We start from the raw sequence: 57,671 nt of genomic DNA, 5'->3' as shown, positions 1-57,671 counted from the left end.
CCTCGCACGCGAGGCGCGAAGCTCACCGCGCTCGCCGCGGTCGTGGTGGTCCTGGCCGCCGCGGCCGTCGTGTGGACGAACAGTGAACCCGCTCCGTCCGCAGTGAAAACCCAGGAAGCGATCCTCGACCTGCCCGAAACACCGGGCTCGTCGGAGGTCGTCAAGATCGACACGACGCTGTACGTCCCCGAGCGGACCCCGGCACCCGCCGTCCTGCTCGCCCACGGTTTCGGGGGCGACAAGAACGGTGTCGCCACCGAAGCCCGCGAACTCGCCGACAAGGGTTTCGTCGTGCTCGCCTGGTCCGCACGCGGTTTCGGCCGGAGCACCGGGAAGATCGCGCTGAACGACCCCGACCGCGAAGTCGCCGACGCCCGGAGGCTGATCGACGACCTGGCCAAGCGGCCCGAGGTACTCAGCGAGAACGGCGACCCGAAGGTAGCCGTGTCCGGCGCTTCGTACGGCGGGGCGCTTTCCCTGCTGCTCGCGGGGACCGACAAGCGGGTCGACGCGATCGCGCCGGTCATCACCTACAACGACCTCGCGCAGGGCCTCTTCCCGAACGCCGCCTCGGCGACGCCGTCGGCCGCCACCACTCCCGCCGCCGGCGCGTTCACCGCGGACGGCGTGTTCAAGAGGTCGTGGGCGGGCATTTTCTTCTCCGCCGGTTCCGGTGCGGCGCAGGGTGGATCGCCTTCGAACGACGCACCCGAAGCGGGTGACGAGACCAGCGAGTCCGGCGCCTCCCAGGGCGCGGCCGCGGCGGGCGCCGCGGCGCAGTCACTTCCGCTCGGCGGCCCGAACGGTCAGCGGCCGACGCCCGGCCCAGCCGACCCTTGTGGACGGTTCACCGCCGACGTCTGCCAGGCCTACACCGAACTCGCGACCACCGGTAAGGCGAGCCGGCGCACCGTCGACCTGCTCCGCCGCGTCTCCCCCGCGTCCGTGACGGACAAGATCACCGTGCCGACCCTGCTGGTGCAGGGCGAAAGCGACACCCTGTTCGGATTGGACCAGTCCGACGCGACCGCCAGGCAGATCGCCGCGGCGGGCGGCAAGGTCCGCACGATCTGGTACACCGGCGGCCACGACGGCGGGAAGCCCGGTCAGAAGCTGCGGGCGCAGATCGCCGACTTCCTCAAGTTCTCGCTGACCGGACAGGGCACGGATCCCGGCACCGGATTCAGCTACGACATCCAGGGCACGTTACGGGCCAACGGCACCCCCTCGGTCCGGACCGTCACGGCACCCGCGTACCCGGGCGCCACCGGGGACGCCACCGAGCGGCGGTCGTTCGCGCTTGAGGGCCCAGCCCAGCCGGTCGTCCGGCCCGCCGGCGGAAATCCCGCCGCGGTGAGCGGGATCCCCGGACTGAACGGAGCGGTGGCGGGTTCCTCCCGGCTGTCCGGACTGTTCAGTGTGGACCCACCCGGTCAGGCCGCGCAGTTCGCGACGCGGCCGCTCGACGCGCAGACGATCGTGGCCGGTTCGTCCACGGTCCGCCTGCGGGTCTCGGCGGATCCGGCCGCGGCGGCACCGCAGAAGGAAGCGGTGCTGTTCGCGAAGCTCTACGACGTCAACTCGGAAGGCGTCCGGACACTCCCGGCCAACGCCGTCGCGCCGTTCCGCGTTTCCGGTCTGCCCGCGGACGGCAGCGCGGTCGAGGTGACGGTGACCCTGCCGGGCGTCGTGCGGCCGCTGGAAGCCGGGCACACGCTCCGGCTCGTCGTCGGCACCACGGACCAGGCATTCGCGACGCCGGTCGAGCCCGCGGTGTTCCGCATCAGACTGGCCGACGGCGGACAGCTCGGCGTCCCGGTCGTGCCCGGCACTTCGGTCGGCGCGGCGGCGCCCACCGCGCAGCTGCTCGGTATCGCCGGCACGCTGCTCGCCGGGATCGCGATCACGGTGATCGCCGCGTTCCGCCGCCGCCGCGCCCACGACGTCGACGAAAGCCTGGCGAAGACGCCGTTGGTGATCGAAGGACTGCACAAGGCCTACGCGGGCGGGTTCGTCGCGGTGAAGGATCTGTCGTTCCGGGTCGAACCCGGCCAGGTCCTCGGCCTGCTCGGGCCGAACGGCGCGGGCAAGACGACGACGCTGCGCATGCTGATGGGGCTGATCACGCCGACCGCCGGGAACATCCGGGTGTTCGGCCACCTGATCGCACCCGGTGCGCCGGTGCTGTCCAGGATCGGGTCCTTTGTGGAGGGTTCGGGCTTCCTGCCGCACCTGTCCGGCAAGGAGAATCTGGAGCTGTACTGGGCGAGCACGGGCCGCCCGATGGCGAGGGCGCATTTCGCCGAGGCGCTGGAGATCGCCGGGCTCGGCGACGCGGTGAACCGGCGGGTCCGCACCTACAGCCAGGGCATGCGGCAACGGCTCGCGATCGCGCAGGCGATGCTCGGCCTGCCGGAGCTCATGGTGCTCGACGAACCGACCAACGGGCTCGACCCGCCACAGATCCACCAGATGCGCGAGGTGCTCCAGCGCTACGCGGCGACGGGACGCACCGTGGTGGTGTCGAGCCACCTGCTGGCCGAGGTCGAGCAGACCTGTACGCACGTGGTCGTGATGCACCGCGGCATGCTGGTGGCCTCGGGTGAGGTCGGCGAACTGGCCGCGTCCAGCGGCGAGGCGACGTTCCGGGTAGACAAGCCCGCCGAAGCGGCCGAAGCGCTGCGGAAGGTCGGCGGCGTTTCCGGCGTCGACGTCGACGGGGAACTGGTCCACGCGGACCTCGACGGTCTCGCACGCGCCGAGGCGGTCGCCGCCCTCGTGCGGGCCGGGGTCGCGGTCGAGCAGGCCGGGCCGCGGCGCCGTCTGGAAGACGCGTTCCTGCAGCTGGTCGGAGAGGACTCGAAGGGTGAGTAAGACCAATGGTTCTCCCCCGGTGACCCGGGCGGATCACGGCGTGCACACCGATCCGGCGGCACTGCTGGAGCTGACCGAGGTCGCGTCGCACGAACGGACCGAGGTCGGCCCGGACGGGGCGGTGGCGGGTTACCGCGCCGACCGGACGTTGCGGCTCGGCGTCGAGCTGAAACGGCAGCTCAAACGGCGCCGGACCCAGCTCATGCTGGGGTTCGTCGCGCTGCTGCCGTTCATCCTGGTGATCGCGTTCGAGATCGGACAGGCCAGCCCGAACCGCCGCAGCGGCGGATTCGTCGACCTCGCCACCGCGAGCGCGCCGAACTTCGTCGTGCTCGCACTGTTCGTCTCCGGGACGTTCCTGCTGCCGATGATCGTGGCGCTGTTCTACGGCGACACGATCGCGAGCGAGGCTTCGTGGTCGAGCCTGAAGTACCTGCTCGCGATGCCGGTCCCCCGGCATCGCGTGCTGCGGCAGAAGGCGATCGTCTCCGGCATCCTCTCGGCGGTCGCACTGATCCTGTTGCCCTTGGTGTCGCTGGTGGTCGGCGTCATCTGGTACGGCGCGGGCGACGCGATCAGCCCGACCGGGGACGCGGTGACGTTCGGCGACAGTCTCATAGCCATGGGGCTGGCGACGATCTACATCATCCTGCAGCTCGCGTGGGTGGCCGGCCTGGCGATGCTGCTCTCGGTCGCCACCGACGCCCCGCTCGGCGCCGTCGGCGGCGCGGTGATCGTCGCGATCGTTTCGCAGATCCTCGACCAGATCACCGCACTGGAAGGACTGCGGGACTACCTGCCGACGCATTTCGCGTTCTCGTGGATGGATTTGATCTCGACCGACGTCGACTGGACGAACATGGCCAACGGCATGCTGTCGGCGGCGTTGTACGGCACAGTTTTCTTCCTACTGGCCGGTCGCCGGTTCGCGACGAAGGACATCACCAGCTGAGAGCCTTTCCGCACTGGAAGACCGCCGGGGTCCACCGGGGAGACGAAATTGTCTTCCCAGGTGGGTCCCGGTTTTTACGGGCCGTGGCGACCTTCACCCATTAGCGCCGGTAACCGGTGTTTCATGCGCATGAGAACATCAATTTTCCGACCATCGACCCATTGGGTGAAAAGTTCCCCGTTAGCTTCGGTGATCCCTGAGAAATCCTTATCTTCAGGGAAAGGTGCCGACGCGAGAAGAAAGCGGGGACTCACGCGATGACCCAGTCACTGGAGATTCCGGTCCAGGAATTCTCTTTCGCTTGGACCATGAGCGCCGACAAGGGTGGCCGGGTCGGGTTCGCCGCTTCGGGTCAGGTGACGCTTCTCGACAACAAGCGGTTCTACAAGATCGACGGGGTCCTCTACATCTCCGAGGGCAGCGCCTACTGCCGCGACATCGGCAACCCGCATCTGTTCGTCCGCCGCAACGGCGTCGAGGAGAGCGGCAGGCAATGGGGCTGGGAGACCATCTGCAACCGCAAATCCTGCAGCAGGCTGTGCGCGATGGACGCGTACTTCGTCCGCACCGGCTACTGGTCGCCCGCCGATCGGGCCATCCAGCTGAGTATCGGCGCCGAGTCCGGCTGGAACCGCAAGCGGTCCTTCAGCCCGACGATCACCGTGCGCCTCAACGACTAGGTGTACAGCCCGGTCCACTGTTGATCCCCGTCGGCTCGGGTACGGTCGGCCCATGGCCACCTCCTCGATCCGCGTGGACGACGAAGCCGGGATCGCCGTCGTCACCCTGCGGCACGGTAAGGCGAACACCCTCGACACGGAGTTCTGCCAGGAACTGGCGGTCCGGCTCGAAGACGTCCAGCTCGGCGGCTGTCGCGGAGTCGTGCTCACCGGCACCGGTGGCGTCTTCTCGGCAGGCGTCGACCTGCGGCGAGTGCACGACGGTGGCGCGAACTACATCAAGGACTTCCTGCCCGCGCTGTCGGACACTTTCCTGTCGGTGTTCGGCTTCCCCGGTCCGGTGGTCGCGGCCGTCAACGGTCACGCGATCGCCGGTGGGGCGGTGCTCGCCGCCGCCTGCGACCGCCGCGTCCTCGCCGACGGCCCGAGCCGGATCGGGATCACCGAACTGCTCGTCGGCGTCCCGTTCCCGTTGGCCGCGCTGGAGATCCTGCGCTCCGGGTTCGGCGCCGACATCCTCGCCGAACTCGCGTTCCTCGGCGAAACCCACCCGCCCGAGGACGCGCTCCGGCTCGGGTTGGTGAACGAGGTGACCGCGCCCGAAAACGTCGTCGGGCGGGCGGTGGAGGTGGCCAGGAAACTCGCCGAGATCCCCGCGGCCGCGTACGCGCATACGAAGGCGCAGCTGCATCGGCCGTTCCACGAGCGGATCGCCGAACACCGCACCGGCGACGACGCCCACGTCCTCGAACTGTGGAGTTCCCCCGAAGCGCTCGCGGCCGTCAAGGCCTATGTCGACAGGGTGCTGGGCGAGCAGTCCTGACTTCAGGCTCGACCGGATAGGCGATTGCCCACCGGCGCGGACTCTGTGAGTATCCGACCGCTCAACAGGTCCCGATGGGGAGGGCATGAATGCGGAAGCTCACGGCCGCGTGGTCGGTTCTGGCGATCACGGTCCTCGCACTGGCCGGGCTGACCCCGGCCGCGCAGGCGGCACCCGAAGACATCAAGGACGCGCTCGGCCGGGTCCCCGGCCTGACCGTCTTCTCGGAGAATCCGGCGCCGACCGGATACCGGTTCTTCAAACTCGCCTACACCCAGCCCGTCGACCACCGCAGGCCGTCCGCCAGCACCTTCCAGCAGCGATTCACCTTGCTGCACAAGGAATTCCGCTCGCCGACCGTGGTGTACACGAGCGGGTACAACGTAGGGGAATCACCCAACCGCTCGGAACCGACACAGATCGTCGACGGCAACCAGCTGTCGATGGAGTACCGGTTCTTCACCCCGTCGCGGCCGGACACGCCGGACTGGGGCAAGCAGCTGACGATCTGGCAGGCCGCCGCCGACCAGCACCGCGCGGTCGAGGCGTTCAAGCGGATCTACCCTGGCAAATGGCTCGCGACCGGTGGCAGCAAAGGCGGCATGACGGCGACCTACTTCCGTAGGTTCTTCCCGAACGACGTCGACGCGACGATCCCCTACGTCGCGCCCAACGACGTCATCAACTCGCACGACCGCTACAACCGGTTCCTGGCGAACGTCGGCAACGACCCGGCCTGCCGATCGGCGCTGAAGGCGATCCAGCGCGACGTGCTGACGCGGCGCTCGGAGTTCGCGGCACTCGCCGCCGCCGACGCGGCCAAGAACGGCTATACGTTCTCGATCGTCGGCTCGGCCGACGTGTCGCTGGAGATCTCGGTGATCGACTCGTACTTCGCCTTCTGGCAGTACCAGAAGCAGGCGGACTGCGCGACGGTCCCGAAGGCCGGTGCTCCGGCGGCCGAGGTCTACGCCTGGTTCGAGCGTGTCGAAAGCCTCAACACGTACTCCGACCAGAACCTCGGGAGCTACGTCCCCTACTACTTCCAGGCGGCGTACCAACTCGGTGCTCCGGAGTCCTACGAAAGCTATCTCCGGGACCTGCTGCGCTATCCGGGCCGGAACACCGCCCGGTCGTTCGTGCCGAAGTCCGTCGACATCCCGCGGTTCGACCATCTGGCGATGCCGGACGTCGACTTCTGGGTGAAGACGCAGGGCAAGCGGCTGCTGTTCGTCTACGGCGCGAACGACCCGTGGGGCGCCGAGCCGTTCCAGCTCGGCTTCGGCACGAAGGACTCCTACAGCTACACCGTCGCGGGCGGGAACCACGGCGCCCGGATCACGCAGCTTCCGGCCGCCCAGGCCGCTGAAGCGACGAACACCGTGCGGCGGTGGGCGGGGCTGCCTCCGGTCTCGCCCGGGGTGACCACGCGTTCGGCGCCAGCCGGGTTCCCGGACTTCGACGCGGACCTGACCCTGCTGCACCGCCCGCGCCTCTGACACCCCGCGTTTAGTCCTCTAGTTGCGGTAGTTGCACACGCAAGGATCGCAACTAGAGGACTAAACGCGGCTATTTGATGCCGGCCGCGTCCATGCCGCGCAGCTCCTTCTTCAGGTCCGAGACCTCGTCCCGCAGGCGTGCGGCCAGTTCGAACTGCAGGTCCCGCGCGGCCTGCATCATCTGGTCGGTCATCTGCTGGATGAGGTCGGCCAGCTGGGCACGCGGCATCCCGGAGACGTCCTTGTCGACAAGCATTCCGGAGCTGCGCACCCGGTCACCCTGCTCGGGCTTCTTGCCGCGCGACGCGTTCCGGCCCGAACCGCCGACGGCGACGGTCTCCTCCGAGTCCTCGGCCTCGCTGTAGACGCGGTCCAGGATGTCGGCGATCTTCTTCCGCAGCGGCTGCGGGTCGACGCCACGCTCCTTGTTGTAGGCGACCTGCTTCTCGCGGCGGCGATCGGTCTCGTCGATGGCGTGCCGCATCGAGTCGGTGATCTTGTCCGCGTACATGTGCACCTCGCCCGACACGTTTCGCGCCGCGCGGCCGATCGTCTGGATCAGTGAGGTGCCGCTCCGGAGGAAGCCTTCCTTGTCCGCGTCGAGGATCGCGACCAGCGAGACCTCGGGCAGGTCGAGACCCTCACGGAGCAGGTTGATGCCGACCAGCACGTCGTAATCGCCCGCGCGCAGCTGCCGCAGCAGCTCGATCCGGCGCAACGTGTCGACCTCGGAGTGCAGGTACCGCACCCGGATACCCAGCTCGAGCAGGTAGTCGGTGAGGTCCTCGGACATCTTCTTGGTGAGCGTGGTCACCAGGACGCGCTCGTCTTTCTCGGCCCGGTCCCGGATCTCGTGCACCAGGTCGTCGATCTGACCCTCGGTGGGCTTCACGACCACCTTCGGGTCGACCAGGCCGGTGGGCCGGATGACCTGCTCGACGAACTCGCCGCCGGCCTGCCCCATCTCGTACGGCCCCGGCGTCGCCGACAGATACACCGTCTGCCCGATCCGGTCGCTGAACTCCTCCCAGGTCAGCGGCCGGTTGTCGACCGCGCTCGGCAACCGGAAACCGAACTCGACCAGGTTCCGCTTCCGCGACATGTCGCCTTCGTACATGCCACCGATCTGCGGGACGGTCTGGTGCGACTCGTCGATGACCAGCAGGAAGTCGTCCGGGAAGTAGTCGATCAACGTGGCGGGCGCCGTCCCGGACGCGCGGCCGTCGATATGCCGCGAGTAGTTCTCGATACCGGAGCAGAACCCGACCTGGCGCATCATCTCGATGTCGTACGCGGTGCGCATCCGCAGCCGCTGCGCCTCGAGCAGCTTGCCCTGCTTCTCCAGCTCGGCCAGCCGTTGCTCCAGCTCGGCTTCGATGCCGTGGATGGCCTTCTCCATCCGCTCCGGCCCCGCGACGTAGTGCGTGGCCGGGAAGATGCGGACCTCGTCGACCTCTTTCACGATGTCGCCGGTGAGCGGGTGCAGGTAGTACAGCTTCTCGATCTCGTCGCCGAAGAACTCGACGCGGATCGCCAGCTCCTCGTACGCCGGGATGATCTCGACCGTGTCACCGCGGGCGCGGAAGGTGCCGCGCGCGAAGGCGATGTCGTTGCGGGTGTACTGCACGTCCACCAGCGCGCGGAGGAAGACGTCCCGGTCGAGCTGCTCGCCGACCTTCAGCTTCGAGGACCGGTCCAGGTACGACTGCGGTGTGCCGAGGCCGTAGATGCAAGAGACACTCGCGACCACGATGACGTCGCGCCGGGACAGCAGGTTCATCGTCGCCGAGTGCCGCAGCCGCTCGACGTCGTCGTTGATCGACGAGTCCTTCTCGATGTAGGTGTCCGTCTGCGCGATGTACGCCTCGGGCTGGTAGTAGTCGTAGTAACTGACGAAGTATTCGACCGCGTTGTGCGGGAACAGCTCCCTCAGCTCGTTCGCCAGCTGCGCGGCCAGCGTCTTGTTCGGCGCCATCACCAGCGTCGGCCGCTGGACCCGCTCGATCAGCCAGGCCGTCGTCGCCGACTTACCGGTACCTGTGGCGCCCAGCAGCACGACGTCCCGCTCACCAGAGTTGACCCGGCGTTCGAGTTCGTCGATGGCCGCCGGCTGGTCACCGGCGGGCTTGTAGTCACTGACGACCTCGAACCGGCCGCCGGTCCGGGGGATGTCGGTGACGGGCCGGTGGTCCGACTGGGCGAGTACGGGGTGTTCGGTTGCGAAAGCCACGTCCACCAGAGTAGGCGCAAGGTCCGACAGTTTCTCCGATCGCCTGGTCGGAGAACCCCTAGCAGTCGCAGCAGGAGCATTCGCAGCAGGAACAGTCGGCGCCGGCACAGCCGTCGTGCGCTTTCCCGCTCCACGGGCCCGGGAACGGATCGCGGCAGCAGAACTGGCACGAACAGCACATGTAGGTGGCCACGGCGCAGCCGAAGAAGAAGCCACGAGGCTGGGGCGGCACCCGGAACTTCGGCGTCCAGCAGCCGCCGCCCTGACCGTCGACAGGGCCGTGTCCGCCGTGTCTTCCCTTCTTCGGCGGCTCCTGAGGCGGACCTCCGCCACCGGGCACGCCCTGCGGCGGGACCCCGTAGCCGCCCTGGGGGTACTGCTGGGGCTGGTGGGGATGCTGTTGCGGCTGAGGTCCAGGTCCGATCCACCCCGGCGGGGGCTGCCGGGTCCCGTGCCCGAAGGCGCGCCGCACCGCCTGCCGCAGTTCGTGCACCAGCAGCGCGTGTACCAGCTTGGGCTGATCGAACCTCACCTCGCGAAGGGCGAGTTCGACGCCGAGCACGGCGTCGTCGCACAGCCTTCGTACCTCGGCGAGCCCGGTCCCGGTGGCCGTCAGCGGGTTCCACGCGCCGGCGGCCTCGTCCTCGGCGAGGTCCTCGACGGCGTCGAGCAGATGCGCGGCCCTGCCGAACAGGCGTCCGGCCTCGGCCAACGGGGCGGCGTTGTCCGGGCGGCCCGCCAGCACCGCGGTGTGCGCGAACGCGGCCGACGTCGCCAGCTCGGCGGGTTCGGTGGCCAGAACGGCCGAATCACCGAGACGGACGGCGCGTTCGATCTCGCCCTGCCGGTCGACGGCCTCGGTCAGGACCGTCGTGTCGAATCCGATCCGGGTGCCGGTGAGGCTCCCCTGGTCCGCCCAGCGCGTCGCCACCCGCCTCGCGGCGAGAGCGACGGAGCGCCGCGCGAAGGCACCGTCGCGGTCCTCGACGTGATCGCTGATCTTGGCCGATGCCAGCACCAGGGAGACCGCCGCCGCGAGCTGGGCACCCCCGCCCTTCGCGACCGACGTTCCCTTCATCGCCCGAAGCGGGCAAGGTCCGGCGTCACGCCGTCCCTCCGCGCGCGGCGACTGTGCTTCGACGAGCGCCGAGATGATCAAGCCGTCGTAGTTCGTCACTATTCGGGCGAGATGTCCGTGTTCGTCGCGCAACGTGAGACAGAGGCCGCAGAGATGGGCGAGCCAATCCCCGTGCAGACCTGCGGAAAGCCGGTGCCGGCATGGCCTGATGATCCCGAACATGCGTTGTCTCCCACTCACCCCTATGGCGGAACCAGCGCACCCTATCCGGCCCTGGCGCGCAACTTCCGTGGAACCACGAAACCGTGATCGTCCACCCGGTTGGGCGGTGGCCGCGGGCGCCGGGGCCTTCCAAGATGGGCGCATGACCGCGCTGCACCCACCCAAGGTCGAGTACTTCGACACGGCCGCGAAGACCAACACAGATCCCAAGGGCGTCGTGAGAGACGTCGAGGAGTACCGCGAAGAGTCCTTCGGCCTCTACATGGCGCGGCCGACCCCTGGCCGTGTGCAGTTCCACTACCTTGAGTCCTGGCTGCTACCCGACCTCGGCCTGCGGATCACCGACTTCTGGTTCAACCCCGGCCACGAACGCGATCAGGACTTCTACCTCGACGTCGTCGACATCCGCCGCGAAGACGGCGTGTGGGTCGCCACCGACCTCTACCTCGATCTCGTCCTGCGGGACAAGAAAGCCGTCCAGGTGATCGACATCGACGAACTCCTCGCCGCGGTCACCGCCGGGCTGATCTCCCCCGCCGACGGCGAACGCGCGCTCGGCGTCAGTCACGCGACGGTGGACGGCCTGGCCACCCACGGCCACGACCTGCGCGGCTGGCTGGCCACAAAGGACGTCACGCTCGGCTGGCGACGGCACTGACCGGCCGCCATCCACCGATCGGTCGACCCCCTGGTCGTCCGGACGACCGACCGGATTCTGACCGGCTGAAGGATTCGCGGCGCGCCGCGTCGCGGGACTCTCGATCACGAGCGAAACAGATCGAGAGGGGGCGGATACCCGTGGTCATCGAGGCCGAGGGACTCCGAGAGCGGTCCGGCGAACGAGATCACGCGGGGGTCGCGCAGTTCGCCAGGACGCCGGTGCTCGCGATCGCCGGGGCGATGGGGGCGGTACTCGCGGCGACGGCCGGTCGCTACGGCTACTTCGGCGACGAACTGTACTTCCTGGCCGCCGGCCGTCATCTGAGCTGGGGTTACGCCGACCAGCCGCCGCTGTTGCCGCTCCTGGCGCGCCTGATGGACGCGTTCGGCGCCGATTCGCCCTTCGTCCTGCGGATCCCGGCGATGCTGGCGATGGCCGCCGGAGTGGTGCTGACCGCGTTGATCGCCAGGGAACTGGGCGGCGGCCGCAAGGCGCAGATGATCGCGGCGGCGACCTTCGCGGTGTCCCTCCAGATGCTCGGTGGCGGGCACTACCTGGCGACCAGCACCCTCGATCCGTTCCTGTGGACGCTGCTGATCTGGCTGCTCGTCCGATGGACACGGACCCGTGCGGACAGCCTCCTGCTCTGGAGCGGAGTGGTGACCGGGTTCGCGCTGAACACGAAGTTCCTCATCGGGGCGTTCTGGGTCGTCGCGCTGGCCGCGGCGGTGATCTTCGGGCCTCGCGACCTCCTCCGCCGTCCGGCGCTCTGGCTCGGCTCGCTGATCGCCGTCGCGATGATCACCCCCACCCTCGTCTGGCAGGCCGCGAACGGGTGGCCGCAACTGACCATGGGCGCGGCGATCTCCCAGGAGGTCGCGGCAGGCTGGGGCGGGCGGGCCACCTTCGTGCCGACGCTGGTGATGAGCGCGGGTGTCCCGGTCGGCATGGTCCTCCTCTGCTACGGGCTCTGGCGGCTGCTGCGGTCCGAACGCCTGCGGCCGTACCGGTTCCTCGGCTGGACCGCGCTCGGCGTGCTCGCCGTGTTCCTGCTCGCGAACGGGCGCTACTACTACGCGGCCGGGATGTTCGCCCCGTTGTTCGCCGCCGCCGCGGTGGAGATCGAAACCGGTCAGGCATCGAAGTACTGGCGCTGGATCGCCACCTGGCCGGTGTACCTCGTGGCCGCGGTGATCGCGATCCCGCAGACCCTTCCGATCCTCCCGCGGTCGGCACTGGCGAGCACCCCGGTCTGGGCGCGGCCGGTCTTCGCCGCCGAGGAGATCGGCTGGCGGGAGATCACGGAATCGGTGGCGCGGGCGTACCGCGCCGTTCCCGATCCGCCCCGCACGGGCGTCATCGCGGCGAAGTACTGGCAGGCCAGTGCGATCGACCACTATGGACCGGAACTGGGGCTTCCTTCGCCGTCGAGCCCGAACCGCGGCTACGTGACGTTGCCGAGGCCGCCGGAATCGGCACGGGACGTCCTGTTCGTCGGGAACGACGCTTCGGTGCTCGTGCCGTACTTCACGCAGGTGCGTGAGGTCGGCGCGCTCGACAACCGGGCCGGGGTCCCGAACGTGAGCCAGGGCATGAAGATCTGGCTGGCCACCGGCCGGAACGGGACCTGGGACACGGTATGGCCGAGACTCACGGACTGGGGCTTCTGAGCCGCACCGAGCTGCGAGAATTCCGGATATGAGCAGCTGGATCCGGTGGCAGGAGTCGCTGTGGCCGTCGCCCGGCGACGGCGATTCGCTGTGGCGGCCGTGGGGTGGCCGGGTCGAGCGGTTCCTGCCGTACGCGCTGCTGGCGCTGAGCACGGTGCTCGTTCTCCTCATCTCCGGCCACGCTCCGGCGGTCACCTTGGGGCTGGCGGGGATCGCTGCCGTCTGGCTGCTGGTCTCGGTCACGCTCGTGCCGCCTCGCTGGGCCGAACACCCGGTCGTCATCGCCGTCTCCTTCATCGGGCTGGTCACGATCGCGGCGGTGTTGGAAGCCCACGACACGGTGTTCCTCGTCTTCATGATCACCGGATTCTTCGAAGCCATGCGGCTACGGCCGGCACCGCTGGCGCTGACCGGGGTCTTCGTCGTTTCCGCGCTGATCAACACGATTCCGAACGGCGGCCCGCTGTCCGCGTTCGCCGATCAGCCCGCGCTGTGGACCGTGGTCACGCTGGTGCAGACGGCCGCCGTCGGCGGGGGCGGGCTCGTCTCGGCGGCGATGGCACGGCAGCACGCGGAACGCAAACGGGTGCTCGACGAACTGGCCGCCGCGCAGGAGGAAAACGCGGGGCTGCAGCGGCAACTGCTGAGTCGGGCGCGGGAAACAGGCGTCCTCGACGAGCGTCAGCGGCTGAGCCAGGAAATCCACGACACGCTCGCTCAGGGCTTCACCGGGATCATCACCCAGCTGGAGGCGGCCGTGGTGGCGAAGGGCGACCCTGCCGAGTGGCGGCGGCACGTCGCCACCGCGCAGGCGTTGGCGCGGGAGAACCTGACCGCCGCACGGCGTTCGGTGCGCGCGCTCGGCCCGCAGTCACTGGCCGCCGCGACCCTGCCGGACGCGCTCGACGAGGTCTCCCGGCTGTGGAGCGGGCGGACCGGCGTCGAGGTCCGGTTCACCACCACCGGGACCGCGCGGGCCCTGCATCCCGAGATCGAAGCGACGCTGCTCCGGATCACGCAGGAAGCCCTGACCAACGTCGAGAAGCACGCCGCCGCCACGATCGTGGGGCTCACGTTGTCGTACATGGCCGATCAGGTGACCGTCGACGTCCGGGACAACGGCGGCGGGTTCGACCCTGGCGCTGCTGTTTCCCCAGCTGAAGGCGGGTTCGGCGTCCCCGGGATGCGGGCCCGCGTCGCCCGGTTGGCGGGAACACTGAACCTCGAATCGGAGCCGGGCGGCGGAACCGCCGTGTCGGCCAATCTGCCCGCCATCGCGCTGGAGGCCCGTACATGACGATCACGCTGCTGATCACCGACGACCACCCCATCGTCCGTGACGGGCTGCGCGGCATCTTCACCGCGGACCTTGGGTTCGAGGTGCTCGGAGAGGCGTCCTCCGGTGACGAAGCCGTCGCGCTGACGCGAAAACTCCGTCCCGATGTCGTCCTGATGGACCTGCGGATGCCGGGCTCCGGCGGGGTGGCCGCGATCGCGGAACTCGCGAAACTCGGGCATCCCGCGCGGATTCTCGTGCTGACGACCTACGACACCGACACCGATGTCATCCCGGCGATCGAGGCGGGCGCGACCGGCTATCTGCTCAAGGACGCTCCGCGCGACGAGCTCTTCCGCGCCGTTCGCGCGACGGCGCGCGGGGAGGCGGTGCTCTCCCCCGCCGTCGCGGACGTGATCATGGGCAGAATGCGCGCACCGGCACCCGAACCGCTGAGCCGCCGGGAGCTCGAAGTCCTCACGTTGATCTCCCGCGGTTCGACCAACAAAGAGGCCGCGAAACAGCTGTTCATCAGCGAGGCCACCGTGAAGACACACCTCGTCCACACATACGCCAAGCTCGGGGTGAAGGACCGGGCCGCCGCCGTCGCGACCGCTTTCGAACGAGGACTGCTCAGGAGCTGAGGCCTACGGGGTCCAGCCCGCCGACTCGGCCCACGCGTCGGCGCGGGTGAAGGCGGCGTCGACCCAGACCTGCTTCTCGTCGGTGTACTTCTCGACAGTCCCGTCGCTGGCGTGCTTCGCGGCCATGGCGCTCTTGACCGCCGCGTAGGCGTCGCGCTCGTCCGGGTTCCGCCGCAGCCACTCCGGGAACAGCAGCGCGAGCCGCCAGGCAGGTGTCTCCTGAGCGCGGACGTGCAGGTTGACCGGGCGGCGCGGGTCGCCACCGAAGTGGAACCGCTTCGGCCAGGTGCCGTCTTCGCCGTGCGCGTCGTCGAACCATTCGCCTTCCGCGCGCGGGAACCCGGCGCCGGAGAGTGCGTCGGACAGCTCGTCGGCCTTGCCCAGCGTGGACACCGTCAGCTGGAGATCGAGGATGTCCTTGGCGGGCAGCCCTGGCACGGACGTCGAACCGATGTGATCGACCCGCACGGCGTTGTCTCCCACCACCACGCGGATCCGCGCGAGCGCCCGCTCGGCCTGGGCGGGCCACGTCTGGTCGTACCGGGTGATCTTCGGCGACATCGGCGCACGCGGTTTGCGGAGCCGCACGTTCGCCTCGAACGGGGTCAACCTGTCCGCCCACAACGCGTCGACCTCGGCGAGCACGATGTCGGGCGCTCCGCTGTTGTCGAACCAGACGTCGGCCACCGCCCGGCGCTGATCGGTCGTGGCCTGCGCCTTGATCCTGGCGCGCGCGTCGGCCTCGGGCATCCCCCGCGCCTCGACCAGACGGCGGACCCTGACCTCTTCCGGCGCGTCGACCACGACGACGAGGTGGTACATCGGCGCGAGGCCGCCTTCGACCAGCAGCGGGATGTCGTGGACGACGATCGCGTCCGGCGCCGCCGCGGCCATCAACTCGGCCGTCCGGGCACCGACCCTCGGGTGGACGATCGAGTTCAGCCGTTCGCGGGATTCCTCCCCGGCGAACGCCTTGGCGGCGAGCGCGGCGCGATCGAGCGAACCGTCGGACGCGAGGATGTCGTCACCGAACGCCTCGACGAGCTCGGCGAGACCGGGAGTCCCCGGTTCGACGACCTCCCTGGCGATCTTGTCGGAGTCGATGAGGACGGCGCCGTGCTCGGAAAGCCGGTTCGCCACCGTCGATTTTCCGGCGCCGATCCCGCCGGTCAGGCCCACACGCAGCATGTCGTTCAGCCTAGGACACGGCCTGGGTGTAGTGACCTGGGGTGACCGCGCAGGGTCACCGAGGTGGCACATCCGGCACAGAAGGGTGTAAAAGGCAAGATCATCGTGACGCGCGACTCAGTCATTTCAAGGGACACGCCGAGCGGTTACGCGGATTTGGGAGCTTGAGTGCGTACCGTGCGCGGCGAAGGTAGCCCACACGGAGGAAAGATGGCCGACGGCAAGCACGTAGGAAGGCACCGGCTCGGTACGCCGGGGCTGGTGCACTGTGTCCTCCACCGTCCCGTGGACGAGGCCCTCGCCGAATATCGGCGCACGTGGCTGAGCGCGCTCCTGATCCCCGCCAAGCACAGCTTCGCCGGACTCCGCCGCAAGGCCCGCGACGCGGCGCTCGAACGCGTCTGGGTACCGGCCGTCCGGCCCGCCACTTCCTGACCCACGCCCCGCCGACACCGCAATTAGTCCTCTACTTGCGGTAGTTGCGCGTGCAAGGACCGCAACCAGAGGACTACTCGCGGGAGAAAGACAGCGGCCCCGGTCCATGAAGGACCGGGGCCGCTGTCTGTCAGCTAGTGGCTGAGCGCCTGGATCACGCGCCGCCCGACAGCTTCTCGCGGAGAGCCGCGAGCTGCTCGTCGCTGGCGAGCGTGCCACCGCTCTTGGCCTCGGCCGGAGCGGAGGTGTAGCTCTGCTCGCCCGAGTCACTGCTGCTGCTACTGCTGCTGCTGGTGACACCGGTCGCGGCGTCGGCGGCGGCTTCGGCGTCGGCCTCGGCTGCCTTGACGACCTGCTTCATGTGAGCCTCGTAGCGGGTGTGAGCCTCGGCGTACTGACGCTCCCACTCCTCACGCTGCTTGTCGAAGCCGTCCTGCCACTCCTGGGTGTCCGGGTCGAAGCCTTCGGGGTAGATGTAGTTGCCCTCGGGGTCGTACTCGGCGGCCATGCCGTACTGAGTGGGGTCGAACTCGGTCTCCGGCGTGACGCCCTCGTTCGCCTGCTTCAGCGACAGCGAGATGCGACGACGCTCGAGGTCGATGTCGATGACCTTGACCATCACGTCGCCGTTGACCTGGACGACCTGCTCCGGGATCTCCACGTGGCGCTCGGCCAGCTCGGAGATGTGCACCAGGCCCTCGATGCCCTCTTCGACGCGCACGAACGCACCGAACGGAACGAGCTTGGTGACCTTGCCCGGCACGATCTGGCCGATCGCGTGGGTGCGGGCGAACTGACGCCACGGGTCTTCCTGGGTCGCCTTCAGCGACAGCGAGACGCGCTCGCGGTCCATGTCGACGTCCAGAACCTCGACCGTGACCTCCTGGCCGACCTCGACGACCTCGGAGGGGTGGTCGATGTGCTTCCAGGACAGCTCGGAGACGTGCACCAGGCCGTCGACGCCACCCAGGTCCACGAAGGCACCGAAGTTGACGATGGACGACACGACGCCCTTGCGGACCTGGCCCTTGGCGAGCGCGTTGAGGAACTCGCTGCGCACCTCGGACTGGGTCTGCTCCAGGTAGGCGCGGCGGGACAGGACCACGTTGTTGCGGTTCTTGTCCAGCTCGATGATCTTCGCCTCGAGCTCGCGGCCCACGTACGGCTGCAGGTCGCGCACACGGCGCATCTCGACCAGCGACGCGGGCAGGAAGCCACGGAGGCCGATGTCCAGGATGAGGCCGCCCTTGACGACCTCGATGACGGTGCCCTTGACGGGCTCGTCCTTCTCCTTGAGCTCCTCGATCGTGCCCCAGGCGCGCTCGTACTGCGCACGCTTCTTGGACAGGATCAGACGGCCTTCCTTGTCCTCCTTCTGGAGAACAAGGGCTTCGACCTCATCGCCGACGGTGACAACCTCAGCCGGGTCGACATCGTGCTTGATGGATAGCTCACGCGAGGGGATGACACCCTCGGTCTTGTAGCCGATGTCGAGCAGGACCTCGTCCCGGTCAACCTTGACGATGGTGCCTTCGACGATGTCGCCATCGTTGAAGTACTTGATCGTCTTGTCGATCGCAGCGAGGAAATCTTCCTCCGACCCGATGTCGTTGATAGCGACCTGCGGGGCCCCAGTGGGGGCGGTCGGGGCGGTGGCGGTGTCGGTCGTCATTAGGCGGGTTGCTCCGGTGGATGGGAAGTAGTGGGTTTGCGGTTAGGGCACCATGGGCTCTTCCGGCATGCGGCGACCACATAAGCAAACGTCCACAGGGAACGACCGCGAGCATCACCGCATCCGGTGCGCGACCCCCTGACCCGGACGCTGAGCGAACCGGGGGAAAGAGCAGCGCGAACCCACTGCGCTAACGGATATCCTACGCGGCCCCCTGTACACGGCACAATCAGGGTCGCCCCCACGATCACGGCGGGCGGATAAACTGTCCCACGAAGCCCTGACCTGGGGAAAGGATATCGGTTTGAGTCATCAGCCCGCCACCGAGCACGCAACGGCGGCCGAACGGCACGCGCAGGCCGAGGAGCGGCTCGGCACCGCGGGGGTCGCCTACCGGGCGGTCTCGGCGCCCGAGGCGACGGCCGCGAACCTGGCGTGGTGGGACGCCGACGCCGACGACTACCAAGCGACCCACGGCGGCTTCCTCGGCGACGCGGACTTCGTCTGGTGCCCGGAGGGCGTCCGCGAGGCCGACGTCGCACTCTTGGGTGAAGTCGGCGGCAAGCGGATCCTGGAGGTCGGCTGCGGGCAGGCGGCCTGCTCGCGCTGGCTCGCCGCGCGAGGCGCCGACGCGGTGGCGACCGATCTGTCCGCGGGCATGCTGAGGCACGCGAGGGAGGGCAACGAGCGGATCGGTCCCGCCGTCCCGCTCGTGCAGGCGACGGCGGAGTCGCTCCCGTTCGCCGACGCGAGCTTCGACGCGGCGTGCTCGGCCTTCGGCGCGGTGCCGTTCGTGGCGTCGGTGGACGTCGTGTTCGCCGAAGTGCGCCGGGTGCTCCGGCCGGGTGCCCGCTGGGTGTTCTCGGTGACCCATCCGATGCGCTGGATCTTCCCCGACGATCCAGGGCCGCAGGGCCTCACCGTCACCCAGCCGTATTTCGATCGCACGCCCTACGTCGAGGTCGATGAGGAGGGCGTCGCGACCTACGTCGAGTATCACCGCACCATCGGCGACTACGTCCGCGCGCTCGCCGACGCCGGCTTCACACTGACGGACCTCATCGAGCCCGCCTGGCCGGAGGGCCACTCCCGCACCTGGGGGCAGTGGAGCCCGTTGCGCGGCAAGCTCTTCCCCGGCACCGCGATCTTCTGCACCCGACGGGGATGACCTCGACGGCGGGACAGCAGCGGGCGCGGTTCGCCGCGCTCGACCCGCTGCTTCCGCCGTCGCCGCCGCTCCCGCCCGGCGAGCCCGTCGAGGCGGGCGGCGCCGCCGGGACGATCGCGCACGTGCGGTTCCCCTCGGGTTCGTGGCAGCGGCTCTGGAGCCCGGCGCACCTCCAGATCCTCTCCGCGGTCCTCCCCCTCGACGCCGGCACGGGGATGAGCGCGCTGCTCTCCTCCTGGCGCGAGCGGATCACGCTCGCCGACACCGAACCCGATTCGTCGTGCACGGTCACCTGGCCGAGCCGCGACGTCGTGGTCGCGCGTGCCCTGCTCGACCACGGGTTCGCGCCACAACTGGCGCTGGCCGTCCGCGCGCCCGCCGAGGGGGCGGCGCACATCGTGCCCGGCGTGACCGTCCGGGAGTCGACGCGCGGTGACCTGGAGGAGATCGTCGACCTCCGCTTCGAAGAACTTCGTTACACCTCGTTCGTCGGCCACGGCGTCGTCCGTCCCGGGGCAAAGGCGCTGCTCGCCGAAGAGGTCCGCCGCGGGCTGCAGTTCGGCGGCCGCGTCTGGATCGCCGAAGAAGAAGGCGGACGATGGGGATGGTGACCGGCGGAAAACGCTCGCCGATCCCCGGTGACGCGCTCGCCGGACGGCTGCCGCCCGGCGAGTGGGGCTACGTCGGCACGCTCGCCGTCACCGCCGCCGCGCGGGGACGCGGGATCGGGCGCGCGCTGACCGCCTTCGCGCACGACGGACTGTTCTCGCCGTCGTTGCGCGGTACCTTCCTCTCGTACAATCCGACCAATCCGCTTTCCCCGGTTTTCTGGCACCGGCAGGGTTACCGTCCGCTGTGGACGACTTGGGCGGTGAGCCCGGCCACGGCCCTGCGGTAGCGGTGATCGGCGCGGTCGGCCCTGGGGGCGGGATGGATATCGAGAAGACGTTGTTCGACGCGCACCGGACGCGGTTCGCGGCGATCGACCGGCTGCTGCCCGAAGCCGCCCCGCCGCCGGTGGCGGGCGAACGCGTGGACGCCGCCACCTCCGCCGGGATCCAGGTCACCGGAGTGGTGCAGCGCCAGCTGCACGGCCCGGACGACGTCCCGCTGCTCTGGTCCGCCGCCGACGTCCGCCAGTTGTTCCCGTTCATCGGGAACACCGGCACCGAGGGCATGGACATGCTGCTGCGCGCGTGGCGGACGTGGATGGGCGCCGAATCCCCCGGCGAGGATTCGTCCTGCGTGGTCAATTGGCCGAGCCGGGACGCCGAGGCGATCCGTGCCTTCCTCGACCACGGCCTGGTGCCGATGTCGGCGCTCGCCGTGCGCACCGGCAGCCATCGCGAGGAACCCGCCGACGACGGCGTGGCCGTCCGCCGGGCACGGCCGGACGACTTCGAGGACGTGCTCGCGATGGCCGTGTCGACGCACGACTACATCGGCCAGGTCGCCACCCGGCACCGCTCCAACGCCGGCGCCCTGCTCGCCCCCGGCCTGGAACTCGCCCTCGACAAGGACGTCCCGTTGCTGTGGCTGGCGGAGCGGCGCGGCGAGATCGCGGCGTTCGCGCACGCCGCCTGGATCGCGTCGACGCCGGGGTCCGCCGAGGCCGAACTCCTCCCCCACGGCCGCTGGGGTTACGTCAACAACGTCGTCACCGTGCCCGGCCAGCGCGGAAGCGGCCTCGGGCGCACACTGATGTCCGTGGTGCACAAGGAGTTCGACGCCGACGGCGCGGACGGCACGTATCTCTACTACAACCCGACCAACCCGCTCTCTTCGGTGTTCTGGCACCGGCAGGGTTATCGTCCACTGTGGACGTCCTGGGAGGTCCATCCGGCTTCGGCCCTGCGCTAGCCGAACTGTGCTAGCCAAAGGAAGGCGCTGACCCGTCCGGTTTGCGGCGGTTTCGTCACCCTTGCGTGTGACGTGGGCCCCGTGCGGTTGTGTACCTCCCAGGTCAGGACTAGCTTTTGAACTGACCAGTCAGTTCAAAATTTCGTGAGTCACCGACCTGGGAGTTCTTCGTGCGGGTTCAAGCCGACAGGGTGTCCGTCACCGGGCCCCACGGCACGTTGCTGTCACCCACCTCCCTCACCGTTTCGCACGGTGAGCTGGCGATCGTGCACGGCGAGCCGGGAGTCGGCGTGACGGCCTTCGGGCTGGCGCTGGCCGGCAGGCTGAAGCCCGCCACCGGGACGGTGACCGTCGAGGGCGGCGACCCGCGGAAGGTCGTGGCGATCGTCGACTCCCCCGGGGTGAGCGAGCCGGACGACGCGCTGTCGCTGCAGGTGGTCGTCGGGGAGGAACTCGAACTGGCGAAGCGCCCGGCGAACAAGGCCGCCGTCGCGAGCTGGCTGGCCGAGCACGACGCCGCCGCCTTCGCCACCACGCGTTTCGAGAACATCGCGGCGGTGACACGCACCCGGCTGCTCACCGAGCTCGCCGCGGGCCGCGAGGGCGTCGGCGTCCTCGTGCTCGACACCCCGGACAGGCACACCAGCGACGTCGACAGCTGGACGCGGCTCGCCCGCGAGCATGCCGAGCGCGGCCTCGCCGTCATCGTGCTGACCGCCACCACCCCGGTTTCGGCCCTGCCGGCGAGGCCCGCCCTGTGCGGTGCCCTCGAGCAGCCCGATCCCGTGCGCTGCGCGCCGATCGAGCCGCCCGCCGAGCCGGACGACACCGAAGTGACTGAAAAGACTTCAGGAGACCAGGAATGAACCCCGTCCGGATCGCCGGCAACGAACTGCGCCGGCTGAGCAGCGGCACCCTGCCGAAGCTCGCGTTGGTCGCGCTCGTCCTGGTGCCGCTGCTGTACGCGTCCTTCTACCTCTACGCGAACTACGACCCGTACTCGCGCCTGGACAAGCTCCCCGCGGCGATGTTCACCGTCGACGCCGGCTCGAAGGATTCCGCCGGCGCGGTACGCAACATCGGCCGCGAGGTGACCGACGAACTGGTCAAGTCCGGCACTTTCCAGTGGCACGAGGTCTCCCCCGAAGAAGCCGCCGAAGGCGTCCGCGACGACACCTACTCGTTCGCGATCGGCATCCCGCGCGACTTCTCCGCGGCGCTGCTGTCCTCGGGCAACCTGCAGCCGCAGCAGGCGACCATCACGCTGACCACCAACGACGCCAACAACTACCTCTCCGGCACCATCGCGAAACAGGTGGCCGAACAGGTCCGCAAGACGATCGCGGAGAAGGTCGGCAGCGAGGCCGCGGACAAGTTCCTCATCGGCTTCTCCACCATTTACGGCAAGACCCAAGAGGCCTCGACGGGCGCCGCACAGCTCGCCGACGGCGCGGGCAAGCTCAAATCCGGTCAGCAGCAACTGGCCGACGGCGCGTCCCAGCTCGCCTCCGGCAGCTCGCAGCTGGCCACCGGGCTCGGCACCCTGAAGTCCGGCACCGCTCAACTACCCGCCCAGACGAAGAAACTCGCCGACGGGGCCGGTCAGGTCGCCGACGGGAACCAGAAGGTCGCCGTCGCGGCCTCGCTGGCCGCCACGGCGTCCGGCGACATCCAGGCGAAGCTCGACGGCTACCGCACCCGGCTCGCGCAGGACCTGCGCGAAGCCGGTGTCCCCGAGACCGACGTGCAGGAGATCCTGGGCCGCCTGGACCAGCTCAGGTCGCCGGTGGACGAGGCGAACACGAAGATCCAGGGCGCGAACAGCCAGCTCACCCAGCTCGCCTCCGGTGCCCGCCAGGTGTCCGACGGCGCGCACGAGCTGGCCTCGGCGACACCGCAGCTCACCAGCGGCATCGCGCAGGCCGCCGACGCGTCGGCCAAGATCCGCGACGGCGCCGCGAAGCTGAACGACGGGGAGAAGTCCGCGGTCACCGGGACGAACCAGCTCGCCGATGGCGCGGTGCAGCTTCGCGACGGGCTCGCCGCCGGGCTCAAGGAGATCCCGAACCCGGACGACCCCACCCGCGCGGCCACCGCGAACACCATCGCCGATCCGGTGGCGGTCAACTCCTCCGGTGTCGCTTCGGCCGGAACCTACGGCGCGGGCCTCGCCCCGTTCTTCATCTCCCTCGCCACCTGGATCGGCGCGTTCGTGCTGTTCCTGTTGCTGCGCCCGCTCTCGACCCGCGCGCTGACCGCCGGCGCGTCGCCGTTCAAGGTCGCGCTCGGCGGCTGGCTGCCTTCGGCCCTGCTGGGGATCGCGCAGGTGATCGTGCTGTTCGGCGCGGTGACCTGGCTGGTCGGCATCGACGTCGCGCATCCGCTCGGCGCGATCGGGTTCGCCGTACTGGTGTCGCTCACCTTCACCTCCGTGGTGCACGCGCTCAACGCCTTCTTCGGCGCGGTCGGGAAGTTCCTCGGCCTGGTGCTGCTGGTGTTGCAACTGGTCAGCGGGGGTGGGACGTTCCCGTGGCAGACCATCCCGGACGCGCTCTACCCACTGCATATCGTGCTGCCGATGGGTTATGCGATCGACGGGTTCCGGAACCTGCTCTACAGTGGCGCGTCGATGGAGATCCTCGGTGACATCGGTGTCCTGCTCGCCTACCTCGTCGGCGGCATCCTGGTCTCGACGCTGGCCGCGTGGAAACGGCGCACCTGGACGGTTTCGGCGCTGAAACCCGAGCTGGCGTTGTGACCACCCGGGGTGCGGCGACGAAGCAGAAACTGTTCGAGGCGACCTTGCGGCTGTCGGCCAGCCGCGGCCTCGTCGGGCTGACGGTCGACGACATCGCGGCCGAGGCGAAGGTCGCGAAAGGCACCGTCTACTACAACTTCGGCAGCAAAGACGGTCTTGTCGACGCACTGCTCCGGTACGGGGTCGGTGTGCTCGCGGACCGGCTGCGCGCGGCCACCGGCGACGGCGACCCGATGGACGTCATCGAGTCCCAAGTGGACGGTGCGCTGGAGTTCATCGCCGAATACCCCGGTTTCTCACAGATCCTGGTGAGCGAGATGTGGCGCACACCCGGCACGTGGCACGAGACGCTGACCTTGCTGCGCGAGGAGATCATTTCGATCGTGCGCGAACAACTCCACCGGCTGGACGCCGCCGGGCGGCTGCCCGACGGCGTCCAGATCCAGACGGCCGCGGCCGGGTTGTTCGGCACGATGCTGGTGGTCGCGCTGGACTGGCAGGTGTTCCAGCCGAAGCGGACCCGCGCCGACGTCCGGGAATCGGTGCTGGTCCTGATCCGGGGTCTCGGCAAGAGCTGAAGGACGCTTTCCCCGCATCACATGCGGGGAAAGCGACCCTCACCGCGTCTTATGCGGGGAAGGGCCCCTTCAGCTCCCCGGGTCCCGGACCCACTTCAGCTTGACCTCGAAGTTCCCCTCCAGCCCCGTTTTCGCGATCACCGCACCCGCCTGCGCGGTCAGCTTGACGCCGAACTTGAGCTCGACCTCGTCCGGTCCTTTGGCCATCGACCGGAAGGTGTCCAGCGCCGCCGCGGCCGCGTCCTTCACGTTCGCCAGCGCCGCCTCGAAGGAGCCCTTGACGTCCTCGACCAGGTCGTCGCGCCGGGAGACCCGGGAGGTGCCGGGGACGGGGTCGATCTCGACGACCACCGAACCGCCGCCTTCGAGCGGGAACCGCGCCAGATCGTTCACCGATGCTCCTTCACTATCCACATTGGATCTTCAACCACTCGCCGGACTGGATGCTCTTCCGGATGTCGTCGAGCTGTCTCAGCAGGATGTCCAGCCGGTCCCGGTTGCTCAGGTACTCCAGGACGGCACGGTAGAACGCGCCGGTCATCGTCGCGGGCATCAGGTCGGAGGCGTCGAAACACAGTGCCGGTGCCGAGGTGAGCGTGTCCGCGACCTTTCGGCGCACCTGGTCGGTGTAGACGTCGAGCCCGAGATCCCGGTTGGCGGAGAACGCGCTCGCACCCGGGATCGACGGCCAGATCCGCTGTGCCTTCTCCGAAGCGAGGTATTCGATCAGCTTCCGGGCCCGCGGGTTGTCCTGGAACATCCCGGCGAGGTCGGCGGTGACCTCGGAGACGTCGCGCCCCGGGAAAGTGAGGAAGTCGAAATCGGCTCCGGGCTTCGGTGCCGTTCCGTCGGCCCGCTTGGCCTTCTCGTAGCGGCTGACGATGAACGACGGCTGGTGTTCGAGAACGCAGCCCGGTGGGCTGGCGAACATCGACTTTCCCGCGTCGCCGAACTCGGTCAGCAGCGCGGCCGCGGTGCCGCCGCGGATCGCGGCGGATTCGAGCAAGGAACCCCAGTCGAGCCAAGCCTGTTTGACCTCCGGTGACGTCCACTCCAGACTGCCGGACGCCCATCGCCAGTATTTCTCGGGCCCCGCCGAGTGCAGCAGGATGTCCTCGATCCAGTCGGTTCCCGGCCAGCCCGAGGTGGGCGGGGCGCCCATCCCGACGCACCACGGCGTACCGCCCGCGGCTGTCAACGCGGCGGAGTACGTGCGGAGGCCGTCGAACGTCGTCGGGCGGATCCCGGTCAGCCTGGCCGGGTTGTACCAGATCACACTTTTGAGATCGGCCTTCACCGCGACCGTGTGCAGTTTCTGGGTGCCGATCTTCTGCAGAGTGACCCATTGCGGGCTGAAGGACCGCGTGACGGCGGCCGAGAGATCGTCGCCGAGCGGCAGCAGATCACCCGACTTCTGGTACTTCGCCAGCACCCCGGCGTTGGGCAGGACGGCCACGTCCGGCGGCGTGCCGCGCTGGACGTCCGAGGCGAGCACCTGGTCGACGGCACGGGTGCCCTGATAGAGATAGGTGATTCCGGTGTCGGCCTTGAAAGCGTTTAGCACCTGCCGGAACGCGTCCCCTTCGGCCCCGGTCCACGACGCGAGCACGACGACCGGCCCGTCGTCGGCAGGCGCCGAGCAGCCTCCCTCGAGCAGCGACAGCGCCATCATCAAGGCCAGCGACCGTTTCACGGGCGGTACCGGTATTCCTCGACCCTGGCGTGCATTCCGAGCAAGATGAGGCCGCCCGCGAGCAGGGTGCCCACCGGGATCAGGATCTCCCGCCCGCCGGATTCGGCCGCTTCGGAGGCGTCGGCCGCCACGGCCTTGGTACCCGCCGTCGCCACCCTCGTGTTGTCCGTCTCCACGTTGCTGGTCTGTCCTGCCCTCATCCGGAATTCGTCGGCGGTCACTCCGCATCCCTGCTCCTCGTCGCAGTAGTCGCTCAGCAGGTCGGCGAGCCGTCGCTGACCCGCGTCGTCGGCTGCCTGGATCTGCGCGTCCCGGGCGGCGGCGACGCCATCGAGCCGCATCGCCACCGAATCCAGCCGGCCGCGGCTGATCATGGTGAACACCAAGGCCATCCCGATCGTGGCGACCAGCAGAGTCGCCGCGAGCAGCGGGAAATTCACCAGGCGGCGGAAGCGTTTCTTCAGATACAGCTGGGTGAGTACCAGCAGCGCCAGAAGGGCCAGGACCGGAAGAAGCCACAACGGGAGCGTCGCGAGACTCACCCCGGTGGACGACAGCTGCTGGTTCAGCGCCTCACGTTGCCTGCCCTGCAACGTCTCCAGCTCGTCCAGGACACCGCCAGGCGCGTGCAGCAACCGCGAGGCATGCCACAGGTCGGCCGCGCCGAGCACGGGGGCGTCCGGCTGGCGGAAGTGCACGTCGGCCTGCCCGATGGAGCCCGAGTAGGCCGCGACCTGGCCTTCCACCACCTGCAACGCGTTGCCGCCGGTCTCACCCGCCTGGTTGGACTCCGCGATCCGCGCGAGACTCTGGCTCGCCAGCGCCAGCTGATTCGAGTATTCCTGCCCAGGGCCGGCGAGTTTCGCCTCACCGGAGGCGAAACTGGTGACCGCGGCGGCGTCCGCGGCCACCAGCGCGGCCCGCGCGGCGGTCACTTCGAGCACCGCATGCGAAGTCCGGTCGCGGACGGTCTCCGCGGTCCTCTGGACACTGTGGAACGCCCACAGCGATAGCACCAGGACCGCGAAGGTGAGCGCCAGCAGGGCCGTACGGAGCCGGACCAGCCGTACCCGGGTCGCCGTCACGAAGCCGCCTCGCCGAACGCTCTTCTGCAGCCGACGCAGAAGTTCGCCCCGGCGGGGGACAGCGCGTGGCAGACGGCACAGGTGACCGGTGGCGCGTCGGCGGGCGCGGCTTCGGGCATCGGCCGATCTTCCGGTGCCGGAGCGATTTCCGAAACCCCCGTGGCGATGACGAGGTGCATGAGGGCGGAGCGTGGCACGTTGTCGCGCAGGCGCACGACGCCCTCCTCCTCGAGGACCTCCAAGACGGCTCTGAGGCGATCGAGCATGTTCTCGTCGCGCAGCGCGGTCGCCAAGGAGAACGCCCTACCCAACTCGCGTTCGGCGGTGGCACGATCGCCTGTCGTACAGGCTTCGCTTCCGGCGGCGAGCGCCTCACTGAGAGCGTTTCGTTCGGCGTACCGGGAAACGAGCGCGTTGACCTTCGTCGGCGGGACAGGGTCGTGTGTCCACTGTCCGGCGATGGCCAGCGCGTCCTCCTCCGTCTTGGCACCGGGAACGGACACGAGTTCCGTCCACGCCAGCTGACGGTCCCGTCCGTGGCTGGGTTCGAGGTCGGGATCGAGGTCGAGGATCAGCTGGTAGTCGCGTGTCTCTTCGCTCGCGAACGAACCGAGCGAGAGCTCCACCTCGCGGACGGCGATCTCCTGGCACCTGTCGGTGAGGTCGTACTCGTCCGGGAACACCTGCTTGACCGACCGCAGCCTGCTGAACGGCATGGTGCCGATACGCAGCCGGACCTCGGGCAGCACCTTCGTCATCGCGCTCTCGACGAGCTGCCGGAAGTCCTCGGCGAGCTTGTCGTCGTCGACGACGGAGTCGACGTTCCCGCGCAGCACCCGGCCGATCAGGGTGAGCTCAGCCGGCTCCCATCCGTCGCCGATTCCCCTGATGTCGCAGACGAACCGGCCCTCGCAGCCGTTCAGCACGCTCAGCAGGTCGGCTCTGGTCTGCGAATCGTTGCGGCCGTCGGTGAGGAGGATCGCGTGGCGGACGGCGTCGGGCACGCCTTCGAAGAGGTCGCGTGCCTTGGCGAGCCAGGCGCCCATGGCGGTGCCGCCGACCGCGGCGAGATGTTCGACCGCGGCACGCGCCTCCGCCCGCGTCCGCTCGGAAGCGGTCACCAGGCCGTTCTCGGCCGGGTAGATCACCTTCGCGATGTCGGTGCCCTGGATGACGGCGAAACGCACACCGTCGGGAAGGACGTCGATGGCCACCGCGGCCGCTCGCCGGGCCTCACCGATCTTGGTGCTGGGGAAGCGCATCGAACTGGAGCAGTCGATCATCAGGACCTCGGCGGCCATCCTGGCGACGGGCGCTTCGCCGCCGCGTGAAACGACACGGACGATCGCGGTCATCGCCCGGTCCCCTTCGGCCAGGAACTTGTTCTGGTGCACTTCGAGGCCAAGACTCGGCTCCCCGCGCATCGTTCCCCCTTTCTTCCCAGCGCTACCGGTCACACCAGGGTTACCGGTCTCACCGAATTGGCGAGGTCGATCAGGACGTCGTGCGTTCCGGGCGTGGGCGCGTGATGGGCGAGCCGCCGGTACGACTTGTCCAGCACCGTGCGAGCGCCCGGCTCAGTGGAACGCAGGATCTCGCCGTCGGTGATCCCGTCCTGCCCGGTGAGCACCCCCGCCAGCGCGGTCTCACGCACGGCCGTCACCAGTCTGTCGAAGGCGTCGCCGTCGAGGTCCAAAGCGGACAGCCGGACCACGGCGTCGTCGAGTTCGGCCGACGACGGGAGATCCCCGGTCCCCGGCATCGGTGCGGACAGCACCCGCACCCCGGCGATCCGGGCGGCCTCGTCGTAGCGCGAGAATTCCGGGACCTGGTCGAGGATCTCGACGGCGGCGGCGCGGTTGCCCCGCAGCAGCCGGACCCGCGCGAGCCCGAACGCCGCGCTGACCTGGGACCGGTCCCGTGCCCACAACGCGTCGTAGTACCGCTCGGCGGCGGCCGCGCCGTTCAGGTGCTCCTCACAGAGGCCGAGCGCGAGTTTCGGCGGCTCCTCACCGGGAATGTCGCGGTACACGGCGTCGAAACTCTCTTTGGCCGCGGCGAAATCGCCGACGCCGAGCGCGAGGAGACCGCGATGCCAGGCCACCCGCCAGTCGTGGGCGGCGCGCTCACCGAGCAGCCGTTCGGCCGCCGCCACCGCCAACGCCGCTTCGACGGTCGCCCCGAGTTCCAACCGCGCCCGGCACCGGCGGAACTCGACCTCGGCCGAACCGGGCACCTTGTCGAGTTTCTTCAGCAGCCGCGCCGCGTCGGGGGCACGGACCGCGCGGAGGAAATTCGTCTGAGCGTCTTCCGGATCTTCACGCGGCAGAGGCAGGCCGACGGCGATCTCCGCGGCGCTCGGCCGGTCGCCGAGCGAGACAGATGTCCCCCGCGTCCAGTGCTCCAGCGGCGGCGCCTGGCCGAGTCCCGCGTCGAGCAGTACCGATCCTTCGGTGAACAACGTCGATCCGACCGGCCGGGATTGCCTGTCCCGCAGGGAAAGAATCTCGCCCAGCACGCCGTCGAGCTGGACCAGCATCTCGCGGGCGGTCGCGAACCGCTGCGCGAACGGAGCGACCGCGCGGTCGAGGACACGGATGAACGATTCGATGCCGAACCGGACCCCGCGCGCGTCGAGTGTGACCGACCAGCCGTCACTGGCCTGGAAGAGTTCCCGCAACGTCACGCCGACGGTGTGGATGTCGGACCGGACGGTGAGCCCGTGTTTCTTCCGTTCTCGCTGGGACACCTGGTAGTGCTCGGTTCCGACGACCGGACTTTCGTCGTCGGCGATCTTCCTGATGGCGCCGAAATCGATGACCTTGATCCGCTTCTCACCGTGGATCACGTTGTCCGGCTTCATGTCGCAGTACAGCAAGCCCTCACCGTGCAGGTAGTCGAGCGCGGTCAGGATCTCGCGGCCGTACGCCACGACATGCTCGACCAGCAACCGTCCCTCGCTGGAATCCAGCCCGGCCCGGCCGCGGTTCTTGATCTCCCTCAGCGAAAGGCCGTCGATGAACTCCATGACGATGTAGCGGGCGCCCTCGTGCTCGACCACGTTGAGGATCCGGACGATGTTCGGATGCTCGAGCGCGATGAGCACCTGGCTTTCGTTCCTCGCGAGCTTGTCGGCGGCGGTGTCGTTCGTGTTGATCAGGCCCTTGAGCGCGACGTGCCTGCCGTCGAGACCGGAATCCGTTGCCAGGTAGACGAAACCCAGGCCACCGCGGGCGACACAGCCGAGCACGTGATAGCGGCCGTCGACCACGTCGTCCGCCGCGAGCTTCGGCGAGAACGAGAAGGGCGTACCGCAGACCGGGCAGAAGCCCTCGACCGGTGCGGGCCTGCCGCCGATCGAGCGGCCGACCGGGGTGCGGGTGCAACCGTGCTTACCGCAGAACCGTTCCTCCTCCGGCACGTGCGGCACGGTCAGCAGACGGCCGGCGACAGCGGGGAGTTCGACGATCGGCAGCGGGACACGGTCGTCCGCGGTCGCGTGGCCCGCCATCTGCTGGGAGCGGGTGAGCAGCGTGCCGGTGGTCCTGGTCGGCGCCTCGTCCGGGCCGAGGATCACCAAGGTCGGCTCGACCGGCCGCACGGGCTCCTCCGGCTCTCCGGGCGCCAGCCCACAGACTTTGCAGAAACCGGTCTTGCCGAGCACACCCGGGCAGCCGGCCCGTCCGCTGGCCATCATCCGTCGATCCGTTTCCGTACGGTGTCCGCGTACTGCTCGACGGCGGCCGCCGCGGCCCCGAGGTCGCACGGTCCTTCGAAGAGCATCCGCCAGGCGGGTGCGTAGGCGGCATCGAGTTCGACGTCTTCGACGAGGCCGCTGTTACGGGCCATCTCGCCGTACGCGTCGAGCCGGGCGCGAAGTTCCGCGCGCCGGGCGAGGTTCTCGTCGAGGAGACGGCGGAGGTCGAGGGCGCGTTCCCCCGCCCTCGCCACGGTCCGCTCACAGGCGGGCAAGTGCCGTTTCACCCACTCGGGTTCGCCGTCCTGCGCCGCCGACCGCAGTTGCGTCAACGCGCCTTTCAGCCGCCGGGCCTTGGCTTCGGTCTCCGGGGCGCCGGTGAATCGGGACGTGTCTCGACGGTTGACCTTCTCCAGCCGGGCGAGTTCGTCCAGCCGGGTCTCCACCAGGGCGAGGCGGCCCTCGATGTCGTCCTCGTCGGCGGTCAGGACATCGGTGCTCGACCGGACCACACTCACCCCCGGTGAGGTCTCCTCACGGAAGGCCAGTGCGAGCCGAAGCCCGAGTTCGTGCGCGCGCTGGGCCAGCGGCACCAGCACCTCGCCGACGAGCTTGTCCGGTTCGGCCGACTCGTCGATCCCGTAGACGACGACGGTCCGGCCGGTGCCGTGACGGCCTGCGGGCGAATCCGTGGCGACGTCGAGCCGTTCGGAGATGCGGCGGCGGACCTCGTCGGCGGTCTTGCCGACCGCGTCGACGGCGAGGACGACGCTGCCCACCGGCGGCACCGTCGGCCCGGACGCGCTCCGCCCCGCGCCGTGTTCCCGGTCGGCGAGGACGATCGCGCGGCGCAACGAGGCCGCGACGGCGGAATCGTCCGCACCCATGATGATCACCCAGACGTCCGACCGGCCGTGCCCGCCGAGCCAGCGGGCGAGTTCGCGGGCGAACAGCACGTCGATCGCGGGCGGTTCCGGGTACTGGAAGAAACTGGGGTCGATCGCCGGGCTTCCCTCGGCCCAGCGGCGCAGTTCCGGCAGGTAACCGAGCATGGTCTCGACCGGGATCATCCAGGAAACGCGGGCGGCCTCGGTCGCGTACCGGGTCGCGACCATGCCGACGACGTGCCCGGTCCTGTCCGAGATCACCGCGGCACCGCTGAACCCGTGGGTGATCGGCTCGGCATCCGGAGTCCGGTGCAACTGGACACGCTCGAGACCGTGCCCGCCGTCGCCGACGACGGTCGCCAGCGACCACATGCCGTCCGAACCGTGCGGGAAGCCGTACGCGCGCACGCGCTGGTTGTCTTCGAGAGCTGTGCGATGGAGCGGGGCACCGATGAGCTGTTCCTCGGGGTCACGCAATCGGAGCAGCGCGATGTCCCCGCCGTCGTCTCCGATGGGCGCCGCCTGCGTGACGACCGTGGCGATTCCGCACTCCACGCCGGGGAGCGCCACGAAATCCACGCTGATTTCGTCTTCGCCTTCGATCACGTGAGCGCAGGTGAGGAGGTGTTCACCGTCGAGCATGGTCCCGGCACCCAGGATCCGCCCACGATGATCACGCAGCCGCACCCGCCAGCGTCTGCGCTCGGAAGTCACCCGGAAGACCCTACCGATCGTGAGTGGTAATGACGGTTTCAACCGTCATTACCACTCACGAGGCCTAATGCGCGGCGTCGTTCCAGGACCGCCCGTATCCGACAGAGACCTCCAGCGGGACGGCCAGCTCGTAGGCCGAGCCCATTCCCTGGCGCACCAAGGCTTCCAGCTGCTCACGCTCGCCGTCGGCGACCTCGAGGACGAGTTCGTCGTGGACCTGCAGCAGCACGCGGCTCTTCAATTTCGCCTCGGTCAGCGCGCGGTGCACATTGAGCATGGCGACCTTGATGATGTCGGCCGCGCTGCCCTGAATGGGAGCGTTGAGCGCCATCCGCTCGGCCATTTCGCGGCGCTGACGATTATCGCTGTTGAGGTCCGGCAGATACCGGCGGCGACCGAAAATCGTTTCGGTGTAACCGACCTTCGCCGCGTCTCCCACGACCGAATGGAGGTAGTCGCGCACGCCGCCGAAACGGGAGAAGTACGCCTCCATCTGTTCCTTGGCGTCTTCGGTCGAGATCCGCAGCTGCTGCGAAAGCCCGTACGCCGAAAGCCCGTACGCCAGGCCGTACGACATCGCCTTGACCCGGAACCGCAGTTCCGGCGTGATCTCCTCCGGCGGCAGTGAGAACGCGCGCGACGCCACGAACGTGTGCAGATCTTCGCCGCTGTTGAAGGCCTGGATAAGCCCCTCGTCCTGCGACAGGTGCGCCATGATCCGCATTTCGATCTGGCTGTAGTCCGCCGTCATCAGCTCGGCGTACCCGTCCCCGACGACGAACGCGTCGCGGATGCGGCGGCCTTCCTCGGTGCGGATCGGGATGTTCTGGAGGTTCGGGTCGACCGAGGAGAGCCGTCCGGTGGCGGCGATCGTCTGCAGCAGCGTGGTGTGGATGCGGCCGTCGTCGGCGATCGACTTGATCAGGCCCTCGACCGTGGTGCGCAGCCGGGTCGCGTCCCGGTGCTCCAGCAGGTGTTGCAGGAACGGGTGCTCGGTCTTCTCGAACAGGCTCTGCAGCGCCTCGGCGTCGGTGGTGTAGCCGGTCTTGGTGCGCTTGGTCTTCGGCATGCCGAGCTCGTCGAACAGGATCACCTGCAGTTGCTTCGGCGAACCGAGGTTGACCTGCTTGCCGATGACCGCGTACGCCTCGTCGGCGGCCTGGGTGACCCGGCTGAGGTAATGCGATTCCAGATCCGTCAGGTGCTCGATGTCGACCGCGATACCCGCCGCTTCGAGGCCGGTGATCACCTGCAGCAGCGGCAGTTCCAGCTCGACGAGCAGCTGGGCGCCGCCGAGTTCCCCGAGCTCCTTGGTCAGCGCGCCCGCCAGTTCGGCGACCGCGCGGGCCCTGACCAGCTCGGCCTGGATCTCCTTCTGCTCCATGTCCTCGGCGCCGCCGCCGTCGAGCAGCGACAGCTGGCCATCGCCGGTGTCGGCCTCCGAGCGCAGCTCGCGGTGCAGATACCGCAGGGCGAGGTCGTCGAGTTCGAAGGTGCGCTGCCCAGGGCGGACCAGGTACGCCGCGAGCGCGGTGTCCATGACGAGCCCCGCGAACGTCCATCCGCGAGCGCGGACGGCGTGCAGCGACACCTTGAGCTCGTGGCCGATTTTCTGGATCTTCTCGTCCGCCAGCCAGGCGGTGAGCGCCTTGTCGTCCTCAACGTCCATCGCGGTGACGTCGACGTACGCGCCTTCGCCGTCCGACGCCGCGAAGGAGATGGCCTTCAGGTCGGAGCGGACCGAGGCACCGGTGGTGCGGAACGCCAGGCCGACCGGCTTGTCCTGCCCGGTGTGCGCCGACAGCCAGGCCGGAAGCGCGCCCGGAGCGAGCTTCGCGCCCTTGACCTCGAAGCCCTCTTCCGCCTCCGGCTCAGCACTCTGCAGGGTCGCGAAGAGACGGTCACGCAGGACACGGAACTCGAGCTCGTCGAATAGCGCGTGCACGGCTTCGCGATCCCAGGGGCGCAACTCGAGGCCGGTCGGGCCTACCTCCAGCTCGACGTCGCGGATCAGCTCGGTGAGCTGGCGGTTCAGCATCACGGCGCCGAGGTGCTCGCGCAGCGCGTCGCCGACCTTGCCCTTGACCTCGTCGACCCTGTCGATCAGTTCGTTGAAGGACCCGAACTGCCTGATCCACTTCGCGGCAGTCTTCTCGCCGACGCCCGGGATGCTGGGCAGGTTGTCCGAGGGGTCGCCACGCAGCGCGGCGAAGTCCGGGTACTGCGCCGGGGTGAGGCCGTACTTCTCCTCGACCGCCTCCGGGGTGAACCGGGTCATCTCGGACACGCCGCGCTTCGGGTACAGCACGGTGACCTGGTCGGTCACCAGCTGGAGCGCGTCACGATCACCCGTACAGATGAGGACGTCGAAACCTTCGGCGGTCGCCTGTGTCGTGAGCGTGGCGATGATGTCGTCGGCTTCGTAGTTCTCCTTGGTCAGCGCGGGGATGCCGAGGACCTTCAGCACGTCCTCGACCAGCCCGACCTGGCCCTTGAACTCGTCCGGTGTGGCACTGCGGTTGGCCTTGTACTCCGCGAAAGTCTCCGAGCGGAACGTCTTACGGGAGAGGTCGAACGCCACGGCGAGGTGACTCGGCGCTTCGTCGCGCAGCAGGTTGATGAGCATCGAGGTGAACCCGAATACCGCGTTCGTCGTCTGCCCGGTCTTCGTCTTGAAGTTCTCCGCGGGCAGCGCGTAGAACGCGCGATACGCCATCGAATGGCCGTCGATCAGCAGCAGTTTGGGCCGCTCGGCCGGTGCGGTGGCAGGTGTGGCGTTGGCAATGGTCGTGTTCTCACTCGGGCTCACGGGAGCGAGTCTAGGGTGAGGGTCTGACAGTTCTACCTGTCGTGTCGTTTGCGGCCTGTCGGCGGAGCTGCTCGGCTCCTCAGCGCAGGAACCCGCCTGGCCGAAGGCCCCGCGATCAGGGGCGGCAGGGCGCCGGTCGGCAGGACGTGAGAAAAACTCGATAACGTGCGCCCTGGCGACGCGAGCGCGGTCGCGGGTTCACGATGTTAAGGAGCTCTGTGTGACCGAACAAGCCCTCGAATCCTTCGCCGGGATCGACCCGGCCTTCGCCGGCCAGCAGCTCAACGACAAACTCGGGCTCGAGATCAGCGAATTCAGTCCCGAACGCGTCGTGGGCAGCATCCCGGTAGAGGGCAACCTCCAGCCCTACGGCCTCCTCCACGGCGGAGCGAACGCCGTCATCGCCGAAGCGCTCGGCTCGATGGTCTGCGCGCTCAACGCCGGCACCGACAAAGCGACGATGGGGCTCGAACTCTCGTGCACCCACCACCGGGCGGTCCGCTCCGGACGGGTGACCGGGGTCGCGACCGCGGTGCACGTCGGACGCGGGACCGTCACCGCGGAGATCGTGCTGACCGACGACCAGGGGCGCCGGTCCTGCACGGCGCGGCTGACCTGCGTGGTGCGGGAACGGCCGCCGGGTACCTGAGCCGCTTCGGCAGTCCGTGAAGGTCTCTTTCGCTACCTCGAGGGTAGGGGTTCCGGCAAAGTCACATTCCTCCGTCGTCGGCCTCGCACAGCGACGAACAACCGCCTGACCTGTGAAACCTCGACTTTGCCGAGACCCTGACCTCGAGGGTAGGGAAGGAAGCCTTCACGGCGTCTGGACCGGGCCCCTGGCGTGAACCGAACGGGACTTTCAGGGCAAAATCGCACCGGAAGTCCCGTTCGTCTCGTCCGGGCAGGGAAGGACGGTGCCGCGTGGATCTCGACACGGCTCAGGTGCGGGCGTTCGTCGCGACCGCCGACCACGGTCATTTCGGCCGCGCGGCGGACTCCCTGTTCCTGACGCAACAAGCACTGTCGAAGCGGATCCGGAAACTCGAGGACGCCCTGTCGGTCCAGCTCTTCCGGCGCACCAACCGCCTCGTCGAGCTGACCCCCGACGGTGACCGCTTCCTTCCGCACGCGCGCGAGCTGATCCGCGCAGCGGACGCCGCCGTCGCCGCGATGGGCCTGCGGGACCGCCCGCCCCGGCTCGACGTCGTCGACCCGCGCCTCTCCCCCATGTACATGCTGCGGCGCATCGCCCGGCGCGACCCCGCACTCGCCGTCGAACGCGTCGCCGGGCGCGGGCTGGCCAACGCCCTCGACCCGCTGGTCCGCGGCGAGATCGACCTCGCGTTCGGCCGCGTCGCGGACCTCGGCCGCGAGGTGCCCGCGGAGCTCGAACACCGGCTCGTCCGGCTCGAACCACTGGTCGCTCTGCTCGCCCCCGAACATCCGCTGGCGGGCAACGACGTGCTCGCGCTGTCCGACCTCAGGAACGAAGGTATCTGGATCCCGCAATTGGGCGGCCCGGTCGAATGGCTTTCTTATTTGCAACGCCTATGCAAAGAATTCGACGTTCCGATCGACGATTCCGGCGTCAGCTACGACCTCCGGCATACGCTGGAACAAACCCGTTACGGGAAACAGCGGGTCACCCTCGCCGGCGCCGATATGGACCTCGCCGCCGATCTCAACCTGCGAGTCCTGCCCTTCGAGCCCTCGCCGCTGTTCCCGTGGTCCGTGGTGTGGCGGCGCGGCGAAGGCCCGGCCCTGCGGCGCCTGCTGGCACTCGCGGGCCGGACCAGCCACGAAGAAGGTTGGTGCTCCTACGATCCCGAGCGATCCTGGCTGCCGGACGACGACCTCAGACAGCTAGGTGCCGGGCGAACCAGCGCGTGAGTTCGGCGTCGACCAGCTTCGCGTGTTCCGTCTGCGGAGCCGGTTCGAGACCCGGCGCCTCGGCGAATTCGTGCGCCATCCCCGGAATGGTGACGAGTTCGGATCGCTGCTCCCCCAGCACCTTGTGCAACGCTTCGGCGGGCTCGGTGATCGAGACGTCGTCCTCCCCGCCGATGACGAGCAGCACCGGCGCGGTCAACTCCGCCGCCCGCCGCACGTAGTCGTACTCGTTCGCGACCGCGCGGGACCGGTCCGACCAGTGGTAGGTGACGTCGTAGACCCGCTCGTTCGCGGCGATCACCGGCGCCAGCTGGGTCACCGGGTTCACCAGCGCGGCCGCCGCCACCGGGATCTCGGCGTGGGTCAGCATCTGCAGCGCGACCCCGCCGCCCTGCGAACCGCCGACCAGTCCGATCGGACCGTCCTCAATGGACAGCCGCGAGCGCAGCTCCGCCACGGCCGCCGGGAACTCCGCCTCGACCTGCCTGGTGAGCGGCTCGACGACGTTGAGCACGTTGTCCTCGCTCGCGAGGCGGAAGAAGCCCTCGAAACCGCCTTCCGGGAAGCGCTTCCCGGTCAGCGGCAACCCGAGGTGCACCCGCCACGCGTGCAGCTCCCGCATCGGCAGCGCCGCCGCCATGGCCGCCTCGCTGAACGGCGCGCCCAGCAGATGCCAGGTGAGCACCAGCGGCGCCGGGCACTCCTTGTCCGAAGGCGGCAATGCCACGAACGGGACCCCCGCCGCCACGCCTTCGATCGCTCCGCTCAGTTCGACACTCATCGTCATTTTCTCCCAGTTCTTACTCGGTGTTTCCTGCTCTGGGAACAGCTAACCGTGAGGTCGGGGCAGTGATCCAACAGCCGTTCGGGCCTCGACGACAACCATCGGTTGTCAAGGCGGAAGAGAAGAGCGGGCAAGCTTGACGCCCTTTGGGGCAACATCGCTACGGCGAACGGACGCCCTCGAAGGTAGTGACAAAGCGCGAGATACGCGGCCGAAACATGATTCTGACCTACGAGCATGATCGACGTGGTAACGGTGAATCCCCAGCGTGACCAGCGAAGACCTGTCAATCGGCAACATTCGCCTTTTCGTGCAATTCGTGCTGGTTTCGACCGTCACGATGTGGACACAGAGTGATGGGCGTCTGTGCAGATCATGGCGTATGGGGATATCTTCCTGCCCTAACCTAGCCCCTGTGTCGGGGGCAACGCCTACCGGCGGCTGGTTGGTCATGGGAGGTAGTCGGTGTCAGGAGTGCGTTTTGGACGGGTATTCGCCGTCGCGGCGGCTGCGTCGCTTGCGCTGGCAGGCTGCGCTGGCGGCAGCAACTCGTCCGGCAGCGGTGACAGCAGCACGCTGAAGATCGGGTTCATGGGTGACCTCACCGGTGAGAACTCCGGGATCGTCATCCCGCCCCGCAACGGCGCGAAGCTCGCTATCGACGAGTACAACAAGACGAATCCGGCGACGAAGCTGGAGCTCAAGGAGTATGACAGCCAGGGCAAGCCCGAGCAGGCGACGTCGCTGATCGCGACCGCCGTCGGCCAGGACAAGATCACCGCGCTGATCGGCCCGGCCTTCTCCGGTGAGTCGAAGGCCATCGGCGGTCAGCTGGAACAGAGCAAGATCCCCAGTGTCTCGCCGTCGGCCACCAACGCGGGCCTCGCCTCGAACGGCTGGAAGTACTGGCACCGCGTCGTCGCGAGCGACGCCAGCCAGGGCCCGGCGATCGCCAACTTCCTCATCACGGCGAAGTCGCCCAAGAAGGCCTACGTCATCTCGGACGACCAGGAATACAGTGTCGGCCTGGCTGACAATTTCGAGAAGACCCTGAAGGAAAAGAACGTCCCGACCGAGCGCGACAAGTTCGCCAAGGACGCGTCGGACTATTCCTCGACCGTGCAGAAGGTCAAGGCGGCGAACCCGGACATCATCCTCTTCGGTGGCTACTACGCCCAGGGTGGCCGTCTGCTCAAGCAGCTGCGTGACGGCAGTGTGACCGCCACCTTCGCCACCGGTGACGGTTCGCTCGACGCTCAGCTGGTCAGCGGTGCGGGTGCCACGGCCGCCGAGAAGGCCGTCGTCGGCTGCCCCTGCAACATCCCGGACCCCGGCTCCAGCGACGAGTTCAGCACCAAGTACAAGGCCGCGTACAACACCGACCCGGCGATCTACTCGAGCGAGGGCTACGACGCCGCGACCGCCATCATCAACGCGGTCAAGGCGGGCAACACCACCTCGGAGAAGATCAACGAGGCCCTCAAGACGATCGACTTCAAGGGTGCCTCGAAGCAGGTCAAGTTCAAGGAGAACGGCGAACCGTCGACGGACGCGATCAACATCTACCAGGTCACCGGTGGCGTCCTCAAGAACCTCGGCATCTCGACCGAAGCCAAGCTCAACGGCTGACGGAGCAGGTAGGAACACCTAACGGAAGCGGGGGCGCTGTGCGTGCACAGCACCCCCGCTTCCCGCAAATGTGGCGAAAGAATCCTCGCCCCGTCCCGTAAGGCATCCACGTCATGCTTCAAGATCTGCAAGCCCAGTTCCTCGGTAGCACCATCGGCGGACTGGTCGCCGGAAGCATCTACGCCCTCATCGCCCTCGGCTACACAATGGTCTACGGCGTGCTCCGGCTCATCAACTTCGCACATTCCGAGATTTTCATGATCGGGACGGTCACGTCCCTGTTCGTCCTGATCACCATCGCGGGCGGCACCGCCCCGATCACGCTCGGCGTGTTCGGGATGATCGCCGTGCTGCTGCTGATCATCATCGCTTCGGCCGCCGTATCCGGCGGTGCGGCGGTCGTGCTGGAGCAAGTCGCCTACCGGCCGCTCCGCAAGAAGGGCGCGACCCGCCTGGCCGCCCTGATCTCCGCCATCGGCGCCTCGCTGTTCCTGCAGGAACTGTTCGGCCTCGAGATCATCGAGTGGATCACCGGGAAATCCGGTCGGGTGCAACAGAACGCGCCGCGGTTCATCCCGCACGAGGAGCTGTTCCACATCGGCAACGGGGTCGTGCGCACGGACCACGTGTTCGTCGTCGTCGGCGCCGTGATCATGATGGTCGTCCTCGACCAGCTGGTCAGCCGCACCCGCCTCGGTCGCGGTATCCGTGCCACGGCACAGGATCCCGAAGCCGCCGTGCTGATGGGTGTCAGCATCGACAAGATCGTCCGGCTCACCTTCGTGCTCGGTGGCGCGATGGCGGGCGTCGCCGCGGCGTTGTACGTCATGGAGTACGAGAACACCGATTACCGCATCGGCTTCCTTCTCGGCATCAAGGCGTTCACCGCGGCCGTGCTCGGCGGCATCGGCAACCTGCGCGGTGCCCTACTCGGCGGCCTCGTACTCGGTCTGGTGGAGAACTGGAGTTCGATCTTCTTCGGTTCACAATGGAAGGACGTCACCGCCTTCGTGGTACTGGTGCTGGTCCTGATGTTCCGGCCCACCGGCATCCTCGGTGAATCGCTGCAGCGGGCACGCGCATGAAGGGCGACGAAGAAGTGTCTACAGAAAACGGAAAGCCCGCGCGCGCCGGGTTTCACCCCGTCGACGGTCTGCGGGACTGGTGGGCTCGCGCTCCGCATTGGCAGCGTTATGGCGTTTACCTCGCCCTGATCATCGGCGCGCTGATCCTGCCCGCACCGGCGATCGGCTCCATCATGTCGCCGGACTCGGACTGGACGACCGTCCTGATCTTCCCGGTCGGGATCTACATCCTGCTGGCGATCGGCCTGAACATCGTGGTCGGCCACGCGGGCATGCTGGACCTCGGGTTCGTCGCGTTCTTCGCGATCGGCGCCTACACCCTCGCCGTGATGGGCACCAAATACGGCTGGAGCTTCTGGGGATGCCTCGTACTCGGCATCTTCCTCGCGGCGATGTCGGGCGTGATCCTCGGTGCGCCGACACTCCGGCTCCGAGGTGACTACCTGGCGATCGTGACGCTCGGTTTCGGTGAGATCGTCCGGATCACGGCGGTCAACACCGACAGCATCGGCGGCTCCCGCGGTATCACCAACGTCCCGCACCCGGAGCCGATGTTCGGTGCCGAGTTCCTGCTCGACCCGGCGCCGTACTACTACCTGGTCCTGGCAGCGATCGTGGTCGCGATCGTCTTCTCGGTGCGGCTGCACCGGAGCCGGGTCGGGCGGGCGTGGGCGGCCATCCGCGAGGACGAGGACGCCGCCGAACTGATGGGCGTCCCGACGTTCAAGTTCAAGCTGCTGGCGTTCGCCATCGGCGCCATGCTTGGCGGCATGGCCGGTGCGGTCTACGCCAGCAAGGCCGTCTTCATCGAGCCGAACAACTTCCCGTTCATCCTGTCGGCGACCATCCTCGCGGCGGTCGTGCTCGGTGGCGCGGGGAACCTGCCCGGCGTGGTCCTCGGTGCCTTCCTGGTCGCCTGGCTCCCGGAGCGGTTCCGGTTCCTGTCCGAGTACCGCATCCTGATCTTCGGTTTCGTGCTCGTGCTGATGATGGCGCTGCGGCCGGAGGGTCTGCTGCCGTCGCGGCAGCGCAAGGCGGAACTACATGAAGGAACGGGCGGGATGGGTGCCATGGGCGCCGAAGTCGCGGGTCCGGATTCCGAGGCTTCGGCGGAGGTGACGAAATGAGCGCGCTGCTCGAATTCGACAACGTGACGATGCGCTTCGGCGGTGTCACGGCACTGAAGGAAGTCAACCTCACCATCAACCAGGGTGAGATCTTCGCCCTGATCGGGCCGAACGGCGCGGGCAAGACCACCGTGTTCAACGTGGTCACCGGCGTCTACCAGCCGTCCGAAGGCCACGTGCGCTTCAACGGCGCCAGGGTCGACGGGATGAAGCGGTTCAAGATCAACCAGACCGGAATCGCCCGCACGTTCCAGAACATCCGGCTGTTCCACAACATGTCGGCGCTCGAGAACGTGATGGTCGGTGCCGACTCGCACCACAAGACCGGCGCGATCTCGGCGACGCTGGGCCTGCCCGTGCACCGCAGGGAAGAGAAGCGGGGACGCGAGCTGGCTCGGGAACTGCTCGACTTCGTCGGCATCGGGCGCGTGGAGCACAACACCGCGAAGAACCTCTCCTACGGCGACCAGCGCCGTCTGGAGATCGCGCGTGCGCTCGCGACCGACCCGAAGCTGCTGCTGCTCGACGAGCCCGCCGCCGGCATGAACCCGGCGGAGAAGAACTCGCTGCAGCAGCTGATTCGCAAGATCCGTGACGACGGCCGGACCGTGCTGCTCATCGAGCACGACATGAGCCTGGTCATGCACATCAGCGACCGGCTCGCCGTGCTCGACTTCGGCCAGAAGATCGCAGAAGGGCTTCCCCACGAGGTGCAGAACAACCAAAAGGTGATCGAGGCTTACCTGGGGGTGGCGGAAGATGCTTCTTGAGGTTCAGGACATCAACGTCCACTACGGGAAGATCGCCGCGCTCAAGGGAATGACCATCGAGGTCGGCGAGGGCGAGATCGTGTCGCTCATCGGGGCCAACGGCGCGGGCAAGACCACGACGCTGAAGACGATCTCGGGCCTGCGTCCGCTGACCAGCGGCCGGATCCTCTTCGACGGCAAGGACATCTCGAAGACCCCCGGCCACAAGCGGGTCGAACTCGGGATCGGCCAGTCACCGGAAGGCCGGGGCGTGTTCCCCGGGATGACGGTGCAGGAAAACCTCCTCATGGGTGCCTACACCCGCAAGGACGACCTGAAGGCCGACCTCGACGAGGTCTACGAGCTGTTCCCGCGGCTGAACGAGCGCAAGACCCAGTTCGGCGGCACGATGTCCGGTGGCGAGCAGCAGATGATCGCCATCGGCCGCGCGCTGATGACCAAGCCCAAGGTACTGCTGCTCGACGAGCCGTCCATGGGTCTGGCGCCGATGCTGATCGCGCAGATCTTCGACATCATCCGCGAGATCAACAAGCGCGGGACCACGGTCCTGCTGGTGGAGCAGAACGCGCAGCAGGCGCTGAAGCTCTCCGACCGCGCGTACGTGCTGGAGACCGGTGTAGTGGTCAAAAGCGCTCGTGGCACCGAGCTGCTGGACGACCCGAAGGTGCGGGCCGCCTACCTCGGTGGCGACCTCGGCGTCTGACGCCTTGCAGGGGCCTCGCCGCTTTCCGCGGCGGGGCCCCTTTGTCATGCCAACTTGATGTCGGTGCCGGTGAGGTTCTTCATGTCGGTCAGCGTCGGACCGCCGAAAGCCCGCAGTACCAAGGGTTTCGCCTCCTTGGGGAGGTCGAAGTAGAGGTCGAACTCGACCCGCACACCGCGTCCGAGTTCGAACTTGTCGGGCTGCCGTTTGATCGTCATGGCCTGGTTGTCGACCGCGATCACGGCGCCGGACTCGGTGACGAGTTGCTGTCGCCGGGTGTCGAAGAGGATTCCGGACACGCCTTTTCCGGTCACCACCAGCCGAAGGCGGACGAATTGTCCTTTCGCCTCGAATTCGGTGTGGCTGCCCGTGAGGCTGGGAAGTCCGGCGGCCAAGCCGAGGAGCGAGAACTCGGTCTCCCCGTTGAGCGCCGGTGGCAGGTGCAGGGCGGTCTCGTCCGGGCGGACCTCCCGCGCGGGCAGGTCGTAGACGGGTTTGGCGGGCGGCTGCGTCGGTTCCCCGCCGGAGCAACCGGAGAGCAGGACGGCGACCGCGAGACCCCGAACGATTCCGATGCGCACCCGTCGATTCTGCCTGGTCCGGGGCTACTGTGCGGCTTTGAAGTTCGATAACCGTCCGTGAAGGCCTCCTTGAGGGACCCAGAGTCCCTCAAGGAGGCCTTCACGGACCACTAGGTCAGCCAGCTTGCCGGGCCGGCGCCGCGGCCGGATCGGCGTGGGCGGCGACCGGGGAAAGTCCGAGAAGGACTACTGCGGCCAAACAACTCAGCGATTGCGCAACTCTGCTCACTCAAGACACCTTTCGCGCAGAATACGCAATATGGTCTCGGTATAGCGCACTGTTCGCGCAAAGTCATCCGCCGAAACGGTGCTGCCGGCTTTCGTCGGGTCCCTTCGTGCCGACAACGACGAAAGGGGCTCCCGCCGGCTGCGAAACCGACAAGAACCCCTTACCTCACAAAGAAAGTCAGACGGCCTGAACCTCGACCCCCGCGGCTTCGAAAGCACGCAGCGTCTTCGGGTCGGCGTTGGAATCAGTGACGAGGGCGTGCACCTGCGGCGTCGCGCAGATCCTCGCGAACGCGCGACGGCCCAGCTTCGAGCCGTCGGCGACCGCGACGACGCGTTCCGCCCGCTCGACCATCAGCCGGTTGATGCTCGCTTCACCCTCGTGGTGCGCGAAAGCGCCTGCCTCGGCGTCGAAGGCGTCGACACCGAGGAACAGCAGGTCGATGGTCAATTCGCTGAGCACGCGCGTGGCCAGCGGGCCGCTCAGTTCGAACGACTGCGGGCGCGCGACCCCGCCGGTGACCACGATCTTCACATGTGGCCGCACGGCGAGTTCGTGCGCGATGTTCAGCGCGTTGGTGACCACCGTCAGCCCCGGCGAATCACGCAGGCCCGCCAGATCCGACCGGGTGGCCAGCGATCGCGCGACCCCGGCCGTCGTCGTCCCGCCGTTGAGGCCGACCACCATGCCCTGCGCCACCAGCGAGGCGGCGGCGACGCTGATCCGCTGCTTCTCGGGCACGTGCCGCGCGGTCTTGTACCGCAGCGGCAGGTCGTAGGCGAGGTCGTTGGCCACCGCGCCGCCACGGGTACGGGTGAGCAACTGCTGTTCCGCGAGGTGGTCGAGGTCGCGCCGGATCGTGGCCGCGGAGACGTTCAACTCCTCGGCCACGTCTTCGACGTCGATCTTTTCCCGCTGCCCCAGCAGGTCCAGCAGGGTGCTCAGCCGTTCGTGCCGGGCCATCCGCGCCACTCCTAGCTCGCTGCGGCCTATCACGCATGACGTTGCGCTGTTGGCCACTGTTTCGAGCAGTATGCTGCATCACGGCTGTCCGCCGCGTGCGGCACGCCGGTCAAGTGGCCCGGCCGTCACTTCATTCGGAAGTCGTACTGTGCCGGCAGCGGTTCGTCCGAAACCGCCGCCCAAGTGTCCGAAAGAGACGTTTCTCCTTCCCTGATGTTCGCGACCTCGAAACCGGTGTCGTACACGGCCTTGGCCCCGGCGATGTCCCCTCGCGCCAGGCGGGTGCGGGCCGTCAGTAGAGCGATCCGCCCCTCCAGGGGAAGGCCGTCCAGCAACTCGGCCGCTTCTCCCGCGCGCCCGGCGGCGAGTTGCGCCGCGATCGCCTCGACCAGGAGAGGACGCAGTGACGGCGCGAGGGCGACCGCTCGCCGGTACAGCCACGCGGCCTCGGGTCCCGCCGTGGCGACCGCGAGATTCCGCAGCGCCCAAGGGTTCTCGGCCGCCGAGACGGACTCGCGCCAGGCACGGACCGCGTCCGAGTGCCGTCCGGCCGCCCAGCGCGCGACGCCGCGGTGATACCAGGTCAGCCAGTTCTTCGGGGCGTACTCCATCAGATCGGCCCAGTACCGGTTCACCAGCGTCGGCGGGGGCACCGCGAGCGGATCCCCGTCCGGCGGCGTTCCGTCGAGTAACGCGAGCCACGGCGCCTGGTCCGGGCCGAGCGAAGCGTCCGGGAACGGCGTGCCGGGCAGGCACATCGGCGCCCGCCGGTTCTCCAGCGCTCCCCAGCCGGAACCGGTGGCCAGGAGGGATTCCGGGGTGACGTCGGCGATCTTCCGCCAGGCGTCGTGGTACTCGTCCAGCACCTCCGCCGTCGGCAGCCCGGCGGAGACGGCCTCGCGAGCCGCCGTCCAGTCGTCCCCGTGCACCGCCGCCGGATCAGCGGCGACCGGACCGTAGGCCTCCAGCCAGTCCCAGCTCTCCCCCGGCGGCAGCCGCAGGTGCTCCAACTGGGTCCGGGCCAGGCCCGCCTGGATCTCCAGGTAGCCGCCCGCACCGGGAGCCAGCCACTCCTGCCAGCGACGCCCACCGTCGGATTCGCCCCACAGGAACAGCTTCCGTCCACGCAACCGATCGGTGGACAGCTGGGCCAGGCCCGTCCCGTCGCTTTCGACGGCCGCGACCCAGGGTCTCCCGGTCACCTCGAAGAAGTAGTCCGCCGCGGCTTCGGCGCGGGCCGGGTAGGTCAACTCACCGGGGACGTCGACGAGATCGAGCCGTCCCGAATAGCCGTAATGCCACGCTTGCGTCGCGGGAGCCAGCACCCGGGTGCCCTCGTTTTGCGGCACCGCGATGTTCGACCACCAGTACACTGGGACGTCGTAGGGATGCGGGTTCCGGAGCCGTACCGCCACGAGCAGATGGTCGGACTCGGCGGGCAGCCAGAAGTCGAGCTGATACGGCAGATCGCGGGTGCGTTCCCATTCCCACAGCCGTAGCACCGGTGTGCCGTCCGGGCCGTCGATCTCCGCGGCGAACATCGGCTCGCAGGTCAGCGTGGTGTGCCCGGTGCTCCCGAGGTTCCATTCGACACCGCCGGCGAACCAGGCGTCCCGCAGGGCGAGGTTCGCGGGCTGGAACACGGGATTGCGGTAGAGCAGTTCGCGTCCGGACGGCTTGTGGACCAGCGAATACAACCGCCCGCCCAGCGACGGCAGCACGGTGGCGCGAAGCCGGTCGTTCTCCAGCACAAGGGCCGGAAGCTCGCGTTCGGTGCGCTCGCGGGTGTAGCCGTCGCGCAGCGGACAGGGCAGCGTGGTGTCCAGGCGGCCGTACCCGACGCCCTCCGCCAGGTCCGGTGGCAGCTCGTCCACCTTGGCCACCTTGGCCACCTTGGCCACCTTGGCCACCTTGGCCACCGCCTCGGGTTTCCGAAGCGGGGGCAACGGGTTCTCCGGCCCCAGCTCGGCGGAGGGGAGCACCAGCCCGGTGCGGTACAGGCGGGTCATGCGTCGGGGAGCCGGTCACCGGTGGTGGCGTCGAACAGGTGCACCGAGCCCGGTCGCGGGGCCAGCGAGATCGGCTCGCCGCGCTGCCACGGGGCCATGCCCGGAGTGCGCACCGTCAGCACGCGGTCGCCGTCCCGGCAGTAGAGGTACTGGTCGCTGCCCAGTTCCTCGACGACCTCGACGACGGCCTCGTAGCCACCGTCCCCGATCGTCCAGCCCTCGGGACGGACCCCGACGACGACGCCGGGGCCGGTCAGGGCGGATCGCTGTGCCGGGGTCAGCGGGAGCCGGGTCCCGCCGACGAGCGCGCCGTCGGTGTCCACAGTGGTCTCCAGCAGGTTCATCGCAGGCGAGCCGATGAACCCGGCGACGAACACGTTGACCGGCCGCGCGAACAGCCCGACCGGCGTGTCGCACTGCTGCAGGATCCCGTCCTTCAGTACGGCGACCCGGTCGCCCATGGTCATCGCCTCGACCTGGTCGTGTGTGACGTACAGCGTCGTGATGCCCAGCCGCCGCTGCAGGGACGCGATCTGGGTCCGGGTCTGCACCCGGAGTTTGGCGTCCAGATTGGACAGTGGTTCGTCCATCAAGAAGACACTCGGTTCCCGTACGATCGCCCGGCCCATCGCGACACGCTGCCGCTGACCGCCGGACAGCTTCGCGGGCTTGCGGTCCAGGTACTCGGTCAGGTCGAGCACGGCCGCGGCCTCGCGCACCTTGTGTTCGCGTTCGGCCTTGGCCATCTTGGCGAGCTTCAGGTGGAAGCCGATGTTCTCCCCCACCGTCATATGCGGGTAGAGCGCGTAGTTCTGGAACACCATCGCGATGTCCCGGTCCTTCGGCGGCAGTTCGGTGACGTCGCGGTCGCCGATGTGGATGGAGCCGTCGTCGACGCCTTCCAGCCCGGCGAGCATCCGCAGCGTGGTCGACTTGCCGCAGCCGGACGGGCCGACCAGGACGAGGAACTCGCCGTCGGTGACCTCGAGGTCGAGGCCGTCGACGGCCGGGCGCTCCACCCCGGCGTAGAACCGCGTGGTATCGGAGAAGGTCACGGTGGCCATCAGGTCCTACTTTCCGGCGCCGAGGGTCAGGCCGGTGATGATCCGGCGGGCGAGCACGAGGTAGAGCACGAGCATCGGGAGCACGACGATCGCCACCCCGGCGATCAGGCCGCCGTACTCCGACTGGTAGCTCGCGGCTCCGTAGAAGGTGAAGAGCGCGCGGGAGAGCGTGAAATGGGCCTGGTCCTTGAGGAACACGATCGCCAACAGCGTCTCGTTCCACAAGCCGATGGCGTTCAGCGTCAGCGCGGTGATCATGCCGCCGCGCGTCAGCGGCAGCATGACCGAGAAGAACGTCCGCGTCGGCGACGCGCCGTCGAGTGCGGCCGCCTCCTCCAGTTCGTCCGGCAGCGACCGGAAGAAGCCGGTCATCAGGAACACCGTGAACGGGATCGACAGGGCCACGTACAGCACGAACAGGCCGTACTCGTTGTCGAGGTGGATCTTGCTCAGCACCACGAACAGCGGGATGATCACGGTCTGGAACGGCACGCCCATCCCGATCGCGACCGCGTTGGTCATGGGCCCGGAGCCGCGGACGCCCAGCCTGGTCAGGGCGTACGCGCAGGGCGCCGAGACGGCGACCGTCACGACCGTCGCGAGCCCGACCAGTACCACGGTGGTCAGCACGGCGTCGCCGAAACCGGCGTTGTTCCAGGCGTAGCTGAAGTTCCGGAACGGCTTGCCGTTGTGGAACCATTGGTACGGCAAGGCGAACGGCTTCGTGAAGATCTCCACCGGCGTCTTGAACGAGGCGGTGAGCAGCCAGTACAGCACCAGGATGTTGCCGGCGGTGAACAGCCACACGATGGTGGAACCCAGGACACGCAACGGGCTGAACCGTCGCGAGCCGGGCGCCGGGCGCGGTTTGCGCGGCGGCTTGCGCACCGGTTTCGCCGGTGGGCGCGCGGGCGCCTCGACGTCGGTGACGGGCATGTCGTCTCCCTCAGAACTGGATCGCGTCACGGCGCATCAAACGGCGGAGCAGGACGACGAGCACGGACACCAGCGCGATCATCGCCACCGCGCAGGCACAGGCGGCGCCGAAGTCCGGGGTGCCGTTCGAGCCGAAGGTCCGGTCGAACACGTAGATCCCCAGCGTCCACGCCTCGTTGGGCGGGGCGTAGGTGCCCGGTCCTGCCAGCACGAACACCAGCTCGAAGATCTTGAGCGCGTTGATCGTCCACAGCACCCCGGCGACGCCGACGACGTCCCAGGTCATCGGCAGCGTGATGTTCCTGAACTTCTGCCACGGCGACGCACCGCCCAGTTCCGCGTCCTCGTAGAGATACGGCGGGATCCGGTCGACCGCGGCCATCAGGATGGTGATGTAGAAACCCGAACTCGCCCAGATCAGCGACGCCGTCACCACACCGGTCACATTGGACGGTGCGAGGAACTTCGCCGCGTCCGCGCCGAGGCTCTCCATCACGTAGTTCGCCAGGCCCTGTTTCCCCGGCTGGTACTTGAAGACGAAGCCAAGGAACATCCCGAGTGCCACGGGCGCCACGATGTTGGGGAAGAACAGGATGGCGCGGACGGTCTTCCCGCCCTTCATGTCCCGCAGCACCATGGTGAACAGGAACGCCAGGGCGAACGTGCCGATCCCGCCGAGGAACACGTAGATCAGCGTGTTGCCGAAGGCGTACTGGAACGAGTCGCTCGCCACCATCTGTGTGTAGTTGGTGACACCGTTGGGTTTCGGCGTGTCCCCCGCCCCGGCCCAGCTGGTGAAGCTCAGCACCACGGTCGCGATCGTCGGCAGCACCAGGAAAACCAGGTACAGCGCCAGCGCGGGTGCGGCGAACGGCCAGAACAGCCGTTTCTTGCGGCCCAGGTGAGCCCCGGCTTTCAACGCCCGTGCCTTCGTCGTGACCGTGGCCATCAGCCCTGGTTCTTCCAGAACTCAGCGCCCTTGACGGCGAGCTGGTCCACGAACTGCTCCGGGGTGAGCTTCCCCTTCAGCAGCGCGATGTCGGCGGGGTCGAAGACGTCGGTCTGCCATTTGCCACCGGCGACGCCGTCGATCCCGTCGTACTGCAGGACGTGCTCCTTCTTCGGGTCGTCCATCGCGGCCTTGACCTGCTTGAGGTCGTCCGGCACGGCGAGGTCGGCGCGCGGCACGAGGTTGTCGGCCACCGCGGGGATCCCGGAAAGCAGGTCCTTGTTGAGGAAGTAGGCGATGAACGCCTTGGCGCCTTCGGCGTGCTTGGCCTTCTTGGTCACCGAGAAGCCGATCGACATCTGCTCGACGGTGTCGTGCGTCGCGCCATCGGGCATCGGGAACTGGAAGGAGCTGTAGTTGATCTTCGTCCCGGCGCCCTGCTTGTCCAGGTACTCACGGGTCTCGCTCGGCGCCCAGCTGCCGACATAGAGGAAGCGGGAGTCACCGTCGGCCCAGCGCTGCTGCACCTGCGGGAACTTCGCCGCGTCCCAGCCGTCGATGAAGTACTTGGGCAGCTTCGCGGTTTCGGTGGCGGCCTTGAGGAAACCGGGCTCGGTCTTCCACGCCTGGCCGGTCTTGTCGGTCGCCGCCTTGTACAGCCCGCCCGCGCCGACGTACCGCTCGGCCAGCTGGGTGTAGAAGTACATGTTGTAGAACGGGATGTCGCCGTCGAGGCTGATCGCGGCCTTGCCGTCGGCCTTGGCCTTGTCGAACAGGCCGATCATCTCGTCCATAGTCTTCGGCTGCTGGATGTCACCGGCGGTGTCCTTGTTGAACCACCAGGCGCTCGACTGGATCGTGTACGGGACCATGAAGTTGTGGCCCTCGCGGTCCTTGTTCTGCGGGAAGTCGTACGAGCTGGGCGCAAGCACGTCCTTGACGGTCTTGTCGCCCTCGCCGACCTTCATCGCGAACACGTCGTCGACGCTCTGCGTGCCGCCCGGCGTCATGATCGCCGCGCCGACCTTGCTGACGTCCTGGTCGAACAGGTCCGGCACCGCGTCGGTGTTCAGCGCGGGCACCAGGTTCTGCGTGTAGGCCTTGCGGCCCAGCCACTGCACGTCGACCTTGACGCCGGTCTTCTCCGTGAAGCACTTGAAGGCCTTTTGCAGGACCTTGCCCTGCGGCTCGTCGGCCGTCCACATGGACCAGTACGTGAACTCCTTGTCCGTCGCGGGTTTCACCGCCGCCTCCGGACAGGGCGCGTTGAGGAACTGGTCGACGCCGGGGAGCGCGTTCTCGCCCGTGCCACCGGCCGTGTCCCCGCCGCCGCATCCCGCGAGCAGGAGCGCCGCCCCTGCCGTCAATGCCGTGAGCTTGCCTACCCGCATCCGCCACCACCTGGATCGAAGATCACACCAGTTCTGCTTGTTATTGCGCAGTTTTGTGAGGTTTCACGCACCTGTCAACAGTCAATCGCGCAAAGTCTGCTCAATCGTCATCTTTTCCGGTTCGGCTATGCCCAGCTTGAGTACTCCCAACAGCCGACGCACCTCGACGGCGACCGCGGCGCGCCCGGCCCCGAGATACTTCCGCGGGTCGACGCGCTCCGGATGCGCACGCCAGTCCTCCGTCGCGGCCGCGGTGAACACCTTGTTGAGCTGGGTGGCGATATTGATCTTCGTCATCCCGGCCCGGACCGCCTCGGCCAGCCCGTCGTCGGGCACGCCCGACGAGCCGTGCAGCACCAGCGGCACCGGCACGCGTTCCCGCAGCCTGGTGATCAGCTCGAAGTCCAGCGCGGCGTCACGGGTGAGCATGGCGTGCGAACTGCCGACCGCCACCGCCAGCGCGTCGACCCCGGTGGCCGCGACGAACTCCGCCGCCTCGTCCGGATCGGTGCGCGCGCCGGGGGCGTGGACGCCGTCCTTTCCCCCGACCTCACCGAGTTCCGCCTCGACCCACACTCCGTGGTCGTGGCAGTACGCGGCGATCTTCTTGGTGGCACGCACATTGTCGGCGTAGTCCAGTTTGGACGCGTCGAACATGACCGAGCCGAAACCGAATGCGACCGCCTCGCGGACCAGGTCCGGCGACTCGGCATGGTCGAGATGCACCGCGACCGGAGCGGCGGCGCCCCTGGCCGCGGCGAGCGCCGCCGTGCCGACGGGAGCCAGTGAGCCGTGGTACTTCACGGCGTTCTGGCTCAGCTGCACGATCACCGGCGCGTCCGCCGCGGCCGCGCCGTCGACGATGGCGGTGATGTGCTCCAGCTGGATCGCGTTGAACGCGCCGCAGCCGTGCCGGGCCGCCGCGGCGGCTCCGACGATCTCCCCGGTTCCCACCAGAGGCATGACGGTTCTCCTAGGATGTGTCTGATGGGCCTGGGCGGGCGCGTACGGCGACCAGCCCCTGTTCGGCTTCGTAGTGCGCGAGGTCGACGTCGCCGGCGAGCGGGCCGAGCACGGCCGCCCCGGACAACGCGACGGCCCTGCGCAGGATGTCCGGCCATGACTCACCCCGGCTCAATCCCAGCGCCAGCGCCGCGACGGCGGCGTCACCCGCACCGGTGCTGTTGCCGCGCAACACTGTGGACGGTGCCGCGTGCCAGGTGCCGGACCCGGTCACCGCCAGCAGCCCCTCGGAGCCGAGCGAGACGACGACCGCTTCCGCCCCGGCCCTCCGGAGTTCGGCCGCGGCGGACACCGGATCGCGCAGACCGGTGACCTCGCGGAGTTCGTCGGCGTTCGGTTTGACGACCGACGGCCGCCCGGCCAGTCCGGCGAGCAGCGCTGCGCCAGAAGTGTCCAAAATGGACGGTGTCCCGTCGAACAGCCCGGCGTATCCCCCGGCACCCGGTGGGAGACTGCCCGAGCAGACGAGCACGTCCGGCTTTCGGGCCCGGACGGCCGCCGCAAACGTTTGCCATTCGTCGTCGGTCAGCCGCGGTCCGGGTTCGTTCAGCAGGGTGATCGAGCCGTCGCCCGCCAAAACCGTGGTGGTACGCCGGGTCTCCCCGCCGATCGGGACGCTGTCGACGGGGATCTTCGCCGCCGCGAGTTCGCCCTCGACGGCGGCTCCCGTCGCACCACCGGCGGTGAAGACCGCGCGGACCTCGGCACCGAGCACGTGCAGCACACGGGCGACGTTGACGCCTTTGCCACCGGCCCGATACCGCACTTCTTTCACCCGGTGCACATCACCGGGCCGGAGACCGTCCACTGTGTACGTGACGTCCAACGCGGTGTTCGGCGTGACGGTGACGATCACGGTGGCCTCAAGCTCTCAGGTCAGGACGACGGAACGGGTGAGGCTTCGGGGGTTGTCCGGGTCGAGCCCCTTGCGGGCGGCGATGGCACCGGCCACCCGCTGCGCGCGAACCAGGTCCGCGAGCGGGTCCAGGCCACTTTCGACGAACAGGCCACCCGCGCGGGCGACGTCGTCGGCCAGTCCGTCCGGTGCCTGCCCGAACATCCAGGTGACGCGCCCGGGCTCGCTGATGCTGATCGGGCCGTGCCGGTAGTCCCAAGCCGGGTACGACTCCGTCCACAGCAGACAGGCCTCGCGGAACTTGAGCGCGGCCTCGTTCGCGATGCCCACCGACCAGCCGGTGCCGAGGAAAGTGAACTGTTCCGCGGCGACCAGTTCGCCGGGCAGCGGCTCGGCGAGTACGCGTTCGGCCTGATCGGCGGCCACGCTCAGGCCTTCGCCGAGGTGCGCGCGCAGCATCGCCAGCGCCGTGGTGGCGAAGCGCGTCTGCACGACCGAGCGTTCGTCCACAACGGACAGATCGACGATGGTGTCCGCGGCTGCCTCGATCTCACCGGGCACGCCGGTGATCGCGATGGTCGGCGTCTTCCCCCGTAGTTTCGCCAGCAGGGCGTGCACCTCGGTCGTCGTACCCGACCGGGTCAGCGCCACGACGTGGTCGTACTCGCGGGCAGGCGGGAACTCCGACGCCGCGAAAGCGTCGGTCTCGCCGAGCCCGGCGGATTCGCGAAGGACGGCGTACGCCTGGCCGATGAACCACGACGTGCCACAGCCGACGATCGCGACGCGCGCGCCCGGCGGCGGCAGCAGATCACTGTTCGCCGAGGCCAGCGCCGCCGCGTCCCGCCAGCAGCCGGGCTGACTCGCGATCTCCGCCGTCATGAAGGTCCCGCTCATGAACTCCCCATCCGTGCCAGTTGTGCACAATAGCTGTCACGTTAGGTGCAATTTTGTGCAACGTCAATGCTCCGAGAGTGCAGTTTCACGCATTTGACCCGCTCGGACTTGCAGGATTTCCTGGTCCCCTACCGTGAAGGGTGCGGATCGTCTCGCAGGTGCGCGAGCACTACGACGACGAGCAGATCGGCGCCCTGATCGCCCTGGTCGCCACGATCAACGCGCACAACCGGCTGAACGTCATCGCACAGACCCCGGCGGGCGACTACCAGCCCGGCCAGTTCGGCTGACCTTCGCGTTCACCGACAACAGGGCTGCCCCGCAGGACAAGGGTCGCGGCGGTTCCGGCTGCTAAACCTTCGGAGACACTCGATCCGGAGGTTCAGCCCGTGCAACTCGACGTCCGCTTTTTCCCCGTGACCGGCACCCATCGGCTCAGCACCGACCTCGTCGGGCTCCGCGCGAACTTCCATTATGGTTCCGGGAACGTGCTGGAGCAGCACTACGCGGATCGGACGACGATGATCTGGACGGGCGTGTCCGGTGACTTCGCCGGTGTCCGGCAGAAGGAGGCGACGTTGCGCGTCTTCGAAACCGGGCCGGCGCAGTACTTCGTCACCTGGTACGAGACCGGGACCGTCGCGTCGGCCGCGCACGGGAAGGTCTTCGACGGCGGGTATCCGATCGCGGTGATGGCGGACTTCGGTCAGTTGGTGGCGACGGCTGCCTACACGAATCCGCGCGAGGATGGTGGGCAGTACTTTTTGGTCGACCAGGCGACCATCGAGATCCTGGAGCGGCCGCACGGGTGGCCGGCTTTCCCTGCCGCACGCAAATGATCTTGAATGGAAAAGGCGGCTAGTACCGTCGAGACGGTGCTCCACGCGACACGCGACACGCCACACCGCGGGACCGATGCCCCCAATGTGGCATTGGGGACACTGAGCGTCTCCAATGCCACATTGGGGGCGACGACCCGCAGACACGCCACCTTCGCTCTCCCCTCTCTCGGTTTCGGAGCCGGTCGCTGGCGAACAACCGCCGAGCGCGCAAAGGCGAAACTCCTGCCCCCGACCACTTCCTGGCGGCTGGAAGTCGGCGGACAGGGAGCAGCGAATGAGCCGTGACGACACGTCACTCGCCAAGGCTGATCGCTCCCGGGCTGGGCGCGGTGGGTCTCGGACTCATCGTGACGCTGGCCGTCCTCGACTTCCCGACGCTCGCCGGGTCTGGCAACGGCGTCGTCCCGCTTACTGCCGTGGCTGCTCCCGCTCGTCGCGCCGGCCGGGCTCGGCCTCGCCGTCTAGCTGCGGAAGTCCCGTCCCTCGGTGTACGCGGCGCTGGAGTCCGGTCTGGAACGCGAATCGCGCCGTCAGACGTTGTTGGTCAGCGAGAGGTTGAACGAGTAGCGCGAGGCGCGGTAGACGTGCCATCCGTGCTCGACGACCCGGCCGGCGTCGTCGTAGGTGGTGCGGCGCATGGTGAGCAGCGCCGCGCCCGGCTTCTCCTCCAGCAGTTCGGCGTCCTCTTCGGTCGCCTGCCGGGCGCCGACGTTCTGCTGGGCGGCGTGCAGGCGGACACCCGCGGCTCGCAGCAACTGGTAGAGGCCCTTGTCCCGCAGTTCGTCGTCGTCCGGATCGATGATGCCGTCGGGCAGGTAGTTGTTCATGATCGCCAGCGGTTCGCCGCCGGTCGAGCGCACCCGCTTCAGCCGCCGGACGTGGGTCAGGCCCGGCGTCTCGAGCCGCTCGGCCGCGTTTTCGCCGGCGGGCTCGACCCGGTTGACCAGGACAACGGATTCCGGCTTGTCCCCGAGTTCGCTGAGATCGTCGAACAGGCTACTCAACCGCAGCGGGCGGGCGACCTTGGTGCGGACGACCTGCGTGCCGACACCGCGTTTGCGGACCAGCATCCCCTGATTGACCAGCGTCTGGATCGCCTGGCGGATCGTCGGCCGGGACAGGTGCAGCCGCGCGGCCAGATCCAGCTCGTTGTCCAGTCGCGCGCCGTTCGGCAGCCTGCCGTCCTCGATCGCGGCGTGGAGTTGCCGAGCGACCTGGGAGTACAGCGGCTCCGGACTGTCCGGATCCACCACGATCTCACCGGGAGCCCACGGTTTCATGCGCGGAGCCTACCGCGACGAACCTTTATGACCTTATGTCCATATGTCTTGACAAAGTCTCCGGCGGCTTGCGATGGTCGAAAGACCACGCGAGCCAGGAGGAACAAAGGGTGTCCGACACAGTACGCCGGGTAGTCGCCGCGCGAGTGGGCGTTCCCGAGGCCATAGCGGTGGCCGCGACTGCCCGGATCCGGGCGGAAACACCCTTCAACGACAAGGGTCGCATGATGGTCATCGCCGCGGACCACTCGGCGCGGGGTGCGAACGGCGTCGGTTCGGACCCGCTCGCGATGGCCGACCGCGGCGAACTGCTGGACCGCCTCGGCCTGGCGCTGGAGCGGCCCGGTGTCACGGGGGTGCTGGCGACGCCGGACATCATCGACGACCTGCTGCTCCTCGGCGTCCTCGATGGCAAGACCGTCATCGGCTCGATGAACCGCACCGGCCTCGCCGGATCGAGTTTCGAGATCGACGACCGTTTCGCCTGCTACGACGCCGAAGCGATCGAGCGGATGCGGTTCGACGGCGGCAAGACGCTCACCAGGATCTGCCTGACCGACCCGGCGACGCCCGGCGTCCTGGAGAACACCGCGAAGGCGATCAACGACCTGGCCGACCGGAAACTGATCGCGATGGTCGAGCCGTTCCTCACGGACTGGGTCGACGGGCGCCTCCGCAACGACCTCTCCCCCGAAGCCGTGATCCGCTCCATCACCATCGCCTCCGGCCTCGGCCGCACCTCGGCCTACACCTGGCTCAAACTCCCGGTGGTCGCGGACATGGAGCGCGTGCTGGCCGCGTCGACGTTGCCCGCCGTCCTGTTGGGCGGCGAGGTCAAAGACCCCGAAGCCGCGTTCGCCGCCTGGCAACGGGCGCTCGCACTGCCGACCGTGCAAGGCCTCGTGGTCGGCCGGTCCCTGCTTTACCCGCACGACGGCGACGTCGCCAAGGCCGTCGACACGGCCGTCGGGCTGCTGTGAATCCACTACCGGTGAAAGGCTGTTCCGTGAAGACCATCGACCACTGGATCAACGGCGCCGCGACCACGGCGGGTTCCACGCGCACCGCTCCGGTGCACGACCCGGCGGCGGGACGTCCGCAGGCGGAGGTGCTCCTCGCCGAACCGTCCGATGTGGACATCGCCGTGACGGCCGCGGGCAAGGCGTTCGAGTCGTGGGGCGATTCGTCGCTGTCGCAACGGACCAGGGTGATGTTCGCCTTCCGCGAGTTGCTGGTGCGGCACGAGGACGAACTCGCCGGGATCATCTCCAAAGGTCGTCACCACGCGATGGCCGCATACCGCCGCCGGTTTCCACTTCCCGACCTCCAGCTGACTCCCCGCAATTAGTCCTCTAGTTGCGGTCCTTGCGTGTGCAACTACCGCAACTAGAGGACGAATTGCGGGCGGGGGTCAGCGCACCTGCTGTTGCCGTTTCCCGACGATCCGCCAGCCGACCGCCAGCACCACGACCAGCACCGGGATCGAGTAGAACGCGATCTTCTCGGCGCC

Annotated in this window: 50 protein-coding genes and 2 pseudogenes (2 of these 52 only partly in view); 28 read left to right on the top strand and 24 right to left on the bottom strand. The window is 68.4% G+C overall.

Going from position 1 to position 57,671, the window contains the following annotated elements; all coding sequences use genetic code 11:
- The 5 genes from ACM6LU_RS16350 to ACM6LU_RS16330 form a co-directional block, all read left to right on the top strand.
- A protein-coding gene (locus ACM6LU_RS16350; protein WP_414938523.1) for an alpha/beta fold hydrolase crosses the window boundary here: on the top strand, positions 1–2,874 show its 3' portion. Its footprint begins 18 nt before the window's first position; the window shows 2,874 of its 2,892 coding nt (coding positions 19–2,892); its start codon lies off the left edge, out of view; it ends in the stop codon at positions 2,872–2,874.
- Positions 2,867–3,826, top strand: a complete 960-nt coding sequence (locus tag ACM6LU_RS16345) for an ABC transporter permease (RefSeq protein ID WP_414938522.1) — start codon at positions 2,867–2,869, stop codon at positions 3,824–3,826. The genes ACM6LU_RS16350 and ACM6LU_RS16345 overlap by 8 nt, the downstream gene beginning before the upstream one ends.
- Positions 3,827–4,083: 257 nt before the next feature.
- The gene (locus ACM6LU_RS16340) at positions 4,084–4,506 is read left to right on the top strand and encodes a hypothetical protein (RefSeq protein ID WP_414938521.1); all 423 of its coding nucleotides are present in this window, start codon (positions 4,084–4,086) and stop codon (positions 4,504–4,506) included.
- Between the two features lie 52 nt (positions 4,507–4,558).
- A complete protein-coding gene (locus ACM6LU_RS16335) occupies positions 4,559–5,329 on the top strand; it encodes an enoyl-CoA hydratase/isomerase family protein (RefSeq protein WP_414938520.1) in 771 nt (256 codons plus the stop codon).
- Between the two features lie 89 nt (positions 5,330–5,418).
- On the top strand, positions 5,419–6,828 hold the full coding sequence (locus tag ACM6LU_RS16330; RefSeq protein ID WP_414938519.1) for a S28 family serine protease: 1,410 nt from the start codon (positions 5,419–5,421) through the stop codon (positions 6,826–6,828).
- A 70-nt stretch (positions 6,829–6,898) separates the two neighbouring features.
- Here ACM6LU_RS16330 and uvrB read toward each other — a convergent pair whose 3' ends face one another.
- Positions 6,899–9,058 (bottom strand): excinuclease ABC subunit UvrB, encoded by a 2,160-nt coding sequence (gene uvrB / locus ACM6LU_RS16325; RefSeq protein ID WP_414938517.1) that lies wholly within the window; start codon positions 9,056–9,058, stop codon positions 6,899–6,901.
- A gap of 58 nt (positions 9,059–9,116) precedes the next feature.
- Positions 9,117–10,358, bottom strand: coding sequence for a DUF5685 family protein (locus tag ACM6LU_RS16320; RefSeq protein WP_414938516.1), 1,242 nt, complete (start codon positions 10,356–10,358; stop codon positions 9,117–9,119).
- A gap of 142 nt (positions 10,359–10,500) precedes the next feature.
- Between ACM6LU_RS16320 and ACM6LU_RS16315 the strand changes: the two genes are divergently transcribed.
- The 4 genes from ACM6LU_RS16315 to ACM6LU_RS16300 all read left to right on the top strand — a co-directional run bounded on the left by ACM6LU_RS16315 (position 10,501) and on the right by ACM6LU_RS16300 (position 14,609).
- Positions 10,501–11,016 (top strand): DUF402 domain-containing protein, encoded by a 516-nt coding sequence (locus ACM6LU_RS16315; RefSeq protein ID WP_414938515.1) that lies wholly within the window; start codon positions 10,501–10,503, stop codon positions 11,014–11,016.
- Positions 11,017–11,156: 140 nt separating this feature from the next.
- A complete protein-coding gene (locus ACM6LU_RS16310) occupies positions 11,157–12,689 on the top strand; it encodes a glycosyltransferase family 39 protein (RefSeq protein WP_414938514.1) in 1,533 nt (510 codons plus the stop codon).
- 28 nt (positions 12,690–12,717) lie between these two features.
- Positions 12,718–13,986, top strand: coding sequence for a sensor histidine kinase (locus ACM6LU_RS16305; protein ID WP_414938513.1), 1,269 nt, complete (start codon positions 12,718–12,720; stop codon positions 13,984–13,986).
- Positions 13,983–14,609, top strand: a complete 627-nt coding sequence (locus ACM6LU_RS16300; RefSeq protein ID WP_414938512.1) for a response regulator — start codon at positions 13,983–13,985, stop codon at positions 14,607–14,609. Before ACM6LU_RS16305 ends, ACM6LU_RS16300 begins: the two co-directional genes overlap by 4 nt.
- A 3-nt stretch (positions 14,610–14,612) precedes the next feature.
- Here the strand turns inward: ACM6LU_RS16300 and coaE are convergent, their stop codons facing one another.
- Positions 14,613–15,797 (bottom strand): dephospho-CoA kinase, encoded by a 1,185-nt coding sequence (coaE, locus tag ACM6LU_RS16295; protein ID WP_414938511.1) that lies wholly within the window; start codon positions 15,795–15,797, stop codon positions 14,613–14,615.
- Positions 15,798–16,007: 210 nt separating this feature from the next.
- Between coaE and ACM6LU_RS16290 the strand changes: the two genes are divergently transcribed.
- A complete protein-coding gene (locus ACM6LU_RS16290) occupies positions 16,008–16,232 on the top strand; it encodes a hypothetical protein (RefSeq protein ID WP_414938510.1) in 225 nt (74 codons plus the stop codon).
- A gap of 154 nt (positions 16,233–16,386) precedes the next feature.
- Here the strand turns inward: ACM6LU_RS16290 and rpsA are convergent, their stop codons facing one another.
- Complete coding sequence (gene rpsA / locus ACM6LU_RS16285; protein WP_414938509.1) at positions 16,387–17,904, bottom strand: 30S ribosomal protein S1; 1,518 nt, start codon at positions 17,902–17,904, stop codon at positions 16,387–16,389.
- Positions 17,905–18,208: 304 nt separating this feature from the next.
- Here rpsA and ACM6LU_RS16280 point away from each other — a divergent pair, with 304 nt between their 5' ends.
- The 7 genes from ACM6LU_RS16280 to ACM6LU_RS16250 all read left to right on the top strand — a co-directional run bounded on the left by ACM6LU_RS16280 (position 18,209) and on the right by ACM6LU_RS16250 (position 24,268).
- Complete coding sequence (locus tag ACM6LU_RS16280; protein WP_414938508.1) at positions 18,209–19,072, top strand: class I SAM-dependent methyltransferase; 864 nt, start codon at positions 18,209–18,211, stop codon at positions 19,070–19,072.
- Complete coding sequence (locus ACM6LU_RS16275; protein ID WP_414938507.1) at positions 19,069–19,683, top strand: hypothetical protein; 615 nt, start codon at positions 19,069–19,071, stop codon at positions 19,681–19,683. The genes ACM6LU_RS16280 and ACM6LU_RS16275 overlap by 4 nt, the downstream gene beginning before the upstream one ends.
- Positions 19,671–19,970 (top strand): GNAT family N-acetyltransferase, encoded by a 300-nt coding sequence (locus ACM6LU_RS16270; RefSeq protein WP_414938506.1) that lies wholly within the window; start codon positions 19,671–19,673, stop codon positions 19,968–19,970. Before ACM6LU_RS16275 ends, ACM6LU_RS16270 begins: the two co-directional genes overlap by 13 nt.
- Positions 19,971–20,002: 32 nt before the next feature.
- Positions 20,003–20,932: a GNAT family N-acetyltransferase gene (locus ACM6LU_RS16265; protein ID WP_414938587.1), complete on the top strand. Its 930-nt coding sequence runs from the start codon at positions 20,003–20,005 to the stop codon at positions 20,930–20,932.
- 170 nt (positions 20,933–21,102) lie between these two features.
- Positions 21,103–21,798 (top strand): ABC transporter ATP-binding protein, encoded by a 696-nt coding sequence (locus ACM6LU_RS16260; protein WP_414938505.1) that lies wholly within the window; start codon positions 21,103–21,105, stop codon positions 21,796–21,798.
- Positions 21,795–23,690 carry a YhgE/Pip family protein gene (locus ACM6LU_RS16255; RefSeq protein WP_414938504.1) on the top strand — a complete coding sequence of 632 codons (1,896 nt, stop codon included), beginning with the start codon at positions 21,795–21,797 and terminating at the stop codon, positions 23,688–23,690. Before ACM6LU_RS16260 ends, ACM6LU_RS16255 begins: the two co-directional genes overlap by 4 nt.
- On the top strand, positions 23,687–24,268 hold the full coding sequence (locus ACM6LU_RS16250; protein WP_414938503.1) for a TetR/AcrR family transcriptional regulator: 582 nt from the start codon (positions 23,687–23,689) through the stop codon (positions 24,266–24,268). Before ACM6LU_RS16255 ends, ACM6LU_RS16250 begins: the two co-directional genes overlap by 4 nt.
- A 69-nt stretch (positions 24,269–24,337) precedes the next feature.
- Here ACM6LU_RS16250 and ACM6LU_RS16245 read toward each other — a convergent pair whose 3' ends face one another.
- The 7 genes from ACM6LU_RS16245 to polA form a co-directional block, all read right to left on the bottom strand.
- Positions 24,338–24,661 (bottom strand): CU044_2847 family protein, encoded by a 324-nt coding sequence (locus tag ACM6LU_RS16245; RefSeq protein ID WP_414938502.1) that lies wholly within the window; start codon positions 24,659–24,661, stop codon positions 24,338–24,340.
- Positions 24,662–24,674: 13 nt separating this feature from the next.
- The gene (locus tag ACM6LU_RS16240; protein WP_414938501.1) at positions 24,675–25,961 is read right to left on the bottom strand and encodes an ABC transporter substrate-binding protein; all 1,287 of its coding nucleotides are present in this window, start codon (positions 25,959–25,961) and stop codon (positions 24,675–24,677) included.
- Positions 25,958–27,046, bottom strand: coding sequence for a hypothetical protein (locus tag ACM6LU_RS16235; RefSeq protein WP_414938500.1), 1,089 nt, complete (start codon positions 27,044–27,046; stop codon positions 25,958–25,960). Before ACM6LU_RS16235 ends, ACM6LU_RS16240 begins: the two co-directional genes overlap by 4 nt.
- Positions 27,043–28,470 (bottom strand): VWA domain-containing protein, encoded by a 1,428-nt coding sequence (locus ACM6LU_RS16230; protein ID WP_414938499.1) that lies wholly within the window; start codon positions 28,468–28,470, stop codon positions 27,043–27,045. Before ACM6LU_RS16230 ends, ACM6LU_RS16235 begins: the two co-directional genes overlap by 4 nt.
- A 29-nt stretch (positions 28,471–28,499) precedes the next feature.
- Entirely contained in the window at positions 28,500–30,743 is a 2,244-nt protein-coding gene (locus ACM6LU_RS16225) for a tetratricopeptide repeat protein (protein WP_414938498.1), read from the bottom strand.
- The gene (locus ACM6LU_RS16220) at positions 30,740–32,344 is read right to left on the bottom strand and encodes a S1 family peptidase (protein WP_414938497.1); all 1,605 of its coding nucleotides are present in this window, start codon (positions 32,342–32,344) and stop codon (positions 30,740–30,742) included. Before ACM6LU_RS16220 ends, ACM6LU_RS16225 begins: the two co-directional genes overlap by 4 nt.
- Positions 32,345–32,408: 64 nt before the next feature.
- Entirely contained in the window at positions 32,409–35,153 is a 2,745-nt protein-coding gene (gene polA, locus ACM6LU_RS16215; protein WP_414938496.1) for a DNA polymerase I, read from the bottom strand.
- Positions 35,154–35,373: 220 nt separating this feature from the next.
- Between polA and ACM6LU_RS16210 the strand changes: the two genes are divergently transcribed.
- The gene (locus tag ACM6LU_RS16210) at positions 35,374–35,802 is read left to right on the top strand and encodes a PaaI family thioesterase (protein WP_414938495.1); all 429 of its coding nucleotides are present in this window, start codon (positions 35,374–35,376) and stop codon (positions 35,800–35,802) included.
- Positions 35,803–36,074: 272 nt separating this feature from the next.
- Entirely contained in the window at positions 36,075–37,043 is a 969-nt protein-coding gene (locus ACM6LU_RS16205) for a LysR family transcriptional regulator (RefSeq protein WP_414938494.1), read from the top strand.
- Here ACM6LU_RS16205 and ACM6LU_RS16200 read toward each other — a convergent pair.
- Positions 37,009–37,830, bottom strand: coding sequence for an alpha/beta fold hydrolase (locus ACM6LU_RS16200; protein WP_414938493.1), 822 nt, complete (start codon positions 37,828–37,830; stop codon positions 37,009–37,011). The genes ACM6LU_RS16205 and ACM6LU_RS16200 overlap by 35 nt on opposite strands.
- 471 nt (positions 37,831–38,301) lie before the next feature.
- On the opposite strand from ACM6LU_RS16200, the gene ACM6LU_RS16195 reads away from it, so the two are divergent.
- The 5 genes from ACM6LU_RS16195 (at position 38,302) to ACM6LU_RS16175 (ending at position 43,141) form a co-directional block, all read left to right on the top strand.
- Complete coding sequence (locus tag ACM6LU_RS16195; RefSeq protein WP_414938586.1) at positions 38,302–39,456, top strand: branched-chain amino acid ABC transporter substrate-binding protein; 1,155 nt, start codon at positions 38,302–38,304, stop codon at positions 39,454–39,456.
- Positions 39,457–39,569: 113 nt separating this feature from the next.
- A complete protein-coding gene (locus ACM6LU_RS16190) occupies positions 39,570–40,541 on the top strand; it encodes a branched-chain amino acid ABC transporter permease (RefSeq protein WP_414938492.1) in 972 nt (323 codons plus the stop codon).
- Complete coding sequence (locus ACM6LU_RS16185; RefSeq protein ID WP_414938491.1) at positions 40,538–41,668, top strand: branched-chain amino acid ABC transporter permease; 1,131 nt, start codon at positions 40,538–40,540, stop codon at positions 41,666–41,668. The genes ACM6LU_RS16190 and ACM6LU_RS16185 overlap by 4 nt, the downstream gene beginning before the upstream one ends.
- Positions 41,665–42,438 (top strand): ABC transporter ATP-binding protein, encoded by a 774-nt coding sequence (locus ACM6LU_RS16180; RefSeq protein WP_414938490.1) that lies wholly within the window; start codon positions 41,665–41,667, stop codon positions 42,436–42,438. Before ACM6LU_RS16185 ends, ACM6LU_RS16180 begins: the two co-directional genes overlap by 4 nt.
- Positions 42,428–43,141, top strand: a complete 714-nt coding sequence (locus tag ACM6LU_RS16175; protein ID WP_414938489.1) for an ABC transporter ATP-binding protein — start codon at positions 42,428–42,430, stop codon at positions 43,139–43,141. Before ACM6LU_RS16180 ends, ACM6LU_RS16175 begins: the two co-directional genes overlap by 11 nt.
- Positions 43,142–43,185: 44 nt before the next feature.
- Here the strand turns inward: ACM6LU_RS16175 and ACM6LU_RS16170 are convergent, their stop codons facing one another.
- From ACM6LU_RS16170 to ACM6LU_RS16125, 10 genes are all read right to left on the bottom strand, one after another.
- A complete protein-coding gene (locus tag ACM6LU_RS16170) occupies positions 43,186–43,722 on the bottom strand; it encodes a hypothetical protein (protein WP_414938488.1) in 537 nt (178 codons plus the stop codon).
- A 406-nt stretch (positions 43,723–44,128) separates the two neighbouring features.
- Positions 44,129–44,914 (bottom strand): DeoR/GlpR family DNA-binding transcription regulator, encoded by a 786-nt coding sequence (locus ACM6LU_RS16165; RefSeq protein ID WP_414938487.1) that lies wholly within the window; start codon positions 44,912–44,914, stop codon positions 44,129–44,131.
- A gap of 125 nt (positions 44,915–45,039) precedes the next feature.
- Positions 45,040–46,923 (bottom strand): DUF5107 domain-containing protein, encoded by a 1,884-nt coding sequence (locus tag ACM6LU_RS16160; protein ID WP_414938486.1) that lies wholly within the window; start codon positions 46,921–46,923, stop codon positions 45,040–45,042.
- A complete protein-coding gene (locus ACM6LU_RS16155; RefSeq protein ID WP_414938485.1) occupies positions 46,920–47,987 on the bottom strand; it encodes an ABC transporter ATP-binding protein in 1,068 nt (355 codons plus the stop codon). The genes ACM6LU_RS16160 and ACM6LU_RS16155 overlap by 4 nt, the downstream gene beginning before the upstream one ends.
- 6 nt (positions 47,988–47,993) lie before the next feature.
- On the bottom strand, positions 47,994–48,923 hold the full coding sequence (locus ACM6LU_RS16150) for a carbohydrate ABC transporter permease (RefSeq protein WP_414938484.1): 930 nt from the start codon (positions 48,921–48,923) through the stop codon (positions 47,994–47,996).
- A 10-nt stretch (positions 48,924–48,933) separates the two neighbouring features.
- Positions 48,934–49,872, bottom strand: coding sequence for a carbohydrate ABC transporter permease (locus tag ACM6LU_RS16145; protein ID WP_414938483.1), 939 nt, complete (start codon positions 49,870–49,872; stop codon positions 48,934–48,936).
- A complete protein-coding gene (locus tag ACM6LU_RS16140) occupies positions 49,872–51,263 on the bottom strand; it encodes an ABC transporter substrate-binding protein (protein WP_414938482.1) in 1,392 nt (463 codons plus the stop codon). Before ACM6LU_RS16140 ends, ACM6LU_RS16145 begins: the two co-directional genes overlap by 1 nt.
- Before the next feature lie 81 nt (positions 51,264–51,344).
- Positions 51,345–52,226, bottom strand: a complete 882-nt coding sequence (locus ACM6LU_RS16135; protein WP_414938481.1) for a class II fructose-bisphosphate aldolase — start codon at positions 52,224–52,226, stop codon at positions 51,345–51,347.
- A 10-nt stretch (positions 52,227–52,236) separates the two neighbouring features.
- Positions 52,237–53,142 (bottom strand): 1-phosphofructokinase family hexose kinase, encoded by a 906-nt coding sequence (locus tag ACM6LU_RS16130; protein WP_414938480.1) that lies wholly within the window; start codon positions 53,140–53,142, stop codon positions 52,237–52,239.
- Positions 53,143–53,157: 15 nt separating this feature from the next.
- Positions 53,158–54,039 carry an SIS domain-containing protein gene (locus ACM6LU_RS16125; protein ID WP_414938479.1) on the bottom strand — a complete coding sequence of 294 codons (882 nt, stop codon included), beginning with the start codon at positions 54,037–54,039 and terminating at the stop codon, positions 53,158–53,160.
- A 158-nt stretch (positions 54,040–54,197) separates the two neighbouring features.
- Between ACM6LU_RS16125 and ACM6LU_RS16120 the strand changes: the two are divergent.
- Positions 54,198–54,329: pseudogene (locus ACM6LU_RS16120) on the top strand (carboxymuconolactone decarboxylase family protein); the annotation flags it as partial.
- Between the two features lie 99 nt (positions 54,330–54,428).
- Positions 54,429–54,878 (top strand): MoaF C-terminal domain-containing protein, encoded by a 450-nt coding sequence (locus tag ACM6LU_RS16115; RefSeq protein WP_414938478.1) that lies wholly within the window; start codon positions 54,429–54,431, stop codon positions 54,876–54,878.
- Between the two features lie 533 nt (positions 54,879–55,411).
- Here the strand turns inward: ACM6LU_RS16115 and ACM6LU_RS16110 are convergent.
- Positions 55,412–56,161, bottom strand: a complete 750-nt coding sequence (locus tag ACM6LU_RS16110) for a GntR family transcriptional regulator (protein ID WP_414938477.1) — start codon at positions 56,159–56,161, stop codon at positions 55,412–55,414.
- Between the two features lie 110 nt (positions 56,162–56,271).
- Here ACM6LU_RS16110 and ACM6LU_RS16105 point away from each other — a divergent pair, with 110 nt between their 5' ends.
- Both ACM6LU_RS16105 and ACM6LU_RS16100 read left to right on the top strand, forming a co-directional pair.
- A complete protein-coding gene (locus ACM6LU_RS16105) occupies positions 56,272–57,141 on the top strand; it encodes an aldolase (protein WP_414938476.1) in 870 nt (289 codons plus the stop codon).
- Positions 57,142–57,167: 26 nt separating this feature from the next.
- Positions 57,168–57,431, top strand: a pseudogene (locus tag ACM6LU_RS16100) (aldehyde dehydrogenase family protein); the annotation flags it as partial.
- 141 nt (positions 57,432–57,572) lie between these two features.
- Here the strand turns inward: ACM6LU_RS16100 and ACM6LU_RS16095 are convergent.
- A protein-coding gene (locus ACM6LU_RS16095; RefSeq protein WP_414938475.1) for an amino acid permease crosses the window boundary here: on the bottom strand, positions 57,573–57,671 show its 3' portion. The gene runs 1,287 nt beyond the window's last position; only the last 99 of its 1,386 coding nucleotides appear in the window; its start codon lies beyond the right edge, outside the window — the gene reads right to left on this strand; its stop codon occupies positions 57,573–57,575.

The sequence above is a fragment of the Amycolatopsis sp. cmx-11-51 genome (assembly GCF_047608665.1).
GTDB lineage: Bacteria > Actinomycetota > Actinomycetes > Mycobacteriales > Pseudonocardiaceae > Amycolatopsis.
This window is presented reverse-complemented; position numbering and strand designations above follow the sequence as displayed.

Coding starts and splice junctions, on each gene's coding strand:
- ACM6LU_RS16160 (WP_414938486.1), bottom strand. CDS start 46,923: ATGACCCGCCTGTACCGCACCGGGCTGGTGCTCCCCTCCGCCGAGCTG.
- ACM6LU_RS16305 (WP_414938513.1), top strand. CDS start 12,718: ATGAGCAGCTGGATCCGGTGGCAGGAGTCGCTGTGGCCGTCGCCCGGC.
- ACM6LU_RS16265 (WP_414938587.1), top strand. CDS start 20,003: ATGGATATCGAGAAGACGTTGTTCGACGCGCACCGGACGCGGTTCGCG.
- ACM6LU_RS16135 (WP_414938481.1), bottom strand. CDS start 52,226: ATGCCTCTGGTGGGAACCGGGGAGATCGTCGGAGCCGCCGCGGCGGCC.
- ACM6LU_RS16150 (WP_414938484.1), bottom strand. CDS start 48,923: ATGCCCGTCACCGACGTCGAGGCGCCCGCGCGCCCACCGGCGAAACCG.
- ACM6LU_RS16125 (WP_414938479.1), bottom strand. CDS start 54,039: ATGAGCGGGACCTTCATGACGGCGGAGATCGCGAGTCAGCCCGGCTGC.
- ACM6LU_RS16225 (WP_414938498.1), bottom strand. CDS start 30,743: ATGATGGCCAGCGGACGGGCCGGCTGCCCGGGTGTGCTCGGCAAGACC.
- ACM6LU_RS16185 (WP_414938491.1), top strand. CDS start 40,538: ATGAAGGGCGACGAAGAAGTGTCTACAGAAAACGGAAAGCCCGCGCGC.
- ACM6LU_RS16175 (WP_414938489.1), top strand. CDS start 42,428: ATGCTTCTTGAGGTTCAGGACATCAACGTCCACTACGGGAAGATCGCC.
- ACM6LU_RS16110 (WP_414938477.1), bottom strand. CDS start 56,161: ATGAAACCGTGGGCTCCCGGTGAGATCGTGGTGGATCCGGACAGTCCG.
- ACM6LU_RS16275 (WP_414938507.1), top strand. CDS start 19,069: ATGACCTCGACGGCGGGACAGCAGCGGGCGCGGTTCGCCGCGCTCGAC.
- coaE (WP_414938511.1), bottom strand. CDS start 15,797: ATGCTGCGTGTGGGCCTGACCGGCGGGATCGGCGCCGGAAAATCGACG.
- ACM6LU_RS16200 (WP_414938493.1), bottom strand. CDS start 37,830: ATGACGATGAGTGTCGAACTGAGCGGAGCGATCGAAGGCGTGGCGGCG.
- ACM6LU_RS16255 (WP_414938504.1), top strand. CDS start 21,795: ATGAACCCCGTCCGGATCGCCGGCAACGAACTGCGCCGGCTGAGCAGC.
- ACM6LU_RS16335 (WP_414938520.1), top strand. CDS start 4,559: ATGGCCACCTCCTCGATCCGCGTGGACGACGAAGCCGGGATCGCCGTC.
- ACM6LU_RS16165 (WP_414938487.1), bottom strand. CDS start 44,914: ATGGCCCGGCACGAACGGCTGAGCACCCTGCTGGACCTGCTGGGGCAG.
- ACM6LU_RS16330 (WP_414938519.1), top strand. CDS start 5,419: ATGCGGAAGCTCACGGCCGCGTGGTCGGTTCTGGCGATCACGGTCCTC.
- ACM6LU_RS16320 (WP_414938516.1), bottom strand. CDS start 10,358: ATGTTCGGGATCATCAGGCCATGCCGGCACCGGCTTTCCGCAGGTCTG.
- ACM6LU_RS16190 (WP_414938492.1), top strand. CDS start 39,570: ATGCTTCAAGATCTGCAAGCCCAGTTCCTCGGTAGCACCATCGGCGGA.
- ACM6LU_RS16180 (WP_414938490.1), top strand. CDS start 41,665: ATGAGCGCGCTGCTCGAATTCGACAACGTGACGATGCGCTTCGGCGGT.
- ACM6LU_RS16315 (WP_414938515.1), top strand. CDS start 10,501: ATGACCGCGCTGCACCCACCCAAGGTCGAGTACTTCGACACGGCCGCG.
- ACM6LU_RS16140 (WP_414938482.1), bottom strand. CDS start 51,263: ATGCGGGTAGGCAAGCTCACGGCATTGACGGCAGGGGCGGCGCTCCTG.
- rpsA (WP_414938509.1), bottom strand. CDS start 17,904: ATGACGACCGACACCGCCACCGCCCCGACCGCCCCCACTGGGGCCCCG.
- ACM6LU_RS16230 (WP_414938499.1), bottom strand. CDS start 28,470: ATGCGCGGGGAGCCGAGTCTTGGCCTCGAAGTGCACCAGAACAAGTTC.
- ACM6LU_RS16340 (WP_414938521.1), top strand. CDS start 4,084: ATGACCCAGTCACTGGAGATTCCGGTCCAGGAATTCTCTTTCGCTTGG.
- ACM6LU_RS16155 (WP_414938485.1), bottom strand. CDS start 47,987: ATGGCCACCGTGACCTTCTCCGATACCACGCGGTTCTACGCCGGGGTG.
- ACM6LU_RS16145 (WP_414938483.1), bottom strand. CDS start 49,872: ATGGCCACGGTCACGACGAAGGCACGGGCGTTGAAAGCCGGGGCTCAC.
- ACM6LU_RS16270 (WP_414938506.1), top strand. CDS start 19,671: ATGGGGATGGTGACCGGCGGAAAACGCTCGCCGATCCCCGGTGACGCG.
- ACM6LU_RS16300 (WP_414938512.1), top strand. CDS start 13,983: ATGACGATCACGCTGCTGATCACCGACGACCACCCCATCGTCCGTGAC.
- ACM6LU_RS16290 (WP_414938510.1), top strand. CDS start 16,008: ATGGCCGACGGCAAGCACGTAGGAAGGCACCGGCTCGGTACGCCGGGG.